This is a genomic window from Pseudomonas sp. P4_B4 (assembly GCF_056402255.1).
This window is the reverse complement of record NZ_JBFUHS010000002.1, coordinates 285,653-341,041: the sequence shown is the minus strand read 5'-3', so window position 1 is coordinate 341,041 and position 55,389 is coordinate 285,653. Positions and strand designations below refer to the sequence as shown.

Below are 55,389 nucleotides of genomic sequence, written 5' to 3'. Positions count from 1 at the left end.
TTTTCGCCAGTTTGTTCTGGATGCGTTCGTAGATTTCGCAGCGGTGCACATTGACGTCCTGAGGCGCTTCAACGCCAAAGCGCACGTTGCTTCCGTTGATCGCGAGAACACGCACGGTAATGTTGTCACCGATGGAAATGGTTTCGCCCACAATGCGAGTGAGTACGAGCATGAGGAGTGTCCTTCAGGGGTTACTGGCCCTTGAAGATGCCCGGCCCGCCGCACGCCTACAATGCTCCGACAGCAAACCAGACCGGACTGACAGCCCCTGACGCGCCACGCTTACGGAAAGGTCTGACAAGCCGGTTGATTGTAGGGCCGATCTGTCAGGACGCGGAGAATCGCGGCCCGAACAGGATGATGCTCGCGCCGATCACACACAGCGCCACGCCGAGCCAGTCCGAACCCAGCGGACGAATCCGCTCGACCACGGCCAACCAGCCGATTGAGGCAATGATGTAGATGCCACCGTAAGCGGCGTAGGCACGGCCGGCGTAGGTGGCTTCGATACGGGTCAGCAGCAGGGCGAACAGGGTCAGGCTGAGGAGCGCCGGCACCACCCACCACATGCTTTTGCCTTGGCGCAGCCACATCCAGAAGGCAAAGCAACCGGCAATTTCGAACAGCGCGGCGAGGAAAAACCACAGGTAATTGAGCATGCAAGCGTCTCGCGAGGATGGCCGATGGCGGCCACCCTAACCACAGCGTCGCCTGCGGGCAAGATCAGCTTGCCGATTGCCTGGCCTTGGCGCGCATTTTGTCGGCCATGATGGTCATTTCGTTGTAGAGCAATTGCGGGGTCTTCTGCTTGATCGCCCAGGCCATGCGGCCCTGTTCGTGGGGCAGGATCATGAACTCGCCAGCGGCGACCTGCCGGTAGATGTAGTCGGCGATGTCGGCGGCGCTGATGGGCGAGCTTTCCAGCAACTTGCCGACCTGGGCTTTCATGGCCGGAGTCGGGCCGCGGAAGGAGTCCAGCAGGTTGGTCTGGAAGAACGACGGGCACACCACATGCACCCCAACTTCCTGATGCGCCAGCTCGATCAGCAGGCTTTCGGACAACGCCACCACGCCCGCCTTGGCCACGTTGTAGTTGCTCATCGCCGGGCCTTGCATCAGCGCGGCCATGGACGCGATATTGATGATCTTGCCTTTGCTTTTTTCCAGCAACGGCAGGAAAGCCTTGCAACCCTTGACCACGCCCATCAGGTTGATCGCGATCTGCCAGTCCCAGTCCTCCAGGGACAACTCACTGAAGAACCCGCCAGACGCCACGCCCGCGTTATTGACGATGACATCGATGCCGCCGAGCTTGACTTCGCAGGCCTGGGCGAACGCCGTCAACTGGCTGTAATCGCGTACGTCGCAGCGCTGGATAAAACCGTCGCCGCCCGCTTCGCGGACCAGCTTGAGGGTTTCCTGCAACCCGGGCTCGCTGACGTCCGACAAAGCCAGTTGCCAGCCTTCACGCGCCCAGCGCAGCGCGATTTCGCGACCCAGGCCCGAGCCTGCACCAGTGATCATCATGCGATTTTGCATAGCAAACAGCCTTGTTGTTCTCGGAAGATGCACCGAGTGTAGCGAAGGAAATTGCCCGACCCACGCTCCATCAGATTGCTGAATGGCCCAAGCAAACCGCGGGAGCGCCTGAAACAACTAAGGCAACAACAATAGAAATAAGAACCTGCTCGAAATACTTGAAAAAACCTGGAGTTTTCCTGCAAGCGCAAGAGTCGGCTTTTTTAAGCAGCTCGAACTTACTTCATTCCCGCTGACCTTGATTGGCAGGGTCAATCCACTGCATTTTCGACAAGGAAATAGACATGGGCACAATACTGATCGTCATTCTGATCCTGTTACTGATCGGTGGTTTGCCGGTCTTCCCGCACTCCAGAAGTTGGGGTTATGGCCCATCCGGAATCCTCGGCGTGGTGTTGGTGGTGATACTGATCCTGTTGTTGCTCGGCAAGATATGAAAGTCTGACAAGCAGATAGAAACCAGCGAAAAAGACGATGCCAGTCAGTCAATCTGACTGGCATCGTTGTTTTGATTCATACGTTAGTGAATATCCCGCTGAGGGGATCGATATTGCCGTCATAAGGCACGCTGGTTCCTGCGGCCTTGGCTACGGTTGCCCAGATACGCTGCATGTCGACGAAATTCTTGCCGATCACCGGGTTCCCCGCGTGGTGCTGACGATCGGCTTGCGACGTAACGTTGAAGTACCGCCCTGAACCGTCCCCGCTTTTTAATAATCCGCTCGCGCCTCCCATTAATAACATCGGCATATCGACCATGTGCTCAGGGGCTCCATCGGCCATCTCGCTGGTGAGTACGACGAGTGTATGTTGGAGCAGATTGTCGCTGGGCACGTGCGGGTCCTGGTACCTGGCCAGTTCATCCATAAACAGTTTGATCTGCTTGACGTACCATTTCCGTGTTCCTCTCCAGGGCTCTTCCCCGGCGTAACGATGTGCACATTCATGGGGATTACTGGTGGAACTGACATCAACGATATTGAGCGACTCCGCCGAGCGCCCGATCTGAAGGGTGGCGACCCGGGTTATCCCGCAACCCAATGCGGTGGCCACCACTTTGTGGTGATCAGCCTGAATGCGGGTGCGGTGCACCGCCGATCTGTAATCCAGGGGCTCGAGTGTCACAGGCTCACATGCCCCCACGGGTGGCCGTGTTTCCTCCAGGTCCTTGATGACCTGCTCCACCGAGTCGAGATGGGTATCAAGCTTTTGCCGTTCTCCGGCAGAAAGTTTGACTCTGAGTTCCTGGATATCCACCAGGGATGCCTCCAGCAGCGCACCGGCCCCAGGCTGTAGTGCGCCCCGAGTCTGAGCGGGTGACTTGAACAACGATTCAACCATCAGCATTGGGTCACGGTAGGGGGTACGAATCGCACTTCCCTGAAACGACACAAACCAGGGCGTTCCATCGATTCCGGCGTGGGGACCGGCAAACAGACTTCGGTGGGACGGCTCAGTGCCCGGCAGCGCTTGCCCCAGCAACACGTCAATAGACGATTGACTCTGTGCGCTATCACGCAATACCCAGTTCCAGCCATTATGACCCACGTTCCCCGGCCCCAGAATAATCCCGCGCAGGTACAACGACTGGTTGCGATAGGCGGCCAGCTCTGAACTGACTTCATTCAGCGTAAAGGCCGTGGTATCCGTCCCCTGTGCAGTGGGATGCCACAATCCGCGCCCATCACCAAAACCACCGCCATTGTAGGAGTCCACCGCCAGACCGTCGGGGACCACCGCAAACACGACCTTCAACCTGGCTTGCTCGGATTGCCCCGCCAATGCCATCCGCGCTAATCCGAATTGGGTCAACGGACCAAAGACACTCGCCGCAGCCAGACCCGCAAGAAAGCGTCGACGACTTTTCAAAATGCCCATGATCAGTTCCTCTCGGTCTTGTAGGTGAACGCCTTGGAGGTACCCAGAGTTCGCAACATTTCTGCCAGGGCCCCTGAGGTTTTCAAACCATCGGCAATCGCTTTCACGGTCCCCGAGGTCGAGGCATCAGATTTGGTGCCGAATACAAACCGGAAGTAACTGTCGGCCATGCAGAACTGGGATGCCGGATGGCGTGGAATTATTCGGGCAATATCCCGAACGTCGTTGATATGCTCGGTTCCGGCCGAAGTGATAAACGGACCGGAGGCGTCGATCGGCATAATTTGTGGATATTGATTGTAGTTGTAGGCGTTTTCCACGGTGCGATAACGACCGGCCGCATCGTAGTTCTGCGATGCCGCCCCGGTGTCATTCATGAATTGATGGCATTGCCAGCAACGCCCGTTTGAAGCATGTTCGCCGTTTACCAGCCCCCAGTATTCACGGGTGGTAATTGCCCGGTTTGGAAGCGTAGGGCCTTCAGGCTCGGGCTCCACCGGGGCACCGAATTCACGGCAGAACATCTGCTCACGTACCATGATTCCACGCTTGACCAATGAGGTGCTCACCAAGTCTGACGTGGCAGCTTGAGTCAGCCCCAGATGCAACAACCCTCCCCGTTTTTCGTCCACTACGACCTTTTGCATCGTGCTGCCCGTGACGCCGCTGATTCCATAATGCGCGGCCAGGTCCTGATTCAAATAGGTGTAACCAGGGTTGAACAACTCACTCAGGGTTCCCGAACTCAGTAACATGGTTTTGCTCAGCAAATACTGCTCCTGGGCCATGAGTTCGATCATGTGTTTGCTCAGTCCCGGTTTTTCCTGCACGCCCCGAGCGGTTTTGACGTAGTAGCTGACGAATCGGTTGAACTGCTCGATACCGCGATCCGTTTGCATCATTCGCTCAATCTCTGCAGAGATCTGTTGTGAGGTCCGCAGTTCGTTACGCTGCGCCTTGGCCAGCAGTTCAACATCCGGAGTCGTGCCCTCGAACGCGTAAGAGAGCGCAGTCGCTACCTCGAACGGCGTTAACTCGTACACGTTGTTTGCCAATGCTGTCGCCGTCCCCAGTTCAGAGCGATAGAGAAAGTTCGGCGACATCATTAGAGCGGTGATTAAAGCCGGCGCCCCTTGCTCGTTGAGGATTTTCTGGTAACGCAACCGCTCGGCGTCAGTCACAGGCCGTCGGAACAACTGATAACCCAGGGAGGTAACCAGATCGTTGCCTGTCCGGGAGGTTGCCAGCGCGCTCAACCGCGATGGCGAAACCTTTTCTGCCACCGACAATGCCATGTCGTAAAACAGTTTGACGTCCTCTGCCTGCAGAACGCCCATGTTCGCTTCCCCTGGGTACTTGAAGTCTTTTTCGGACTTGTCGGCCGGCAGTTTATCGGGATTAACTTCGACACCCAGAATGTCCCAGACGGTGACGGCATACTCACTTGGCGTCAGCAATCGCAACTGCCGCGCGCCATAGGATTCGCCCTGATCCAGGTAAGGTTTCCAGACGACGTCGAACAAGTGATTACTGATTTCAGTCGCACAGGTGGTGTCGCAATGCCCTGAAACCGGCATGGTCTTGATTTGTTTGACCAACGCTTCCCGACCCGCCACGCTCCAGAGCAAGGCCTTACTCACGCTGTTGAAGTACTCGACCGAATGGCACTTGGTACAGGCCCCCGCCAAGACCCTTTCGCCCAGGCTCTCGACATGTTGGTAAGTCATGAGTGGTAACTGCCGGTCCTGACTGGACTCATCAATCACCACCAGCTCCAGTTCCGGCTCCGGTTTTTCCTTCGAGTAAAACGGGTAGAAAACCTTGTACTTGCCATAGTCGAGGAGCTGCGTTGTAGTCCCGCCCCATGGAATGTTTATGACCTGTTGCTCAGCATTGCTCCGGGCCTCATTGACCAGGCTGATGTGCCATTGGCCATCGGTGACTGAAGCAGGTTTAGCCGGTGCCTGGATCGCAATCTTGACCTCAAGCTTGATCGGCCGCTCGCGGTAACGCGTGGTGATGGTACGAGTCTTGTTGGTTTCCGATAGCGTGAAGGATGTGTTGCGCACCTCAGGAATCCAGTTTTTCACATCATTGAGCCGCAACTGATACTCACCGTACGCCAGCCCTTTGAGAACCAGCGCGAACTCATTGTTTAACGGATGCCATGACATTTGCACCAGCCGGCTATTGCCATCGGGGGCAATCAGATAACCGCTGATCATCTCGTCTTCCAGGCCGGGGGGTGACAGCATCGGACGCAACGCCAATTCGGTCTGCGGCAACCCGGTTGTGTCATAGCGCACGCGATAGATGACCCCGGCGACATCGTCGCTGATCAACAGGCTGCCATCCGTCAGTTCAAGAAACTCGACGGGGCGCCCAATGCACGAGTTGTCCAGGCAATAGACATCAAACCGATCCGGATCCTGCACAAATCCATTGATCAACGGGATCTGGTTGACCACGCGCGTACCGCCCTGGATGGTCAGCATTTGTATGTCCATGCCTGGACGGGCGGTGGAGCCCGCACCATGCACCGCAACCAGCAAATGTTGGGTATCCGCAGTGGCCGGGTAACCTGACCAGAACTTGACCCCGAGCGGTGCCGTGTTGGTGCCCGACTCAAAAGCTGCCGGCACATAATCAGCGGGGTTGATCTGCTCGAGCGACTTGTCGGACACAATGGCACCGGGCACCAGCGGTGGCTGGATCACACCCGAGTTCAGGTACTCCTCCTGGGTGAATCCGGGCGTGTCCTTGCCAAACCGATAAGGCACGCCGAAATGCAACCCGGGGCCCCGGATAAAGTTGACCTCATCAGGGTTGGGGAAGCCTTGGCGATTATTGTCGCTGAACCATATTTTGCCGTCCTTAGGGTTCCAGTCGAAGCCGACAGAATTACGCACCCCCGTGGCCAGAATCTCGGACGCCCCCGTTTCCAGGGAGTAGCGCAAGACAGCCCCATAACGCTTGTCGGCAGGAATCATGCACAAGTTGCACGGAATGCCGACCGCCGTATAAAGCCACTTGTCTGATGGATCGAGTGGATTGAAGCGCAAGGGGTGTTTCATGTGCCAGATGCGAGTGTTCGAACCGGACGACAGAGGGGGCAAGGGAAACAGGTTGTCATCTGCCGGAAAGTTGAAAACCAGTTCGGGTTTCGGGTCTTTGTAATGATCGTCCGCGTTACGCAAGCGATACAGACCACCCGTGGTCGAGTAATACAGGTCACCGTCGCGATACGCCACGCCGTGAGGCTCTTCCAGACCGCTGGCAATGACATGAATGCCCGTCGGTTTACCCGCTCCATCCAGTGGCAACGCATAGATCATGTCGCCGATTTTTCCGTCATAGACGTACGAAGGGATTGCGCTGGAGCCGACATACAATACGTTCTTGCCCATGGCCATCTGCCTGGGTTGAATAAGCCCCTGGGCAAACAGCTCGATTTTTATCCCCGGCAAACCACTGAGCTTGCTCACATCCACCGGTGGACGATACTTCACCGTCACGGCTTGCTCTGCCCCTTGCGCTGCCTTGAACGTGACAATGCGCGGCGTGTTCAGCGGGATGTATCCATCAGTGCTGTTCATCACCAATTGGTAGTCGCAGGCTTTCAGATTATCGAGGTGGATCGTTTCGTTGGCCTTCGCGCTGATCGAAATCTCTTCGGCCTTGCAGCGCAAAGTCCCGGTGACCATCTGATCAGCGCGAGCGACACCGGGCACCGCCGGTTTCAGGGGTGCTTTGCCGCTAAGAGTGGAAAAGCTCAGCGTCAGGCGATTGCCCTCAAAACCACCGCATTCACCGAGTTCCTTCCACGCGCCTTTCCAGTGGTTGGTTGGAAGGAGTGGCTCATAGGCCGGTTGCCGACACCATTGCCAACTGCCGACACCAAGCGGTGCCTCGTCATCTTTCCAGCATTCAAACTGTTGGCCGGCGTGCTGTACCTGTTGCCCTTGTTCATAGGCCGTGTCCTTCTCGTAAGCGGGTGCGGTACAGGACCGAGGTGAGGGAGCTGACTCTGATGTTCCGGTGAACACCGCTAAAGCGATGACAGCGGCGAGCGCCACCAGACACGCGAGCCACAGCAAACGAAGCACACCGACAGACTTATTCATGAAGCGAGCCTCACTCGTCAGCCAAGTGTTTCAACCCGTCGGACAAATCTGCAGATTCAGTGTCCTGCGGCGAACCACCTGAACCGAAGTGGCAGGCAAAAAAAGAGCCAAAGCCAACCCCGGCGTTTCTATTGGAATGTCTTCCAATGCGGTTCCACTGCATGACCAAGACATGGCACGAAAGCCATAGAGACAGGAACAGACAGACACTCATCCTTGCAACACTGCCCGCTCTCAACGTCGCTGTTGCAAGCGTTGGATCAGGTACCCGAAGCACATGTATGAAATCCCCAAACCCCAAGGGTGTCTACTGTCAGAGTTGACAGGTATTACCCTTGGGTGCGGTACATCGCCACCCGGCAAGATCGAGTAGGAGGCGGATTTACATCCGCCGTCCTCTCACCGTACGTACGGTTCCGTATACGGCGGTTCAGGTTATGCGGCTAAGCCGATTGATCGTATCCAGTATTGAGACCAGTCCCAGCCTATCCCACAGTTTCTTCGGTAGCGCTTGATTCAGATGCGCAGCTCCGGAACTCCACCATGGGCCACGGCCATTGAACGCCGATATGCAGGCGCGGGCCCTGCTGAGCCCTAGGCGTATCAGGTTACGAGCCCTTGTTGAGGGCCGCTTCCATTGGCGCCAGATCACACAACGAAGTTTATGCCGTACCCAGCCGTCCAGTTCCTCAAACGCTCGCTTGCTCTGGATGAGCTTGAAGTAACCCGCCCAACCGCGCAGTACAGGATTGATCCGCTCGATAGTTGTCGCCATCTTGCGGCCCTCTGCCCCGCGCAGCAGTTCTCTAAGCCGGTCGCGTAAGCGACCCAGGCTCATCTTCGCCACTTTCAGCTTCGGCTGCTTATGCCAGCTCATCCCGTAACCCAGGTAATCACAAACCCAAGGGCGTGCCACACGACTCTTTTCCCGGTTCAACGTCAGTTTCAGACGCTGACTCAAGAACCGTTCGACGCTGGTCATCACTCGCTCGCCAGCACGCCGACTGCGCACATAAATGTTCGCGTCATCGGCATAACGCACGAAACGATGACCTCGCCGTTCCAATTCGCGATCCAGTTCGTTAAGCAGGATATTCGACAGCAATGGCGACAGCGGGCCGCCTTGCGGCGTCCCCTCCTGCCGTTGGCCGACGAATCCGCCCGATATCACGCCCGCTTCGAGGTAACGGCGAATCAGCCTGAGCACGCGCTTGTCTTCGACTTGGCGCTCGACATAGGCCATCAGGACATCGTGGTTGACCCGATCAAAGAACTTCTCAAGATCGAGCTCCACGCACCAGCGGTGTCCCGCCGCCACATGAGCTCGGGCGGTTTCGATGGCTTGGTGAGCGCTTCTGCCCGGACGAAAACCGTAGCTGTAGTCCGAGAACAACGGATCGAAGAGCGGCGTGAGCTGTTGCAGCAAGGCCTGTTGGATCAGGCGATCCACGACACTGGGGATGCCCAGCTGCCTTGTTCCCCCTTTGGGTTTGGGGATGTCGACGGCGCGTACACCTTGCGGGTGATACTCGCCGGCCAGCAGCCGGCCCTTGAGGATCGGCCAATACTGTTTCACGTAGTCCGCCAATTGCTCGACCGTCATGCCATCGGCACCCGGCGCGCCCTTGTTGCTGACCACGCGTTGATACGCACGCCTAAGGTTGGCGGGTGCAAGCACCCGCTCCATCAGTGTTTCCGGCTCCGCGTTCGTCCACGTCACAGACGCCGTCGATACCTGTGCGCTGTCAGCCGTCATCCTCGGATTCTGTCCGGGACTCGGAGTAACAGTCTTCTCTGGGAGAAATTTCTGCATTTCGGTATTCGACGAGACTCTGACGCCTACTGGCGGCATAACCTGTTCGGCCCTTGGTGGCAGAGTTACTTGCCACTTACTACGGCCTCGGCTGACTTCTGCACGCTCATCCCGTCGCCTCACGACGCTCGGTAGCACAGTGGCAAACGTGCAGATCTCCCAGGGTAATTCGCGCGACCTTCCTGCTTATGCCTGTCGGATCTACGTCACAGCGTTCCGTGCAAGTATTGGGCTTTGACGATTATGGCCGTCTTACCCCGCTGCGCCGCCTCATCCGCTTCCTGTTCGTCAGGCCAGCATTTTGCCTCGGGCTTCCTTCAGATTCGCGGTCACCCACGACACCCTTGCCTCTGGCTAACACTTCCCCTTGCCGGGTGTGTAGAGGACTTTCACCTCCAAGTCACCAGCGAGGCCACCACAGCCAAGCTGGTTGCGCTTGCGCGCAACGCGCCATGCCTGGCGCACCATAAAAAAAGCCAACGCAGGTTGGCTTTTGGCAGCACGAAAAATGGGTTAAACGACAGATGACAGCACGAAGGAGGTCACGGTGTTTTCTACTCCAGGCAACGCGGCAATTTCAGTCCAGACCTTGTGCACCCGCTGCGGGCTCGCAGCGCCCACCCGCAACATCAAGTCGAACTCGCCGCTCATGACATCGCACTGGATGACTTCCGGAATTGCCCGCAGCGATTGCAACACTTCCGCTCCCCGCATCCGGTCGTAGCGGTAAACGAAAATCACCGCGTTGATGTTCGACGTCGCTTGTCGCCCCTCCCCCGTGCGTACCGTATATCCCTGTATTACACCGTCGCGTTCAAGTCTTTCTATGCGCTGGCGCACCGCATTGCGTGACAGATTGACCTTGGCCGCCAGTTCGGCGTGTGCAGCCCTGGCATTGAGCTGTAGTTCCGCGATGATGTGTTCATCGAGAGGGTCCAGAATTCGCTTCACTTGACCTCCTGTTGGCGCGCCTTCACAGCGCGCCGAGCAGTTCATGGATGGTATCGAGGTCGTCCGGTTGAATCCGGTAAACCTGCGCCTGTCCTAGCGTCGCGACCTCAGGGTGCAGCCCCGCCACACTGATGCCTAACTCGCCAAGCAGTGCTGCCGACTTGACCGGTGAGATTTCCCCCAGGGTCACCATTGGCGCCACCAGGCTTCGCCGATACAACCTGGCGGCCAGCACGCCAGTGGCCGTGTGCGGGTCGATGACGTAACCGGTGTCGTGATACAACGAGGTGATTTCAGTCAGCGTCTGCTCATCACTGACGGCGTAGGAGTCGATGATCATCCGCGCCTGCAACCAGAACTCGTTGGCGATGACCATCTCGCCGCTGGACTCGAACCCCTCCATCAGGGCACACACCGCCTGGTCGTCATGCCCGTAGAGCTCCCAAAGGAACCGTTCCAGATTGGAAAAGATCGACAGGTCCATGGCAGGCGAAAGCGTCTTGTTGGCTCGTGACCTGCTGTAGTGGTTCTTCTGAAACAACTGATGCAACGCGTCATTCTGGTTGGTCGCAACAATCATCTGGGTGATCGGCAGGCCCATTTTTTGCGCGATATAGCCTGCATACACCTCGGCAAAACTCGCCGCAGGCACGCTGAAACCGATCGGACGCTGGCCACCCCCCAGTTGCAACACAGCGTGGAAGTAAAACACCAGTTGCGCCAACACACTGACCCAGTTACTGGAGTTGAAACTGATCGCCTCGTACTGCGCATACGGCCATTGTCGGAACAGCCGGGTGACGATGGTCTGGCACTCGTCGAAGCTGCCGTTGACCGCGAACTGATGAACCCTCGGGTGCGCCGCTGCTTGCAGATGCTGGAGTTGGTCCCGGGGAACGCCCTTCTCTGGGTAAAACACCACCACGCAGGTGTCCTCGCAGCGCTTGAACGCCTCGATGGCCGCCAGCCCGGTATCGCCGTTGGTGGCACCGATCACTACCCCGCGACGCCCGCGCTTGCGCAGAAAATACGGCACCAGCCGCGCCTGCAACTGCGCGGCAAAATCCTTCGAGGAGCGAGTCGGCCCGTGGAACAGTTCCAGCACCCACTCGTTACGATCGACCTGATGCAAAGGCGCCAGGGAACGATGGCTGAATTGACTGCCAGCCTCTTTGAGCAGGCGCTTGAGGTCTGTCTCGGGGATCGCCCCCCCCACGAACGGACTGATCACCCTGTAGGCCAGTTCGTCATAGGGCAAGGTCGACCAGTTGGCGATGTCCTGCGCTTCAAACAGCGGCAGTTCGAGCGGTACGAACAGCCCACCGTCCTCGGCAATGCCAGACAATACGACCTGTTCGAAGTCGACCTGCACGGCCGAATTTCGGGTACTTACATAACGCATGGTTGGCTCCGGCCATTCATTTGAAACGATGTGCCTGCTCGACCAGCCAGGTGGAAAACATCACCGCGTCGGGGTGCTGCTCGGCCCCGGAACCGCGCACAAGGTAAAAAGACTCGCTGGCTTCGATACGCTGGGTAAAGGGTTCGACCAATCGTCCATCCTGAAGCATTTCCTCCACCATCGAGGACCGCGCCAAGGCGATTCCCTGCCCTAACTCGGCCATGCGCAAAGTGGAAATCAATGTGTCGAACTGCATGCCGGTCGAGGAGTCGACGGTGTCCGCACCGACCATGTTCAACCAGTAACCCCAACCCTCTTCGTAACCCAGAACATGCAACAGCGGATGGTGCGACACGTCCACGGGGACCGTCAGCGGCGACCTCGCCATCAGGTCCGGCGAGCAGACCGGGAACAACGTGTCCCAGGTCAGGCGCTGCGACACCAGGCCGGGCCATTGACCGTGGCCCCAGCGAATCTCCATGTCATCCTCACCGTCCAGTTCCTTGACCCAGATATTGCTGATGTAGCGGATATCGACATGCGGATGCGCCTGGCTAAACCCCGCCAGCTTGGGCGCCAGCCAATGCACGAAGAACGCCAGGCTGCCACGCACCTTGATCGGTCGACGCTTGTGCTGACCAAAAATTTCGTTGGTCCCCACTGCCAGCCGCGTGATCGCATCCTGCACCACCGGCAGATACGCCTGGCCTTCCTCGGTCAGTCCCAGACCTCGGGGCAAGCGTTTGAACAGTGCTACCCCAAGATGGCTTTCCAGTTGGCGGATCTGCTGACTGACTGCCCCCTGGGTCAAAAACAGCTCTTCGGCAGCATGGGTGAAGTTCAAACAGCGGGCAGACACCTCGAATGCCCGCAGCCAGTTCAATGGGGGTAGCGTCTTTTGCTTCATGGCTTGAACCTCTAGGACGCCCCCTCCACCGAGCACGCTTGCCCATCCCGTCGACGCGGACTAGAACGCATCGGACGGTTGTGCCAAGGGGGCAACCGACAAGCGTCGCTCGCGGCTTTTGCGGGTAATGTAATACACGAAATAGCACCAGGCGATGAAAGGCAAACCGAAGTACAACGCCACTCGCTGCTCCGGATCGAACGCAATCCCGACACACGCCAGACTGCAGCAGACCAGCGCTCCCAACGGCACCCATGGATAACCCCGGACACGGAATTTCAAGTCGCGGATGTCACCGCCGTTGGCCACATAGTGACGGCGGAAAGCAATCTGGCTCGCAGCGATGCTCATCCAGACCACTACGACCGCCAATCCAGAGATCGACACCAGCGCCAGATAGATGGTGTTGGCGGCAAACACACTGCTGAGCAACGAGGCAGCCCCACCCGCCATGCTGACGATAATCGCGTTGAGCGGCGTGCCCATGCGCGTCAGTGCCGAGAACCGCTTGGGCAGGTGACCCTGGTCACTCAGGGTCCAGAGCATCCGTGACGCGGCATACAAACCTGAGTTGGCGGCCGACAGCAAGGCACTGATGATCACGAAATTCATGATGTCTGCCGAATATGGAATCCCGATGTAAGTGAACACCGTGACGAATGGACTCTCTACGAGACCGGCCTGTTCTCGGGGCAATAGTGTTGCCAGGACGAAAATGGTCCCCACGAAAAAGATCGCCAGGCGCAGCACGGTCGTGCGAATGGCGCGCGGCACGTTGCGCTGCGGATCCTTGGTTTCCCCAGCGGCAATACCGATCAACTCAGTGCCGGAGAACGCAAAGGAGACCGCCAGTAACGTCATGGCAATCGGCATGAAACCGGTAGGGAAAAGCCCCTCGCGAGTGAAGTTGCTCAGCCCGATACTGTGAGCCTGATCGATATGCAGCAGGCCGAGAATCGCGCCACCACCGATTAGCAGAAACACCACCACGGTCACCACTTTGACCAGTGACAACCAGAATTCGGTCTCAGCGAACAAGCGCACGGATATCACGTTGGTCAGAAACACCAAGCCTGCGAACAGCGCACTCCAAATCCATACCGGTGTATCCGGATACCAACGCGCCATCAGAATCCCGGCGGCGGTAAATTCAGAGCCGATTGCCACAGTCCAGGTCAGCCAATACAGCCACGCCACGGTGTAGCCGGTGCCGGGTCCGAGAAAACGAGTGGCGTAGGTGCTGAACGAACCCGTTTCCGGCATATGCACCGCCAATTCGCCCAAGCACATCATGACCATGTAAACCATGAGTGCGCCGATGATGTAAGCGATGACCGCACCCAACGGACCGGCCTGGTTAACGGTGTACCCGGACGTTAGAAACAGCCCGGTACCAATGACGCCACCCAATGCCAACATGACAATATGGCGTGTCTGCATTTCCTGTTTAAAACCGGTACGTGTGTTGAGTTGTTCTTCTTTTATGGACATGGTTGCTCTCATGAAAGTTGTTAGGGCGCGCATTAACGTCTGCGATGAGTTACGGGGCAGAGTAAAAACAGGTCGCCACTAGTTTTATTATTATTCCACTTCATGAACGCCTCACTAACGGCCTTGTCGTGAGGTACTAACGTTAAAACTTCAGCTTGCTGCCTCGATGCACGTTTTGTTGTTTGAGTGCTGTGTGTTTGCCTGTGCCAGCTCATCGCGCGAACACCTGACAAAAGCGAACGCCTGCTTCAAATCGTCGAGCAGATCGTCAGTGTCTTCAATGCCGACCGAGACCCGCACCAGTCCTTCGGAGATACCCAGAGCCAGTCGTTCCTCCAGCGTGTTCTCGACATGGCTGGTGGTCCGGGCCGGGCCGTAAATGGTTTCCACTGCACCGAGATTGCCCGCGCAGTGGGCGAATCGCAGACGTGGCAAGAGCACCTTGACCGTGTCCATCCCACCGACCAGAACAAAACTGACGATGGCGCCGAAGCCGGACATTTGCGTACACGCCACAGCGTGGTTCGGATGACCGGGCAAGCCGGGATAATTGACCGATTCCACCAACGGTTCGGTGCAGAGGAACTCCACCAGGGCACGGGCACTGCGTTGCTGTTGACGCATGCGCAGCACCAGCGTTTTCATGCCCCGGATGATCATGTAGGCCGAGAACGGGTCGAGCGTCGCACCGTTGATTTCCCGGTAATGACGAACCTTGGCCATCAAGGATTCGTTACCGCACACCAGACCGCCGAGCACATCGCCATGGCCACTGAGGAACTTGGTCGCGCTGTGGATGACCACGTCCACCCCTAACGCCAGGGGGTTTTGATTCAACGGCGTGGCAAAGGTGTTGTCCGCCACCACCACCGCACCGACGCGCTTGGCTGCAGCTACCAGACGCTGGATATCGAGTATTTTCAGGGTCGGGTTGGTCGGCGTTTCCAGGTACACCAACTGGCAGCCTTTGGCGATTTCACGCTCGATCTCCTCGTGATCGAACGTCTCGCACAAGGTCACCTCCACACCCGTGCGCGGCAGGAACTCTTCGAAAATCTTGTTGGTGCCACCGTAGCTGTCCTTGGTTGACACCACACGATCGCCATTGGCCAGGAAGGTGAAAAGCACACTGCTGATCGCCGCCATGCCGCTGCTGAAGGCCACGGCGGACTCGGCCATTTCCAACTCACGAATTTTTGCTTCGAGAATCTCGACCGTCGGGTTGCTCATGCGGCTGTAGATAAAGCCCGGCGTCTTGCCCAACGCAACGTCGTACCAGACGTCGATGTCGTCGTAACCGTAAGCGGCGCTGACCACGATCGGTGTTTGAGTGGCGTTGTAGGGGTGCCTGACTTGCTCCCCGCCCCAGACCGCTCGGGTCCCCGCTCCGGCGTTATCAAGCCCTGTGTTGTCAGGTTTATTGTTCATTAAGACTACTCGCACTGAGGGTGGTGAGTGTTGAGTCATTCACCAGATCTGGCGGCCAATATATTGAAAAGCGGTGCGCCCGAGAAACGATGTTATCGGTGCCAAAGGGCTGCTTTTTTTAATGGCTGAACGTATTAAGCGATGGCGCAGAATTTTTTCAGGGCCTGTTTTTTCGGTCTTTGTCGACCGCGACCCGGGCATTGAGATTGATCTCACCGTGACCAATAAAATGGTCGACGTGATTGGAGAGGTCCACGATGCAGGCATTCGTTTTGTCGGGTCTGTACCGAAGGACATGATCGCTCAGCAGCTGTCGCCCGATGTCGCCTGGACCAGGCGTCGGGGCTCCGGATTACCTCAATCGTTTTACCCCCTGCTCGATTTGGGTATCGCGATACGGCTACTGGTCTTGACCTCGCGTAACGACAAACTGGACTGGATGGAGGCAATACCCACCTGACGCCTGAGAACCTGCTCGATAAAGTCACTGTAGCTATCAAGATCCTCTGCCAGCACTTGCAGCACGTAATCGGCATCCCCGGTGATCTTGTGACAGGACAACACTTCGGGCAATTGCGCAATCACCGCCTCGAAGGCGTCCGGAGCGTGATCGGCGTGGGTGGAAAAACGGATGTGCACGAACGCCAGGATATCCAGCCCCAGCATTCGTCGATCAAGGTTGGCTTGGTAGCCCTTTATCACGCCCGCCTCCTCCATTCTCTTACGCCGTCGCCAGCAAGGCGTAAGGCTTAACGACAGCCGTTCACTGAGCTCGGCGTTGGAAATACTCGCGTCTTCCTGCAGCAACGCGAGAATCGCCAGGTCGGTGTCGTCGAGACTGATGCGCTTGGATGTTTTTTTCTGCATTACGCCATTCCTGAGTAAAAATTCCCGAATAATCTAGTAAATCACGAAAACAAAGCAAAGAAAGCACATCCCAGCCGGAACAGAATATTTGCACTGGTTCACATCAACGGATGCGCACAATGTTTACAGTTTTCAGTGATTCCCACCGTTTGCACCATGGCACCGAATTGAAAGACGGCGTGCTCAAGCAGTCCTTCGAACAGCCCAGTCGGGCCGATACCGTCCATCATCGGGTCAAACAGGTAGGGCTTGGCCAGGTCATCGAACCGCGAGTATTTGACAGGGCGTGCTATGTCAACGCGCACAGCGAGCGCTATGTAGCCTTTCTGGAAAACGCCTGGTCTGAATGGAGCGCAACCGGACGCACCCACGATGCCTTGCCGCTGGTATGGCCTGTGCGCGATCTGGCCAACGAGCAAGTGCCGACTTTCATCGACGGCAAGCTGGGTTTCTACGCCATGGATGCCGGCTCCCCGATTACCGCCACCACATGGCACGCGGTAAAAACCAGCGCCGATATCGCGCTGACCGGACTGGCGCTGATCGATGAAGGCCACGACAGTGCCTTTGCCTTGTGCCGCCCGCCCGGCCATCACGCAGCACGCGAATACATGGGCGGCTACTGCTATCTCAACAACGCAGCCATTGCCGCACAGCAGGCTATTACCCGAGGCGCCAAGCGTGTCGCTGTATTGGACGTCGACTTTCATCATGGCAACGGCACCCAGAACATTTTCTACGGGCGCAGTGACGTCATGTTTGTCTCGCTGCACGGCGAACCGACGGTGTCCTATCCGTACTACTCAGGCTACAGCCACGAAGTAGGCGCTGGCCACGGCGAAGGTTACAACCTGAACTATCCGCTGCCGAAGAACACCACTTGGGAAAGCTACCGCAACGCCTTGCTCCACGCCTGCAAGAAACTCCAGCAATTTGCCCCTGAAGTACTGGTTATTTCACTGGGCGTCGACACGTTCAAGGACGACCCCATCAGCCACTTCTTGCTGGAAAGCGAAGACTTCATCGGCATCGGCGAGCTGATAGCGGGCGCGGGCTGCCCCACCCTGTTTGTGATGGAAGGCGGCTACATGGTCGATGAAATCGGGATCAATGCGGTCAACGTGCTGCATGGCTACGAGAGCAAACGCGCCTGAGTCATCCCCTGAATCGCAGCGTTTCAACTATTGAATCGGAGAATAAAAACATGACTCTTTTTATAGACGTCGATCATGCCGCACGCCTGTTCGCCAAGGTAGGAGTCCGCCGGGCAATCCGCGAAATGGCGGCTTACATCGAAGCTGACTACTCACGCTGGGCGCAGTTTGATAAGTCGCCTCGCACCGCCAATCATTCGGCCGCCGGTGTGATCGAGTTGATGCCGACCGACGATGGCCAACAGTACTCGTTCAAATACGTGAATGGCCACCCGGACAACGGTCAAAGGGACTTGCTGACGGTCATGGCCTTCGGTGTCCTGGCCGATGTCCACAGTGGCTATCCAACCCTGCTCAGTGAACTGACGCTGACCACAGCCGTGCGCACTGCCGCGACCTCTGCCTTGGTCGCGCAGTCTATGGCGCGCCCCGGTGCAAGCATCATGGCAATCATCGGCAATGGCGCTCAGAGCGAATTTCAAGCCCTCGCCTTCCACGAAATGCTGTCCATCAAGGAATTACGCATTTTCGATATCGATCGCGACGCTTCACTCAAGTTGAAGCACAACCTGTCCGCATTCCCGGATATTGAGGTGATTCTGGCCAACTCGGTACAGGAAGCGGTCAAGGGCGCGCACATCGTCACCACAGTTACCGCAGACAAAGCCTATGCGACGATTCTGACGCCCGAGATGATCGAGCCCGGCATGCATATCAATGCCGTCGGCGGTGACTGCCCGGGGAAAACCGAACTGCACGCCGACATTCTGCGCAATGCCCGGGTCATCGTTGAGTTTGAACCTCAAACCCGGATTGAAGGCGATATTCAACAACTGGAGCCTGACTTTCCCGTCGTGGAGTTTTTCCGGATTGTTCAGGGCGAAGTCCCGGGCCGCGAGAACGACGCACAGGTCACCGTTTTCGATTCGGTGGGGTTTGCCCTGGAAGACTTTTCGTCACTGCGCTACCTGCACGACCTGGCGCGCAAGCATGCCATCGGTGAGCGCATCCATCTGGTGCCGACGCCTGCCAACATAAAAAATCTCTACCAACTGCTTGGGCAGCAACCAGCAGTTCTCTCGCGCCTGCGCACAGTCAGCTGATAGCCCCCTGAGCAAATGCCAATGGGCCGTGCACCTTGTTAGCGGAGGAGAAACCCTGCCACCCCCAAACCACCACCGTCAGTAGCCGTTGCATCTCTAACAAGAACGCTAGACACCCACTTTCTGCCAAAACACAAAAACATAAAATCAAGAGGTTTTGTAATGAAATCGACTCCATCCGAGCGGGTTGAACAGCCCGCGCTGCAGCGCACGCTCAGCAATCGTCACATTCAATTAATGGCCATGGGAGGTGCCATCGGTACAGGTCTGTTCATGGGTTCCGGGAAGATCATTGCCCTCTCGGGCACGTCGATCATCCTCATTTATATGATCATCGGGATGTTCGTCTACTTCGTCATGCGCGCCATGGGCGAACTGTTGCTCTCCAACTTGAACTTCAAAAGCTTTGCGGATTTTGCCGGTGCTTACCTTGGCCCGCGAGCGGCATTTTTCCTCGGTTGGTCGTACTGGCTGAGTTGGAGCGTCGCGGTGGTGGGCGATGCCGTGGTGGTCGGCGGCTTCTTTCAGTACTGGTTCCCCGATGTAGCCGCCTGGATACCGGCCATCGGTATGCTAATGACGTTGTTTGCCTTGAACGTACTGACCGTGAGGCTTTTCGGTGAAGTGGAGTTCTGGTTCGCAATCATCAAGATCATTGCTGTCGTCACCCTGATTGGGGTCAGCATGGTGCTGATTGCCAGCTCCTTTGTCTCACCCAATGGCGTCACGGCATCCCTGAGCCACCTGCTGGATAAACAGGCAACCTTTCCTAACGGCTTATTCGGTTTCTTCGCCGGTTTCCAGATGGCCATCTTCTCATTTGCCGGCACCGAGCTGATCGGCATCGCTGCCGCCGAAACCCGTTCCCCCGAGAAGACCCTGCCTAAAGCCATCAACTCGATACCGCTGAGAATCATCCTGTTTTATGTGTTGGCACTGGCCTGCATTATTGCAGTGACTTCCTGGCAGCAGGTTTCGCCCAGCAAGAGCCCCTTCGTCGAACTGTTTCTGGTTGCAGGGTTTCCCGCAGCAGCAGGTATCGTTAACTTTGTGGTGCTGACGTCTGCCGCCTCATCGGCTAACAGTGGCGTATTTTCTTCCAGTCGTATGCTGTTTGGATTGGCTAATCACGACAATGCTCCGGGGATTTTTCGGCGCCTGTCGAGCAGTAGCGTGCCCTTGCTAAGCCTGGCGTTCACGACACTGTTGATGCTGGTGGGTGTACTGCTGCTTTTCATCGTTCCGGAAGTCATGACAGCGTTCACCATCGTCTCTACCGTGTCGGCGATCCTGGTGATTTTCACTTGGTCGACCATCCTCGCGTCGTACATTGCCTATCGCAAAAGCCGACCCGACCTGCATGCGCAATCGGCCTACAAGATGCCTGGTGGCGTGCCGATGGCCTGGTTCTCCTTGGCGTTCCTAGGGTTTGTTCTCTGCCTGCTGGCATTAAGACCTGACACTCGTATTGCCTTGCTGGTCATGCCCGGGTGGTTCATTTGGTTGGCAATTGCTTATCAGCTGACCCATTCCAGAAAGCTAAAATCCGCTGCTGGATCGGCAAATCAATACAGCTGATGTTCACCTGCCGCCTCTTGGTGCCGATGCAGTGAAACGTGCTTGAGCAACGTGGCGTTTGTGGGGCGCTGCGTTGCGTCCCACTGCCGATCACCCCACCCCCAATCCGGTGGGCTTGGTCGTGTAGAAAGAAGCGAAAATCTGGTCGGTGTTTTCCGAGGCGAATCAACCTCGACAATTCGGTGCGCCCGGATCGACCTCGATACCTACCGCCACATCACCCATAGCTGTCGATCACGTGTTGGACGGTGATTGCGGCGTATCGGGATTGAGTTGCTGACGTCTGAATTGCCCTGGAGGCTGGCCATGTATCTGGCGAAAGCGTCGGGAGAAATAAGCCTCGTCAGCGAAACCGCACAACCTCGCCACCTCCCCCACCGGTCGTGTGCCATTGAGCAGATAATTGCGTGCCGCGTGCATCCTGCGCTCGAGCACCAGCTCAGTGAAGGTCTTGCCGATTTCCTTGCGCAACCAGTGCGTCAGATACGTCGGTGACAGGTAAGTCGCAGCAGCCACCTTGATCAGGTTGAGATCGGGGTCGGCAATATTCTTGCGCAAGTATTCGGACATCCTGCTCAGCGCATCGCGTCGGCTGACTTCGGCGGCATTCTCTTCGGCCAACCGTTTCAGCGGCTCGGCATAGAGGGCACAGACGCTCCCCACCAATTGCAGCAGCAAGCCCTTGAGCATCTCGCGGGTGCCGAACTGACGGTTCTCATCCAGGACTCGCATCTGTTCGATCAAGGCACAGACTTTGCGAAAGTCCTCATCACCCAGAATGAAATCCAGATGTTCCTGGAAGCGGAATGGCGACAACTCGGGCGCCAACAGAATCGAGACCTCCTCCAGGTCCATCGGGTCGCACTGCAAGTGCGGCAGCAGAAAGGTCTGGGAAAAATTGATCACCATGAAATTGCTGTCGGCCGGATGCGGAATCACGTGCACGCGATGCGGCAGGATGAAGGCCAGCGTATTGCGCGGAAACGGACGTTCGACGTTGCCGATGTGCTGCACGGTATCGCCACCGAGGTTGACTTGGATCTGGAAATACTCATGGCGATGCGGGCTGGTTTCGGCGCGCCGTCCCTTTTTGTCGCGGATGTAAAAGTCCGTCAATTCGCTGCGTTGCTGCATGACGTAGGTGGGCACTCGATCGGGTGACGACATCGCCTGGGATTCCTCGACAGGTACATGGACAGGTTGTCGTCGCGCCGAGATGCAAGCGGCGACTGCGGTGATTGTGAAGGCAGACACCGCTGGCTTCAACACGTCATAGGATGACAACGAAATACAGAGAATTAATTGTATCCGTGTGTGATGTGTCGTCTGTCCAAAAAACTACGAGCACACATAAATATTTAATCATTCAAAAACAATTACTTATTAAACAAATAAAGCATAACCAAGGAAATTAACTGATTTGATTTTTCTTGGACACCTGCATTGATCTCCTTTTCCAGAAGAAAAAACGATCTAACGCCTCCGTTGATTTTGAGAGGTTGTACGACCACTGTGACAACCAATGCAGCCCGACCCTTCCAAAAACAATCAAAAGGTGCGCACGTGATGAACCTGTTTTTCCCCCTCGCTAACCCTCCCCCGATCGAGCCAGTCCGAAGGCGTATCTGAGCGCCTGACAGTAGCTGTCCGCGCCTCTCATTCAAGTAGCGATTGCTCTGCCCCGACACTGGGGGCATCGGCTTCGGCTGCGCGCGAACATCTCGATTCTTCTAACAATAAAAAGGTCTACTCATGTCGAACTCGCAAACCTCCCCGTCCACCGCACCGCCGGTGAGCGCCGGCGCCCGGGACGCCCTATTGCCTCAGCGACTGCCGACGCGTCGGCGCTGGTTCATGCTGTCATTGCTGCTGATTGCGACCATCATCAACTACATCGACCGCGTGAACATCTCGATTGCCGCACCGTTCATGGCCAAGGATCTGGGCCTGGACAAGATCGAAATGGGCCTGATTTTTTCCGCGTTTGCCTGGACCTACGCACTCGCCTTGGTCCCCGCCGGGTTCATTGCCGATCGCTTCGGTTCCCGGTTCACTTACGGGGTGTCGCTGATCAGTTGGTCGACGGTCACCGTGTGCCAAGGCTTTGCCACCGGGTTCGCTTCGCTGTTCGGGCTGCGCCTGGCCGTCGGTGCCATGGAAGCTCCAGCGTTTCCGGCCAACAGCCGAGCGGTCACGGTGTGGTTCCCGGCCCGCGAACGGGGGCTGGCCAGCAGCATTTACGTGTGCGGCCAGTATTTGGGCACCGCGCTGTTTACCGGCGCGCTGTTATGGCTGGCCACTACCTACGACTGGCGCCATGTTTTCTACAGCACCGGGATACTCGGCATTGTGTTCGGTGTGATCTGGCTCTACTTGTACCGCGATCCGCTGAGCTGCAAGAACGTCAGCCCGGAAGAACTGAAGTACATCGAAGCCGGGGGTGGCCTGGTCAAGAGCAGTCAGGAGCGCACCAAATTCAACTGGCGGCAGATCGCCGAGTTGTTCAGCTATCGGCAGATCTGGGCGATTTGCATCGGCAAGTTCGCCAGCACCTCGGCGCTGTACTTCTTCCTGACCTGGTTCCCGACGTACCTGATCGAAGAGCGCAAGCTGACCATGATCAAGGCCGGGATCTTTGCGGTGCTGCCGTTCGTGGGCGCTACCGTCGGCATTCTGCTGGCCGGCATCGTCTCCGACTTGCTGATACGCCGTGGTTACTCAATGTCCTTCGCTCGCAAGTTGCCATTGGTAGTCGGATCGATGCTGGGTATGTCGATTGTGCTGGTGAATTTCACCGACTCGAACGTGATCTGCATTGCCGTGCTCACCATTGCCTTCTTCGCCCAGGGAATCGCTTCGTCGTCGTGGGCGGCCGTATCGGAAGTCGCGCCCAAGGAACTGATCGGCCTGACCGGCGGGGTCACCAGCCTGGCCGCCAACATTGGCGGGATCGTCACCCCGATCGTGATTGGCGGCATCGTCCACGCGACAGGCTCGTTTGCCTACGCCTTCTGGTTCATTGGCGGCGTGGCGCTGATGGGGACCTTGTCCTATTCGTTGCTGCTCGGTCGCTTGTATCGCATCGAACTCAAGGCGCGCTGAGCCAAGACACCGTTTTTCTCCAACACGAAGCGGCATTCGTCCAACTTCGCAAAAGATTGCCGCCTTACGCTGACGCTTCTAACAGGACGACTACAAAAATGACGATGACCGAGTATGTATTTACCCCGGATCTGCCCGTGACCTTACCGGTTGCCGGCAGCCAGCAGCGCTTTCCCGTTGGCCGGGTATTTTGCGTCGGCCGCAACTACCCTTGGCCAGACACCCAAGGCCAGTCCCACCAGCCGCCAGTGTTCTTCATGAAACCGGCGAGCAACGTGGTGGATGCGGCGGGTGAAGTGACTTTCCCGCCATTGACCGAAGAGTTTGTCCATGAAATCGAATTGGTCGTGGCCATCGGTGAAGGCGGCGCCAATATTCCGGAGAGTCAGGCGCTGGCCTATGTCTGGGGCTATGCCGTCGGTCTTGATCTGACCCGTCGCGATGTCCAGCGCGCGGCCAAAAGCAATGGTTTGCCGTGGGAAGGTGCCAAGGTGTTCGACGGCGCCGCGCCGATGACCGCCATCGTGCCGGTGACTCGCGCCGGACACCCGGACGGCGATTTGTGGCTGAACGTCAACGGCGAAGAGCGCCAGCGCGACAGCCTCGACAGTCAGATCTGGTCAGTCAGTGAAATCATCAGCCGCATCTCGCAATCGGTAGCGCTCCGGGCCGGTGACTTGATCATGACCGGCAGCCCGGCGGGCGTCGATGTGCTGCAACCGGGCGACATCATCAACGCCRGGATCGACGGCATCGGCCAACTGGAAATGCCCGTCGGTCAGCGACCTTGAACCCAGCAACGCCCTCGTGAATTGAGAAAGGAGATAACAACATGTCCAGCCCTTTGAAAGTGGCCCTGGTCACCGGCGCCGGTAGCGGAATCGGCCGCGCCGTGGCCTTGGCTCTGATGGCCGACGGATTCACCCTGGTATTGGCCGGACGTCGGCCGGAGCCGTTGCAGGCCTTGGTCGAATTGGCGCTCAGCGAAGGACACGAAGCGCTGGCGGTGCCCACTGATGTGCGCGACCCGGCCAGCGTCGACGCGCTGTTTGCCACCATCACCGAGGTATACGGACGCCTCGACGTGGTGTTCAACAACGCCGGGGTCAACGCCCCTGCAGTGCCGCTCGATGAGCTGACGTTCGAGCAGTGGCGAAACGTGATCGACACCAACCTCAACGGCGTTTTCCTCTGCGCCCGTGGTGCCTTCGCACTGATGCGCCGGCAACAGCCACAGGGCGGACGCATCATCAATAACGGCTCGATCTCGGCGCATACCCCACGACCGTTCAGCAGCGCCTACACCGCCAGTAAACACGCGGTCCTGGGACTCACCAAATCCCTGGCCCTGGACGGGCGCGAATTCAACATCGCCTGCAGCCAGATCGACATTGGCAACGCCCTGACCGAAATGTCGGTGCGCATGACCAAAGGCGTGCGCCAGGCCAACGGCACCATCGCCGTGGAGCCGATGGTGGACGTCAAGCATGTGGCCGATGCCGTGCGTTACATCGCCGGCCTGCCGATGGAAGCGAACGTCCTGAACATGACTGTCATGGCCAGTGCCATGCCGTTTGCCGGTCGCGGTTAAACCGGCCTTTTTATTCCGTTACGCGAGGTTTACATGAAGCCAGAAGTCTTGCAGCTCAGCCCGATCCTGATCCCTGAAATCAACGCGCGGCTCGATGAGCTGTTTACCGTCAGACGTTACTTCCAGCAGGCCGACAAGCAGGCTTATTTGCAGGAACACGGCGCGAACGTTCGCGGGGTGATCACCGGCGGGCATACCGGGATCAGCCAAGCACTGATGGCGCAACTACCGAAACTGGAAGTGGTGGCGGTCAACGGCGTGGGTACCGATGCGGTGGATCTGGCTTACGCCAGAGATCGCGGGATCCGCGTGACCGCAACCATCGGAGCGCTGACCGAAGACGTCGCCGACCTGGCCATCGGATTGTTGATTGCCGTGTGCCGCGGGCTGTGCACCAGTGATCGTTACGTACGTTCGGGGCAGTGGCCGTACAGCCCGACGCCGTTGGCTCCGTTGTCGTTGGCGCGTCAGGTGTCGGGCATGCGCATCGGGATCGTCGGCATGGGCCGGGTCGGCCGTGCAGTGGCGACTCGAGCCGCGGCGTTCGGCTGCCCGATCAGCTACACCGATCTGCAGCCGATGAGCGATGTGAACCACACTTTCATCGCCGATCTGAAGCAGCTGGCCAGCAACAGTGATGCGCTGATTCTCGCGGCCGCTGCCGACAAGACTGAAGCCATCATCAATGCCGAGGTGCTGCAGGCGCTGGGCAAGGACGGGTATCTGATCAACGTGGCGCGCGGCAAGCTGATCAACGAGGTCGATCTGGTGACGGCACTGGCCGCTGGAGAGATCGCGGGTGCGGCGCTGGATGTGTTTGTCGATGAACCGAACGTGCCCGAGGAGCTGTTTGATAACGAGAACGTGGTGCTGCAGCCCCATCGCGCGAGTGCAACGCTGCAGACCCGCACGCGGATGGGCGAGATGGTGGTGGCAAGCCTGGTGGACAGTTTCGCTGGGAAGATACCGCAGGGCTGTGTGACTGACTGAGTGTTGGCCACCCTGGGAAGTAGCGATCCTTCGGAGGTGGCAAAGCCATTGCGCGTGAGGTCGACAAGGTAAATCACAGTTGGCGCTTGATACTTTGATCGTCAGCTTTGGGTCCAGGCTGTGTGAAAACGCATGCGCCGTTTTGAAGTCCGCGTTACTACGTAAAATCTGACAGCGGTTGGTTATCAGCAGGCCGGAAACTTGCGTAGGAACGCGATTTTCTCTCTAGTCCTGACTGTCAAACTTGCTCTAAAACGTTTTCACACAGTATGGGTCGGTTACGACCCTTCGTGGCAGGCAGCAATCGGCCGATTCTGTTGAATAAGTAGCCCCCCTGTCTGGCCTGCGGCAAAATCTCTGCATTGGCCGGAGGGGGATCACACTGCATGATGGGACAGTTATCGAATGGGCAGGAGCGACTGTTTTGCTCGTTCAACCTTGAAGATCACATCCCGGCAAATCACCTTCTGCGCAGCATTGATCAATGACTCGATTTGAGCGACCTGAGCCATTACCTCGCCGATTTCTATAGCTCGATTGGGCGTCCGTCGATTGATCCTAAACTGATGATCCGCATGCTGATCGTGGGTTATTGCTACGGCATTCGCTCAGAGCGACGGTTGTGCGAAGAGGCCCACTTGAACCTGGCGTATCGCTGGTTCTGCCGGTTGAGCCTTCAAGATGAAGTCCCCACCACTCGACGTTTTCCAAAAGTCGACACGGCCGTTTTCGGGACAGTGATCTGTTTCGCTGGTTGTTCAATGACACTGGCCTGGTCAAGGGCGAAGGATTTGCTGTGGACGCCAGAGCATCATCGAAGCAGATGCAATCGGCAGCGCGGCATACCGGGCGATGAACAGGTCAATTGGAGCGATCCGTCGTTGCCCCACAGCCCGAAGCTCTGGCTGGACGCATCGACGTACTGCTTGTGCCCGAACTCTGGCCTTGGTATCAACTGAAGATTCCACCCAGAGCCAGTCGTTTTGTAGGGGGAAAAACGACCAAAAATAAAAAAGGGTCGCGAGATAAAATCTCGCAACCCTTTGAATTATATGGTCGGGACGGAGTGATTCGAACACTCGACCCCTAGCACCCCATGCACGCAGGACCCATGCAAGCCCCTTTGTAATGGCCGTTTTTACTGGCGCTCGCTGCAATCGAATGCCTACAAGAGCTTACAAGTGCGTGAGAAAGTCACGCAAAAGTCACGCACGCCTTATTGGCACCCTCTCCGGCGTCCTGCCGACCGAACACAATTCCTTCCTTTACATAGGCAACACTTTCAACGCACGCTCATAAATAGCCAGCCGATCGGCCTGGCCATTCAATCCGCCATTCACCTTACGAGTGATCGCCTCGAACCTTCCGGCGTCCGCTAGTTCGCTCAGTCCATTGCTCGACCAGAACCAGGCGGCAGACAGCGCGGCATAGATCGGCTGTTCCAGCAGCTCCGGCTTGGTCAGCAGGTCCAGGCTCAGTGCTGATCCGCATGCCTGATAGTTGACCCAGCCAGTGACCTGGATAAGTCCGCGCCCGCGGTACTTCCAGCCGTCACCCGTCACCGCTGGCCCATTGCCCAGGCGCGAGGCGTAGACGATGTTCGCGATCTGCTCGGGTTTGCGGGCGGCACTGGTGGCCGTCAGCAGGTTGAATCGCTTCGGCCAAGTCCGGATTAAGCCCTCGGCGCTGTAGTTCAGGTTTTCGACGAGCGTGCGCAACTGGCCGGATTCATGCCCGACTTGCGCCAGGAACGCGGCGACACGCAGTCGGGTATCGATCTTGAAGCGTGCCATCGCATCATTCAGTGCGGACACAAAAACGCCGGCAACTGGGCCGGCGTTCGGGAGGATCTGCAGCAACTGCTGCGCATTGATGGGCATAGCCTTCTCCAAATATCAGAAACAAAAACGCCGGCTGCTAGCCGGCGTTAATAGCGATTACAGCAGTTGAATTTATGCTGTCATAGCTGACACTGCTTTCTTGATTGCTTCCGAGGCTTTATATCCAATGTACGCGTGCCCGGCATCATTGGGGTGCGCCTTATCAGTGCCAGAAGTACCACCTAGGTAATCGTCCCCATTGCCTGTACCTGTTGGAATAGCCGTGCTGCCCATACCAAAAATCCATGAGCCTGAAGGCTCACTCACAACAGGAGCAAACTTGCAGAAGTTGTCATTAAAACTGCTGACTGCAGCAAGAATCGCACCTTCTGTTGCGATTGCGGCCGGAGAAGGCCCAGAGCCCAGCGGCCAGCAGCCCATAACTACTATTGGCGTCGTGGGTAACGCTGCGCGCACTTCGGCGAGGCAAAGCAAAACCTCTGCAGAAATTGCGGCTGGAGTCGAGGTGAAGTCGTTGGCACCATGGGCAAAAATAACTAGGTCAGGAGCATTATCGATTACGTCACTGATGTGGGACCGACAGGTCCATGCGGTGCCTGATCCTGGATTGAGGTAACCCGTGCCACCAATACCACACGCTCTAGCATCCTCGATCCCCAAATACCGCGATGCGACCTGAGACCACGACGTGTCAGGCATACTTGCGCCAGTCGAGGCCGTGTATGAATCACCTGTGAAGATGCAACGCACGATGTCGTTGGTAGCAGGAGCTGTAACACGACTGATTGCATCAGTGTAAATGAAACGCAGAGCAGCATTCGTCAATACAGTTATTCGGCGTACCTTTCGTACACTGAAAAAGTCGAGGTTGATATAGGTTGTACTACCGCCAGTGGCATTCGTAACTGCTTTACTCACATAGCGACCATCGACCAGAAAGCGAGCCTGAACGGTATTTGAAGTAAATCCAAAACATACCGACGGAGCATCAGTAACGATATCGAATGCGCCAGAGTATGCATACTGAGTGAGATCTTTGCGGGTTGTTGTCACCGGCTTGATTGCTAAACCGCTATAGATCTGCGGCGCACCACCCAACAGGCGGACAGCGGACGGGGTATTCACCACTGTAATTGCATTTGTCAAAGGGATAGCATTTACTGGATTAGTAATTGCCGGAGGGCTATAAGCCAGCTCAGCAGTTTCCGGATTCAAAACTTCAGCCGCAGAGAACGCTCGATTTAGTTTGTCGAGCACAAGACGACGCTCGTAAGCAACCTGGGAAATTTCTGCAGTATTGAGTGTCATATATTTCCTTATACAAAATAGCAATCAATTTATATTACCAGCCCAACAATATTCCACCCTGCAGCAAACCGCATTACAACCCGATGCTGCCATGCACCTAAGGTTACAAATCTAGGCGCTTATCCCCCCACCTAAGCCAGAAGTTTTTACTCAACAAAACTTAGCCACCAAATCAACCTTGAACAACAAAGACAGGAAATACGAGAGCTTAAGTCATCAGTAAAATAAAGCCTAACCTTGACAGCCAATTCTTACAAAGCAAAGACAAACAACACTCACACCCAAACTTACCACTTGCTTTTACCTTGAAACAAACGCGCGAATCCGCTTCACAATAAGCCTATACGGTTCATTCTTGCCGTGGGTTTGCGCCCCCATGGTTACGTAATAATTGTATTTAGATCCAATAGCTGGCGCAGGGGCTTCATTATGAAGCTCACCATCCACCCACCACTTAACAGACCCCTTAACCGGATCATAATAAGCAGAAAAAGTATGGAAGCTAGTTCTGTCCAACTGTTTAGCAGCCGGGTGTTTGTTTTGAACCTTCTGATAATGAGGATGATTTCCTTTCCACTCAATTACCGTACCAAACATACCACTTTGAAACCCGCCCTCATCAACATCCAACTCCATCCAGTGCTGATAAAGCCTACCGTAGGAAAAAGACCGATCATCCTCTTTCGCATTGTGCTCGATTGGATTAAGCCAAAGAGCAGGCCAGTGATCCATAGAGTCGTTATCAATACGCGCTAGAAATTCAATATAAAAACCACTACTACCAGGCAGCAGTGGCAGCATACCTTTCTTGGAACTCATATTCACAGTAGATACAGAACCACCCAATGCAATACTAAGCCCCTCAGCAGTTTGCGAGTAGAACACAAGAGTTGGTTTCTTCCTGTCGTACCATTGACCAGCGAAAAGATTATGTGTAGAGTCGCGCCCGATCGAGACACCCTCCAATTTTGGGCAGTATGTAAAAAGCACCTTAAATTGGCCGCTCTCAAGGGCATGCACGGGTGGATTTCTATCTGAGCACAGATCTATTTCTTCACTACTAAACGCAGGTGAGCTCCCAAGGATGGCTGATATTAATACCACAAAGAATAAAGCAGAGTTAAACATACTAATATCGGCCCGGAGTTGTCAATGAGAAGCTCAAATCAAATCACTACATCAGCACAGAAACAGAGCACAGCTGACGTAAGTATCTACTTGATTTGCATCGTAGCGCTATCTTCATGTTATGGCAATCTAAATACCGTCACACAGCTGGCTCAATACATCCCAGCAGTAGGCTCCATATCACTGGCATTGCTGCTCTTCTTAACCGGCAAGGTTAAGTATCTTCAAAAGTCTGCGACAAAGTCCATCCTAGCCGGTGCAGCTATAACATTGTCGGCATTAATAGGCTCTGCCGTATCACAAGACGCCCAAAGTTGCTTGTACGCACTTGTGTTTTTTTTGGCATGGATATCTATAGTTGTAATACTTCAATACTACACAATACCTCAGATATTACGCAGCTTTGCTTACGGCGGCGTTATATCCGTGTTCCTATATCTAATGCTTTCAGGTTTCAAAATCGAAGGTGCGCTTTCAGCAACTGGCAACTCCATTACAATTGACGACCGGTCTAGCGGCCCCTATTTAACACATCCAAATCTCATAGCGCATATCATGGCGACATTCGCCATACTTGCCGTACTACTAGCCCCATCTGAAAAAACTAGCGTGAAAATCATCTTTTACGCCACTGCGGTAATTGCTTTTTTAATAATTTTATCTACTTCATCGCGCGGCGGACTCGTAGCACTAGTATGCGCCCTCTCGATTGGCATATTCATTACGTACCGAGGAAACATCAAGTACCTATTTTTTATTTTTGCTACCATTATAGCTGCCTGCACATATATCGCACTATTTCAGAGTGAATACATTGATCGCCTTTCGTTGATCATGGACCTCAACAGTGCACAGCGAGGGCTCGACAGCGGATTTTCGGGGCGGCAAGAATTGTGGCAAACGGTATTCTCTCAATTCTTCACCTCTAATATTCCATTTTTATGGGGTGGTGGATTTCGAAACACATGGCTAAGCACTTACATTTCCGCCGTAGACAACGGCTACATCGTAGCAATTGCAGAAGCGGGGTTCATATCCCTTCTAATCATTATTAGCCGATTAATATTTGTTGCACTAAAGTCTGCCAAAAGACTCAAGAACTCCCCCAACACAATGGACGCCGCGATAGTCGGATTGGTCGCATTCATTCTCATCGAATCTATTATTGCAAGGTACTTACTCGCAATTGGAAACCCCGCATCCCTCATCATTTTGATTCTGATAGTCGCAGGACCAAAAGGCTATATCACTTTCAAAAAAGCACAGAAATAGCTAACCAAACCGCCACTCGACTTACTTAACTAACATACCTCCCCAAAAGTAAGTCGAGCTGGCGGTAATAGCTACTTTCAGCGGCGCACCGGTTGTCCCTCGGACTGACATTGCCAGTATCCATGCAATCCCGAATGTATCAAGCTACGGCACGCTCATGAATTTTAATTTCGCGAGCAGCCTTACTGCCAAATTCAGATGTAAGGATGGTACTTCAGCACTGCTCTACGCCCCTCTGCTTCTCTCAACACATGCGCTGGCCCACCAACATAACGGGTTAATAGCACTCCATGCAGCCAACTGTCAGAGACCATTTTTCAATAGTTTCACCATGCGAGCAGCGATGGGAAGTCCGCCGTCTGTTGCTGGGTTGGGATGGATCAAGTCCGCGCTGTACCAGTTCCGCGCACTGCTTGATGCATAGTCCGCTGGATCAATGCCGTAGTCCTGCTGGAGATCGCAGAATGCAACGTTCAACCTTGCGCAAAGTTCGCGAACGACAGACGCATAGGCCGCCATTTTCACGTTGTTGCTGCGCTGGTTTTCCGCCGGCATCAATACCGCAATGTCAGCTAACGGCAGCGCCAAGCGCACATTGGCGATAATGGTTTCGATATACCCGCCCACCACCCACGGCGCTGTTGATCCGGTCTGGTCGTTGGTAGCGAGCATGATCGACACCAAGTTAGGATCAAGCGCCGTCATGCTTGCTTTCCAGGTCGCCGTCGCCGTCTGCGTGGCCCATTGCGCAGCGCTGGACCCGGTCGCACCCAGCTTGTGGACGCGATGCCCGGTCGCCTTCTGCGCGTCAATTCCGTACAGCGTGCAGGTGCCTGTTGCGGGTCTAACCCATAGGTTGAAGCCTGTAGCTGGAACGGTCAGGGTGGCGACCGTAACACCAGAACCTACAGACAAGTCTACTGGGGACCAGATGGTGCCACCGTCAGTAGAGTACTCGACGGTGGCCGCAGCGGTCAGCGCGTAGAGTTGTACTGCTGATAGTCCCGCAGGAAGACCGTTAACCCGGTACTGGTTGGCAACGTTCGAGCTAGCCACCGAGCAGATATCAGGGCCGGGCGCGGTTGCATAGGCCGACGTCCATGTACCGGTAACCGTAATGGTCAATCCCAGCCAATTCTGCCCGTTGATGTTGCCAGATCCGGCGTCCGGGTTGCCGAAGCCTACCCAGCCTGGGCCGCCGTCGCCAAATCGCCCCTGCATGTATGTGGCAAACGGCTGAGTCCAGCGTACCGGGAGGTGCGTGTAGCTGTCGCCAATGTGCGCGGTCTTGAGTTGCTTGGTGATGGTCGAGCCGAACAGGATGCCGGTCAGGCGCTTTTGTGTTTCCCGCAAGGTGCTCTCACCGAATACCGACAGGCGCTTCCGCTCAATCGCCGCCTGGTCATCGGCATAGCAGTCGTCGAATAGCATCGGGGCGGTGTCGCCGACAAATATTCCGCGAGCGCAGATCTCGATAGGTGTTGCCCCGACCGTTTGCCCGTTGAGGATTCGCACCTGTATAAACTTGACCGCGTCCAGCATGGTCTGGTCGACAGTCAGGGTCTTGCGGATCTCCTGAACCATGGCAGATGACCATGTGTAGCTGACGTTGGACGGGTCACCAACGGTGGCGCCTGCGGCATCGCGACCAAAGACTGAAAAGTTGATCGACTGTGCCGAGTAGACAACAAGCGAGACAGTCACCTTCATGCCAAGCCTGAGGCCGAGTCGGCGGGCGTCGACGTTGAAGTCATGCTGGCCCGCCCCGGTTGGCACCATCGCTCGCGACAACGCTATTGAGCAGCTTGAAACGCTACACAAGTCTGCCGTTGAGCGAGAAGAGGCCGCCGCCAAACTGCTGGCTCAGCAGAAAGAACTCGACGAGCTGCGCGAGAAGCAGCGCATCGCCGACGCGGAAGCAGAGGAGTTGCGCAAGCAACGCGCCGAAGAAGACCGCAAGCGCTTGAAGCAGCAGCAGGACGAGCTGGACCAGCAGCGCCGCGACATGGAGGCACAGCAACGCCAGCAGCGTGAGCAGCAGGAAGAGCAACAGCGCCAGCAGCGCGAACGCGATGCACAGTATCAGCGTGACCAGGAAGAGCTGGCCCGCCTGCGCGCCCAAGCTACCGCGCCGGCCCCAATCGCTACTGCGGCTGAGCCCATGGTCGCAGAGAAGGTCGAAGTCGCACACGTCAGCGCACATGCGATTGCGGCTGAATCCGACGACGTGACTACGACCGCGCCATCGGTTGACGACATTGTCGAGGTTGTAGCCCTGGGCTTCGACGTCGACCTCGACACTGCTCGCGCCTGGCTTCGCGCCATCCGCTTCTAACCACCCTTTCCATCTAACGGCCGACCTACTCCTTGTCGGCCACGGAGAGCGCTATGACCGATTCAGACACCCCAACACCAACCGGACTTGCCACGTACCACGATCCATCGCACAACGCGGCAGCGCTCATCCTCGATCCAGGCACCATGAAGTCGATGAGCGACCTCGCACTGATGATGTCGAAGGGCGTGACAACAGTCCCCAAGCACCTGAAGGGCAATCAAGCTGACTGCATGGCGGTAGTGCTACAAGCAATGCAGTGGCAGATGAATCCATTTGCTGTTGCGCAGAAGACGTTCATCGTCAACGGCGGAGCATTGAGCTATGAGGCGCAACTCGTCAACGCAGTGATCACCGCCAAGGCTCCAGTCAAGGGTCGTTTGAACTTCGAGTGGTTCGGCAGCTGGGAAAACGTCATCGGGAAGATGCGCGAAGTCACCAGCAAGACCAAGAAGGACGAGGACACTGGCGAGTTCAAGAAGTACCGCGTTCCGGCCTGGAGCTTTGATGACGAGAAAGGTCTCGGGATCAGGGTCTGGGCAACCTTCAAGGGCGAAGATGAGCCACGCATTCTGGAGCTTCTGCTCACCCAGGTCCGCACGCGGAACTCGACGCTTTGGGCGGAAGATCCCAAGCAGCAGATTGCCTACTTGGTAACAAAAAAATGGGCGCGACTCTTCTGCCCTGACGTCATCCTCGGCGTTTATACACCTGATGAGTTCGAAGACTCGTACGGCGGCGAAATCGATATCACCCCTGCGAAGCAGGCTTCAAATACCGCTGCCGCTGCCGGTGTGTCGTTCGGCCCGAAATCCCCGTCGCCGGAGATTGATGGAGTATTCGCAGACCTTTTGGTCGTCGCGAGGCAGCAGGACATCGAAGCCTATGCGACAGCCTGGGCAGGTCTCAAGCCCAAGCAGCGCGCGGCGATCGGTCTGGAATGCCACGAAGCGCTCAAGAACATGGCGGCAACCGTTGATGGCGACTTTACCGATATGACTGGCACCAACGACGACCTGTCTCGGGTCGAGGAAGCGGCGTAGTGAGAACGGAACTTCAGGGCACTGAAAAGTGGCATGCAGACCGATCTGGCCGAGTGACAGCCAGCCGGTTTAAAGATGTGATTGCCTGGGGGAAGCCTGACAAAAATGGGAAGCGTGAGCCTATGGGGGCGCGCACCTCATACATGCGCGAACTGTGCTTCGAGCGGTTGGCAAAGAAGTCCAAGCACAACGTCAGCAGCGCTTCCATGAAGTGGGGCCACACCGAAGAACAGAAGGCTCAGGACGCCTACGAAATGTTGACCGGCAACATCGTCATACCGTCAGAGTTCATCGTCCACCCGAAGTACGACTGGCTCGGCTGCTCGCCAGACGGCCTGATCAGCGATGACGGGGGCACCGAGTCAAAGTGCCCCTTCAATGAGGCGATACACGTCAGGACTTGGCTCGAAGGCATGCCCGAGGAACACATGCCGCAGGTCCAGGGCTGCATGTTCGTTACTCGTCAAGATGAAGAGTGCCAGCTCTACATCGAGACGGTTTACCGCGACGAAGACTACATCGCCAACCTGCACAAAGAGCTGGTCCAGTTCAACCTGGAACTGAATCGCATGGTTGATGAGGTCGCGGACAAAGCTCGCGCGCAAGCCCATCGGTTAGGAGCGTGATCGTGAACGCCACCGAACTCCAGCAAGCCATCGCCCAGTTCGAAGCCTCCGGCGGCCAGGTGCTGGTCGTCGCGGATTCATTCAGGGCCTATCCAGACCCATTGCATGTTTCCGTGCCACCGGTTGACGCCGCTCTGGTCGATGCCATCCGTGGCTTCACCGATGTCGGGGTCTGCGCCGCGGCAAAGGCCCTGGGCAAGTCGACCCGCACCATCAACTACATCGCCAGCCTGTACGGCATCAAGTTCGCCACGACCACTGCGGCCACGCTCGACGAGCAGCGCAAGGCTGAGGCGAAGTTGGTACCGCGGATCCGCCGGCTGGCCCAGGCCAACATGAGCCAGATCGCCATCGCCGAGCAGGTTGGCATCAGTCGCATGACCCTGCGCCGCATCGCCCGCTTCCACGGCCTCACCCTCAATTCAAGAGCATCCTGATATGGACCCAGCATTCGAAGAGGCCGCGAAGCGGCAAAGCGGACTGGAGGCGGCGAAAGCTGCCTTCTTCGCATCTGGGGGTCAGGCTCAGCTGATCCCAACTGGCATTGGCAAGGACAGCCCCGGTGCGGTGCAGGTGCCAAAGCCGGCTTACGGTTACCGCAACATCGAGGCGCCAAAGAGCAAACGCGGTCGACTCATCAGCGATGAGGAAAAAGCCGCTCTGGCCGCACAGTTAAAGGAGTGCAAGGCGGCCGGCATGACGCGGTACAAGGCCAGCAAGCACCTCGGCATCAGCGAAACGCTATGCCGCCGACTGATCGCCGATTACTCGCTCGACTTCCCGGTATCAGCCTGATGCGCAGAATGGCACGCGTGCAACAACGCAAACGACAAGCCTGGCTGGCATTGCCGGCCAGCGGCATAGAAGAGGTATCCCATGGCAGCGGCGCAGAAAGATCGATCAGCAAAGACCGCGGCGAGGCGAAAGACTCGCGGCGAGGAAGAAATCCGGCTGCACTGCATGGCCGGCACCCGGCAGGCACTGGCTGAGCTGATGGCCTGGAGCGGCATCGAGGAACAGGGCGAGGCCATCACGCTGATGATTCATCATCTTCATGGATTAGGGCCTCAAAAGTCCGCGCCGCTGCTGACCCCGCCGCGACACGAATACGTAATACCCGAAAACGTGTCGCGCAAACTTGAGCTCGCCTACAACCGCGAAGCCCTGCGCATCTGCCACGACGACTGATCAACATCACATGCTGCTGATGATCTCGCGAGCAATGTTGGTGACATCAACTTTTGCATCTTCGCGATCACGCCACACACGGCCCCTGTCTGGCAGTTCGGTAGAATTACCATCAATTTGCAACTGGGCAGTAAAGCCCTTTGGTTGTTCATCAAAGCGAATCTGGATGATGCGTCCTTTGTAAGCGTCTCTGAAGCTTGAGTGCAGCATTTAGATCTCCTTTCGACCGACATTTGTATCCCCCGCAATGCCCCAACCCAGCCTAACTAGCTATTGAGGAGCTCAGGAAAGGACGAGGGCAGCGATGTTTTTCAAAAGCTGCAACCAAGAAACGATTTCATTTCCAGACTTCACAAGCCAATCTTTAAGTGCAAATTTCTCGTTCTCATTAACCTCGCCATTCTTGGCAAAAGCCTCAAGTACTTCGGTGAGGTATTCCGGGGGGGTGTCAGCAGGCAACCCCAGCAACGCAATAGTCCGATCTACATTTTTAACGCCTGCTGCAATTTTCGCTGACGAGAAGTCGTTTCTATTGCCTTTGACAATAACCCCGTCTCCGTCCGAGATAATTACCGCCCCTGGAAACTTATTATCGTCGCCATCTACATTGATTGCTGTTGCCATTAGATTGCTCCGTGACAGTGCTTGAATTTTTTCCCCGCCCCACAAGGGCAAGGTTGGTTTCGGGTTGGCTTCACTGCTCGAGTCGGGGAACGAACATTGACGAGAAGATTCGGAAAGACGTTTCCCGAGCATCTGGTCATGTCAATTCCGACGTCCCACTCACCGTCAATTTCAAGATGTAGAGAGTTTGAATCGCAGTTAACCATTTCAACCGCTTTCCTCATGATCAACACTCCAGCAGATGATTGGGGTGGGGCTCAAGTGAAATCAAATCCCCCTAACGCCATCAACACATTACGCCAGCAGCGACCGCTGTGAGAAGCGTATCGATACGACTTAATCAGTAATGGCTTTCCCCACTTCAACGAATCACGCCACCCGGCGAGGATCAACAATGCCTACAGCAATCGATTTGTTCGCTGGTCTCGGCGGATGGTCTACCGGCGCACGCAATGCCGGGATCGACGTTTTATGGGCCGCCAATCACTGGCCGGTCGCGGTTGAGTGGCACAGCGCCAACCATCCGGACGCCATTCACATTTGCCAAGATCTGCACCAGGCGGATTGGTCGAAGGTTCCGACCCACGACATCATGCTGGCCTCGCCTTGCTGCCAGGGTCACTCGAAAGCGCGCGGCAAGAAATCAGGGAACGCCCAGCATGATGCATCGCGGTCCACCGCTTGGGCGGTTGTGTCGGCTGCTGAATTCCATCGGCCGGAAGTGGTTCTGGTCGAGAACGTCGAAGAGTTCACGGACTGGGCTTTGTATCCAGCCTGGTCGCAGGCAATGGCAGCGCTCGGCTACATGATCGCACCCCATGTCGTTGATTGCGCCGATCTCGGCGTACCACAGCACCGCGTGCGCCTGTTTCTGGTTTGCACCCGGAGCAAAGCACCGCTCAATCTTCAACTTCACCAGCGCCGGCATGTGCCAGCCTCATCCTTCATCGATTTCGACGCGGGCAAGTGGAGCAAAGTCGTGAAGCCTGGTCGCGCTGAGTCGACCCTGCTCCGCGTAAAAAATGGCCGCGAACGCTTCGGTGATCGATTCATCATGCCCTACTACGGATCGGGATCTGGCCTGACTGGTCGCTGCCTGAATCGACCGATCGGCACTATCACCACGCTTGACCGGTGGGCCCTGGTGCGTGGTGACGAAATGCGGATGCTTTCGGCGAACGAGGCTCTTGCCGCGATGTCGTTCCCGGCCGACACGAAGCGCCCGGATAATCACCGGCTGACCATGCATATGGCTGGCAACGCGGTGCCACCGCTGGCCGGGCAAAGAATCATCGAAGCTTTGGAATCGGCAGCTTGATTGAAAGCTAAGTTAATCCTCTATATTGAATTTTTTCTTGAGTTCTTGGTAAACGACCATGTACTCAAAAAAAACTTGTTTGCTTATTTTTTTTGTGACGGCCCACTGAACAATAACTCGATCGATATGGAGAATATGATTTCTTTCGATCACGATTTCTTCAAAAAAAAGCCGCGAGCCCATCACCGCAGCCTCGTAATTGTTCCAGCCATTCGCGCGGATGTTATTCAGCAGCGTCCGCCTGCCGTTTTCGAACTCATTTTTGGGCAATCGCTTGGCGATTCGCAGTAAATCCAGTCCCAAGTCTTTTCGAATGATCTTCATGCATTGATCAAACTCGTCGCCTCGAAAAAAATCGCCTAGCGCTCCCATCATAAGCTCCTTGTTCGATGATCGATGAACTGTAGCTGATCCCTCGCCCCCCCTCCACCGCCCCGGAATAGGACGCTCCATGCCCACAGAAAACAAACCGGCAGGCACGTTCATCGTGCTTAGCCTGAAGCATACACACCGCTGCCACAAAGCAATCACCCTCTGGCGGTCAGATGACAGCGGCTACTGCTGGATGCTGAGCAGCGCCGGACACTACGAAGAAGATCGAGTGCTCGAGCACCTTGGCTACTACAACAGCGGCTGCGCAAACGTCGCGGTACCTGCTGACCTGGTGGAACGGCTTTCCTGTGAGGTTGAGTACGACACCAAGGAGTTTGGGATTTGCCTGCCAAACAACGCTGACACCTGGGCCCAACTGCTGGCCTGCGTGATCCGCCCCACCGATTACGAGCCAAAACCGGAGTATCGCGGCTGCCGCTATTCGGAAAACAGCATGTGGATGACGCGTAAACGTTGCGAGCACGTCAACCAGGCGATCCGCATCATCGCCGACCACGGCCGCCGGTTCTTCTATAGTCAGACGGCGAATCGCTACGCCAGCATGGAAGTCGACGCCCGCGGCAAGGTCTGGTTTATCGACGACTACAGCGGCAAGCGCATATTCACGCATGAAACGGTATGGGGCGGGCGGTGGCGCGGTTTCACCCATGGCGGCACGCTGAAGGATGTGGTTAAAGCATTCCGGGATTACATCTGCACCGGCAATCAGCTGCACCCCGGCTATCTGGGTCCTGAACGGTTCAACGACAGCAACATCTGGGGTTACGACGAGGAAGGCATGCGCGCGGTGCGTGAGCAGGCCGGCGCCCTTCCCGTCTTCCGTCAACCCGTCGCGGAGGCAGCATGAAGCGCCTCATCCGCCGCAAGTTCGAAGCCTGGCTGATCCTGTTGGCAGCGAAGATCCTGATCGACCGCAACGTCCAACGCGCCGCGGTCGTATCGCGCCGCGACAACAACGACATGTGGGGCATGGCCGAACAACTCGAAGCCATCGCCAAGCGCATCAGTAAGAACTACCCGTAACTCCCTCCCCCTTCAAAGTCAGCCGCTATAGCGGCAAGGACGAAGTCATGCCTGAAGAAAAGATAACGTTCGTGAACGGCGAGCCGGCGAAGTGCGGCTGCCAGATGGAGTTCAGCTCTGGCGGCGGCGAATATTCCGACGTTCTCTACGTGATGCCTTGCCAGAACCACAGTCCGAAGTCGTTTGGCCCCGTCGAAGTGAAGCGCGACAAGGACGGCTGGTGGTGGCACCCGGGCATCCCTGAATTCGATGGCGGCGAAGATCCGGCGCCGTACAGGGCCTGGGTAGCAGAACAAGGGTTAGAGGTGAAAGGCTGGCACTCGGGAGACGAGACCTACGACCTTCCAGAAGAGGATGCCGCGTGCACCGCCTGGAATCCCGAGTCACCAGGGCCCGAGTGGTTCCTGATGGGGATCTTTGATACAGAGGACGGCCCGTATGTGCAGTGGGCACGCCGCGAGGTGACGCCATGAGCCGCAGCGGATACAGCGATGATTGCGGAGGATGGGATCTGATCTGCTGGAGGGGCGCCGTGAAGTCGGCGCTCAATGGCAAGCGCGGACAGGCGTTCCTGCTCGAGCTAAAAGACGCGATGGATGCCATGCCTGACAAGCGGCTGGTGACGGACACCCTCGAAGCCGATGGCCAGTTCTGCACGCTTGGTGTCCTGGGCGCCAAGCGCGGAATCGAGATGAGCAGTATCGATTCCCACTGCCGCGAGAGCGTTTCGCAAGCCTTCGGTATCGCCGAGGCGATGGCCGCAGAAATCGTGTTCGAGAACGACGAGCATCCCGGCGACTATGAGATGCAGGCTGATGGTCGCGGAAAGTGGGTCGCTGAATCACCTGAGCGCCGGTGGCAGCGGATGCGCAATTGGGTTGAGTCAAACATAAACCAGGTGACGCCATGATCCTCCTACCAATAGCAGCGCCGCTCTACATGCTATGGCACATCTACAAGGGGCCGTGGCGATGAACAGAGTGGTCAGCGTCCGCACCGAGGAGCTGGCCGGCCCGGCGCTGCACTGGGCAATCGAAACCATCGAGGGCAGTCCGCAGCCCGCCGCCGGACAGTTACAACTCTTCGCCCAGATCGACGCCGAGCAACTCATCGAGAAGTACGGCGTGTGGGTCGAGCGCGGTTACCACTACGCATGGCTCGCCGCTACAGACCGCGAGCCATGGCACCGCATGGACGGCGAAACCCGAACCATCGCCGTGTTCCGCGCAGTGGTCTGGGCCAAACTCGGCAAAACCGTCAGCGTGCCCGCCGAACACATCCAGCTGTAACCCCCACAACTCAACCAGCCTGCCGGTGAACGGCGGGCGAGGACTTCGCATGCTCGAAACTATCGAGGTGTCGCGCGTGAAGCGCTTCGCCGCAAACACGGCTGGCCGGGATTTCGCGGTCGGCGACATTCATGGGCACTTCACCAGGCTACAGGCCGCGCTTGATGCTGCCGGGTTCGATCCGTCGGCGGATCGCCTGTTCAGTGTCGGCGATCTGGTCGACCGCGGGCCGGAGTGCCGCGACGTGCTCGCCTGGCTGGACAAGCCATGGTTCCACCCGGTGCGCGGCAACCATGACGACTACGTGGTCCGCTTCGACACCTGCGATGCGGAGAACTGGGTCTACAACGGGGGGTCATGGTTCGCCGGGTTGTCGCTGTTCGAGCAGAAAGAGTTCGCCGTGCAGTTCGCCGAGTTGCCGATCGCCATCGAGGTCGAGACGCCGGGCGGGCTGGTCGGGATCGTTCACGCCGATTGCCCGGTGCCGTCATGGGATCAGCTGCGCGCCGAGCTGGAGTCGCCAGAGAGCAACAAGCGGTTAAAGCTGGTGCAGAACAGCTGCATGTGGTCGCGCAGCCGTATTCAGGACGGCGAGACGTGCGACGTTGAAGGTCTGCGCGCCTTGGTAGTTGGCCACACCCCGCTGCGCCAACCGGCCGTGCTCGGGAACGTCCACTACATCGACACAGCCGGATGGATGGACGGCCACTTCACCCTACTGAATCTCGCCACGCTTCAGTGCACACCACCAATCAATCCCGAGCTCAGTCACGACTGGGACTAATCACCTTCTGCCGCCAAGCGCGGTACGGAGCACTTATGTCTGCAGAACTAGCGCAGGCGCCCTCCCGGCCCCGGCGCGAAAGCATCCTCCCTCGTTTCATCCGTGCCGGTGCTGCGCCCATCTACTTGGGTATGTGCCGCGCCGAGTTCGACAAAACCGTGCGCCCTTATGTCAGCGAGTTCCCCATCGGCGAGCGCGGTGTCGGCTTCGACCGGCAGGAGCTGGATGACTGGGCAACGGCGTACGTCGAGGCCAAAGCAATTGATAAAAAACGCGCCCCGGAGCAACAATTGCCCCGCAGCGAGCGCCTGAAAGGAGATAAATCATGGCGCGAAAATCGATCACAGGCCTCTCCGAGAGGAAAGGCATCTGGCATATCGACAAGAAAATCAACGGAGAACGACTTTACGAAAGCACTGGAACTGGTGACCGGGAAGAAGCGGAACGCTACCTGATCTTCAGGCTGGAGCAGATCCGCCAGCAGAAGGTGTACGGCGTAAAGAAGGTCAGGATCTGGCGGGAGGCGGCGACTCGCTTCCTGCTGGAGTTCAAAGACCAGCCTTCAATCAAGCTTTCGGCGCACCACCTTTCTCAGCTGGACCCGTTCATAGGCGACATGCCGCTGACCCACATTGATGACCAGGCCCTGGTGCCATTCATCAAGGACAGGTTGGCAACCAAGAAGCTGGCGGACGGGGCGGTAAAGAAAGGTGTCAGCAACAGAACGGTGAATATCTCGATCGAGCGTGTGGTTCGGGTTTTATCTTTGTGTGCCAGGAAGTGGCGCGACGATGAGCGCAGGCCGTGGCTGGATAGCGTGCCGATGCTCACGAAGCTGGAAGAGAAGAAGTCGAGCCGCAAGCCGTACCCGATGTCATGGCAGGAGCAGTCGATTCTATTTGCGGAATTGCCGGCTCACCTACAAACGATGGCGCTGTTCAAGGTGAACACCGGCACCCGGGAGCAGGAAGTCTGCAAGCTGCGATGGGATTGGGAGATTTCGGTACCGGAACTCGGGACCAGTGTATTTCTGATACCGGCTGATTTTGGCGGGAGACACGAACGGTCCGGAGTGAAAAACGGTGATGAGCGACTGGTCGTGCTCAACAACGTGGCGAAGTCGATCATCGACAAGCAGCGGGGCCAGAGCAAGGAATGGGTTTTCCCTTACAACGGCAACGCGATTCACCGGATGAATGACTCGGCTTGGAAGAAGGCGCGGGTGAGAGCGGCGAAACTCTGGCAGGAGGAAAACCTTCGCCCCGCTCACCCAGGTTATGCATCCATCAGGATTCATGACCTCAAACACACATTTGGCCGTCGGCTACGCGCAGCAGGCGTCACCGAGGAAGACCGCAAGGCACTTCTGGGCCACAAGAACGGCAGCATCACCAGTCACTATTCGGGCGCTGAGCTCGAACATCTGATTGAAGCTGCGAACATGGTATCAGCAACCGATTCGCGCGGACCGGTCCTGACAATCTTGAAGAGGAAACAGGCGTGAAAAATCGAGAAGTCACGCAAAAGTCACGCACATGAAAAAGCCCAACTCGCGAAATCTGGGCTAAGTCATTGAAAAATATGGTCGGGACGGAGTGATTCGAACACTCGACCCCTAGCACCCCATGCTAGTGCGCTACCGGACTGCGCTACGCCCCGACTAGGCGTGAAACCTGTTCCTCATCTCGAGGAACGCTCAAGAATATATCGCAAGCTTTTGAAAACTGGAAGTATTTAAAAGCAGGAATTTATTTCTTGAGTACCACCAGAACATCTTCGAGCTCGGCGATCATCTGGCGGATCATTTGCTTGTATTGGGTGGTGTCGTCTTTGGCTTCATCGCCGGACAAGCGCAGGCGCGCTCCGCCGATGGTGAACCCCTGATCGTAAAGAAGCGCGCGGATCTGCCGGATCATCAGCACGTCCTGGCGCTGATAATACCGGCGGTTTCCGCGGCGTTTGACAGGGTTGAGTTGAGGAAACTCCTGCTCCCAGTAGCGCAGCACGTGTGGTTTTACCGCACACAGCTCGCTGACTTCACCAATGGTGAAGTAGCGTTTGCCCGGGATGACGGGGAGCTCGTCGTTATGACTTGGTTCCAGCATAAGCCTCAACTCGGGCCTTCAACTTCTGCCCTGGACGAAAGGTGACCACACGGCGAGCCGTGATCGGGATTTCTTCCCCCGTTTTCGGATTGCGGCCAGGCCGCTGGCGTTTGTCCCGAAGGTCGAAATTGCCGAAACCGGACAATTTGACTTGTTCGTTGTCTTCGAGAGCGTGCCTGATTTCTTCAAAAAACAGTTCGACCAATTCCTTGGCCTCCCGTTTGTTCAGGCCCAGCTCTTCATACAGACGTTCCGCCATCTCAGCTTTCGTCAGAGCCCCCATACGTCACTTCCTTAACGTGGCGTTCAACCTTTGTTCGAGCGAGGTGAGGATGTTTTGCGTTGCGGTATTCACCTCATCGTCATTAAGAGTGCGCGATGGATGCTGCCAGGTCAAGCCGACTGCAAGGCTTTTTCTATCAGGATCAATGCCTTTACCCTGATACACGTCAAATAGCCTGAGGTCTGTCAGCCATTCGCCTGCATTTTCACGGATTACATCCAGTACAGCCGTGGCTGCAACGTCTTTGTGCGCAATCAGTGCAAGGTCACGACGCACTTCAGGAAAGCGCGATAACTCGTGGAATTTTGGCATTTTGCCCGACGCGACTTCCGCCAGAACCAACTCGAAGACGAAGACCGGACGGTCGAGACCGAGGGTTTTCGACAACTCAGGATGGATCGCGCCAATGAAGCCGACCAGGCGACCGTCACGCTCGATGCGCGCGGTTTGACCCGGGTGCAACGCTGGGTGCTTGCCCGGCACGAAAGTGAACGCATCCAGGGCACCGGCAAAACCCAGAACCGCTTCCACGTCTGCCTTGACGTCGAAGAAGTCGACGGTATCGCGACCCTGCGCCCAGCCTTCCGGCAGGCGACTACCGCAAACAACACCCGCCAACATCGGCTCTTGCTTCAGACCTTCAAGCTGGCCAACGAAACGCAGGCCGCTTTCGAACAGACGCACGCGATCCTGCTGACGGTTCAGGTTGTGCTGAAGCGCCTTGACCAGACCTGGCCACAGCGACGAACGCATGGCGGCCATGTCATTGGAGATCGGATTGGCCAGCAGCAACGGCTCAACACCCGGATTAAACAGTTCGAACTGTTTCGGATCGATGAAGCTGTAGGTAATTGCTTCCTGATAACCACGAGCAACAAGCAGGCGGCGCAGTTCAGGCAAATCGCTACGGGCTTCTGCCTTGGCTTGCGGCGCGAGACGCGCTTGCGGATAACGAACAGGCAAACGGTTGTAGCCGTACAGGCGTGCCAGCTCTTCGATCAGGTCGACTTCCAGGCTGATATCGAAGCGATGGCTCGGTACATCCACACGCCACTGCCCTGCCCCGTCGGCAGTAATGGTCAGGCCCAAGGCATTGAGCAGACACTCCACTTCGGCCGAATCCATTTCCATACCCAGCATCTGGGTAATGCGCTGGGCACGCAGGGTGATCGGAGCAATTTTCGGCAGGTGTTGTTCGCTGACGGTCTCGATGATCGGACCCGCTTCACCGCCGGTGATTTCCAGCAGCAAGCCAGTCGCGCGCTCCATGGCTTCGCGGGCCAGTTGCCAGTCCACACCGCGCTCATAGCGATGGGATGCATCGGTGTGCAGGCCATAGGAACGGGCCTTGCCTGCTACGGCGATCTGGTCGAAGAAGGCGCTTTCCAGGAACACATCACGGGTGGTCGCGGAAACACCGCTGTGCTCGCCACCCATGACGCCGGCGATTGCCAGTGCGCGGGAGTGGTCGGCAATCACCAGCGTATCGCTACGCAGGCTGACTTCCTGACCGTCGAGCAGCACCAGCTTCTCACCCTCTTCGGCCATGCGCACACGGATGCCACCGTTGATTTCGGCGAGATCGAAGGCGTGCAGCGGCTGACCCAGTTCCAGCATCACGTAGTTGGTGATGTCGACGGCAGCATCGATGCTGCGCACATCTGCACGACGCAGGCGCTCAACCATCCACAGTGGCGTAGGCTTGGACAGGTCGACGTTACGAATCACACGACCGAGGTAGCGCGGGCATGCGGCGGGCGCCAGCACTTCTACCGAACGCACTTCATCGTGCGCGGCAGGAACCGAAGCCACGACCGGGCGGACCACCGCAGCGGCGTACAGTGCACCAACTTCACGGGCCAGACCGGCCAGGGACAGGCAGTCACCACGGTTCGGGGTCAGATCGACCTCGATGCTGGCGTCTTCCAGGTCCAGATAAACGCGGAAATCCTTACCTACCGGCGCATCGACCGGCAGCTCCATCAGACCGTCATGACCTTCACCGACCTGCAGCTCGGATTGCGAGCACAGCATGCCGTTGGACTCAACGCCCCGCAGCTTGGCCTTCTTGATCTTGAAGTCGCCTGGCAGCTCGGCGCCGATCATGGCGAAAGGAATCTTCAGGCCCGGGCGCACGTTGGGCGCACCGCAAACAACCTGGAAGGTTTCCGAACCGTTGCTGACCTGGCACACGCGCAGTTTGTCGGCATCCGGGTGCTGCTCGGTGCTCAGCACCTCGCCAACGACCACGCCACTGAAAACACCGGCGGCCGGCGTAACGCTATCGACCTCAAGACCGGCCATCGACAGACGGGCAACCAGCTCGTCGCGACTTACCTGCGGGCTAACCCAGCCACGCAGCCATTGTTCACTGAATTTCATCCTGCTCTCCTAAGAATTCGTTACGACTAGCGAAATTGCGCGAGGAACCGCAAGTCGTTGTCGAAGAACAGACGCAAGTCGTTCACGCCGTAACGCAGCATGGCCAGACGCTCTACGCCCATGCCGAAGGCAAAGCCCGAGAACTCTTCCGGGTCGATCCCGGACATGCGCAGCACGTTCGGGTGAACCATGCCGCAGCCCATCACTTCCAGCCAGCCGGTCTGCTTGCAGACGCGGCAGCCTTTACCGCTGCACATCACGCATTCCATATCGACTTCAGCGGATGGCTCGGTGAACGGGAAGTACGAAGGACGGAAACGCACCGCCAGTTCCTTTTCGAAGAACACCCGCAGGAACTCTTCGATGGTGCCTTTGAGGTCGGCGAAATTGATGTCGCGATCGATCAGCAAGCCTTCGACCTGGTGGAACATCGGCGAGTGGGTGATATCGGAGTCGCTGCGGTATACACGGCCTGGACAGACGATGCGGATCGGCGGCTGTTTCGACTCCATGGTGCGGACCTGTACCGGCGAGGTATGGGTGCGCAACAGCATGTTCGCATTGAAATAGAAGGTGTCATGCATCGACCGGGCCGGGTGATGGCCTGGGATGTTGAGCGCTTCGAAGTTGTGATAGTCGTCTTCGACCTCCGGGCCTTCGGCGATGCCGTAGCCAATACGGGTGAAGAACTGTTCGACGCGTTCCAGAGTGCGGGTAACCGGATGCAGACCACCGGAGGTCTGACCACGGCCAGGCAGGGTCACGTCAATGGACTCGGCAGAGAGTTTGGCAGCCAGATCGGCTTCTTCAAACAATGCCTTGCGCGCATTAAGGACCTCTGTGACACGCTCCTTGGCAACGTTGATCAGCGCACCGACCTGCGGACGCTCTTCTGCCGGCAAATTCCCCAGGGTCTTCATCACCTGAGTCAATTCACCCTTCTTGCCAAGGTAGTGAACCCGGATTTGCTCCAGGGCATTGATATCTTCAGCGCTTTGCACAGCCTCTAGTGCTTGAGAGACGAGCGCATCCAGGTTTTCCATGTACAGACTCCAGATACAAAATAGGGGAAGAGCTTGAAGGCTCTTCCCCTATTTATGACGTTTAACACCTGGCCCCACAGATGCGAGGCCGGGTGACTGTCGGGGGTACTTAAGCCAAGGTGGCTTTAGCTTTCTCGACAATCGCAGCAAACGCCGCTTTTTCGTTCACTGCCAGATCAGCCAGAACCTTACGGTCGATCTCGATGGACGCTTTTTTCAGGCCGGCGATGAAACGGCTGTAGGACAGACCGTTGATACGAGCACCAGCGTTGATACGAGCGATCCACAGAGCGCGGAACTGACGTTTTTTCTGACGACGGTCACGGTAGGCGTATTGGCCTGCCTTGATTACCGCTTGCTTGGCAACACGGAATACGCGGGAGCGTGCGCCGTAGTAGCCTTTAGCAAGTTTCAGAATTTTTTTGTGACGCTTACGGGCAATGACGCCACGCTTTACACGAGCCATGAGTTACTTCCTCTATTCTTGACTAAAATTAACGAAGGCGCAGCATGCGCTCGACTTTTGCCACGTCAGACGGATGCAGCAAGCTGCTACCGCGCAGTTGACGCTTACGCTTGGTCGACATTTTGGTCAGGATGTGGCTCTTGAAAGCGTGCTTGTGCTTGATACCGTTAGCAGTTTTCAGAAACCGCTTAGCAGCACCACTTTTGGTCTTCATTTTTGGCATGTTCGGATACTCCGCATTCAGTTGATAAACATAATCAGAAGGCCTGCCGTGCCCTGTTGATTACTTCTTCTTTTTCGGGGCGATGACCATGATCAGCTGGCGTCCTTCCATCTTAGGATGCTGTTCGACCGAACCGTACTCGAGCAAGTCACCTTCAACTCGCTTGAGGAGTTCCATCCCCAGCTCCTGGTGGGCCATCTCACGGCCGCGGAATCGCAAGGATACCTTGGCCCTGTCCCCATCACTCAGGAAACGTACCAGGTTGCGCAGTTTTACCTGGTAATCCCCTTCCTCCGTCCCTGGACGAAACTTGATTTCTTTAACCTGAATCTGCTTCTGGTTTTTCTTGGCCGCAGCAACCTGCTTCTTCTTTTCGAAGATCGACTTGCCGTAGTCCATCAGTTTGCAAACAGGGGGTACTGCATCGGCGGAAATCTCCACCAGATCCAGCTTGGCCTCTTCAGCCTTAAGAAGCGCGTCTTCAATTGACACAATCCCAAGCTGTTCACCTTCAGCCCCAATTAACCGAACCTCGCGTGCCGAGATATTCTCGTTGATCGGGGCTTTCGGTGCAGCTCGTTTATCTTGTCTCATTTCACGCTTAATAATAATTACTCCGAATCTGGGCGACCACGCCGGGAAACCGCTTGCGCGAGAAACTCAGCGAACTGGGCGACGGGCATCGAGCCCAGGTCAGCACCTTCACGAGTACGCACAGCGACAGTCTGCATCTCGACTTCCCGATCTCCGATAACCAAGAGATAAGGAACCTTGAGCAAAGTATGCTCGCGGATTTTAAAGCCGATCTTTTCATTTCTCAAGTCAGACTTGGCACGAAATCCGCTTTCGCTGAGGGTTTTTTCAACTTCAGCGGCAAAATCGGCCTGTTTATCAGTGATATTCATCACCACTGCCTGGGTCGGCGCCAGCCACGCAGGGAATGCACCCTCGTAGTGCTCGATCAGAATTCCGACGAAACGTTCGAAGGACCCCAGGATCGCCCGGTGCAACATGACCGGGTGCTTGCGGCTGTTGTCTTCGGAGACGTATTCGGCTCCCAGACGGACAGGCAGGTTAAAATCGAGCTGCAGGGTACCACACTGCCAGACGCGACCAAGGCAATCTTTCAGCGAGAACTCGATCTTCGGACCGTAGAACGCACCCTCGCCCGGCTGCAGATCGTACGGCAGGCCCGCGCTATCAAGGGCTGCGGCCAGTGCAGCTTCGGCGCGATCCCAAAGTTCGTCGGAACCTACGCGTTTTTCCGGACGAGTGGACAGCTTCATCTCGACATCTTTAAAGCCGAAATCGGCGTAGACGTCCATGGTCAGCTTGATAAACGCGGCGGACTCGGCCTGCATCTGCTCTTCGGTGCAGAAGATGTGGGCGTCGTCCTGGGTGAATGCGCGCACACGCATGATGCCGTGCAAGGCACCCGATGGCTCGTTACGGTGGCATGCACCAAACTCAGCCAGGCGCATCGGCAACTCGCGGTAGCTTTTCAGGCCCTGGTTGAACACCTGCACGTGGCAAGGGCAGTTCATTGGCTTGATCGCGTAGTCGCGGTTTTCCGACTGGGTGKTGAACATGTTGTCGGCGTAGTTGGCCCAGTGCCCGGATTTCTCCCACAGGCTGCGGTCAACGACTTGCGGCGTCTTGATTTCCAGGTAGCCGTTGTCGCGCTGAACCTTGCGCATGTACTGCTCGAGCACCTGGTACAAAGTCCAGCCGTTCGGGTGCCAGAACACCATGCCCGGCGACTCTTCCTGGGTGTGGAACAGGCCCAGGCGCTTGCCGATCTTGCGGTGGTCGCGCTTTTCGGCTTCTTCAATGCGCTGGATGTAAGCCGCCAGTTGCTTCTTGTCCGCCCATGCGGTGCCGTAGACGCGCTGCAATTGCTCGTTCTTGGCATCGCCACGCCAGTAGGCGCCGGACAGCTTGGTCAGCTTGAAGGATTTCAGGAAGCGGGTGTTCGGCACGTGCGGACCGCGGCACATGTCGACGTATTCTTCGTGATAATACAGGCCCATGGCCTGCTCGTTCGGCATGTCTTCGACCAGGCGCAACTTGTAGTCTTCGCCACGGGCCTTGAACACTTCGATCACTTCGGCGCGCGGAGTGACTTTCTTGATCACGTCGTAATCTTTCTCGATCAGCTGCTGCATGCGCTGTTCGATGGCGGCCAGGTCGTCCGGGGTGAAAGGACGCTCGAAGGCGATGTCGTAATAAAAACCTTCGTCGATGACCGGACCGATGACCATCTTGGCGGTCGGGTACAACTGCTTGACCGCATGGCCAACCAGGTGGGCGCAAGAGTGGCGAATGATCTCCAGCCCCTCTTCATCCTTTGGCGTGATGATTTGCAGCGACGCGTCGCTGTCGATGATGTCGCTGGCGTCGACCAGCCTGCCATCGACCTTGCCGGCGACGGTGGCCTTGGCCAGGCCAGCACCGATGGATGCGGCGACCTCGGCTACGGAAACCGGGTGATCGAATGAACGTTGACTACCGTCGGGAAGAGTAATAGTTGGCATGGCGCCTCCTCTCCTAGTGGTGACCCCTACCAAAGGTCACGTGGGTTGGGATGAGCCAGTACAAGATCCGGTCCAGGCCATTCAATGACGAACGCCTGCCTTACAGCGGCAGGAGCCTTGCGGCCAACCGGAAAACCGAACCAGAGTGACTGGGATTCAAATCAGGGTTAATCGCGCATCTGCCGCTACCGGGACTGAAGGTCCGTCGGAGCCTGCAAACGCCCGAGCGGGGCATGCTAGCACAGATGAACGGTTGTCGACTTGCACGCATTCAGGCCGTGAAGATTTCCTCACTTTTCAGGCCCGGAGTGAACTTGAGATATACGAGCCACCTCAAATTGACTGAGAATCGCCACAGATATCGACCCCAAGGAGTTCCAGTCATGCGCCTTATCCGTCTTTTTGCTATCGCTGCCCCGCTAGCCTTGCTGCTGCCACTGAGCGCCCACGCTGCCTGGCCAGCAGGCTTGAAAGCCAAATACATGACAGATTGCTCAGAGGCGGCCAGCAAAAGCATCAACCCGTCCGAAGCACAGAAGCACTGCGCGTGCGGCGCCGACGTCCTGGAGAAGAAATTCACCACGCAAGAGATCGCGCAACTGATGGACCCGAAAACACCGCCATCAAACGAATTGGCGCAGCGCGCACTGACCGAAATCTCGGTGTGCAAAGCCAAGAAATAACGCATTCAAGTAGAGATTTTGAAGGTTCGAAGGCCAAAATCAGCCGAAAAACTGCTGATTCACATAATTTATGCAGCTTTTATGGCTTTTTTTAATCGCTCTTTTTTAGGCGAAAAGCCGCTTAAACCGGGGCCTTCAGCCATTTGGCGCAACGAAAAGTGTGCGATAGAAGAGCAAACAGCTCGCCCGGGGGGCTCCCAAAGCGAACATTTCGACTATGATACTCGGGTGTGCCCAGTTGGCCTGAGCAGCACAGTACTACTGAAAATATATGTTTCTTGGAGATACACCATGTCTAATCGCCAAACCGGCACCGTTAAATGGTTCAACGATGAAAAAGGCTTCGGCTTCATCACTCCTCAAGGTGGCGGTGACGACCTGTTCGTACACTTCAAAGCTATCGAAAGCGACGGTTTCAAAAGCCTGAAAGAAGGCCAGACTGTTTCCTTCGTGGCTGAGAAAGGCCAAAAGGGTATGCAAGCTGCTCAAGTTCGCCCAGAGTAATTTCCAGGCGCACTAAAAAAACCCCGTCCATGTGACGGGGTTTTTTATGGCTGAAACAAAAGCCGGGCGATCAGCCGCAGTTGACGCGGGTCACTACCCGGCTGGCATCGGTGTTCAGGTTCAGGCGATCGGAACGGTACTCCAGCGTCACCATATCGGTTGGCAGCAGGAACCGTGCACTTTGCGCCCCTGCGCGGGTACGCGCCTGCTCAAGCAGCTGCGGCGATGCCTGTTTACCGATGGTGAACTCGGCAGCCTTTGCCTCACAGCGACTGTGACCCGTGTCAGTCGTCGCAACATCCGTTGTTGCCGGCTCCGTAGAGGTAGTGCTGCAACCGGCCAGCATGGCAACGGCCAACAAAGTACCCAATGACGCGAGCTTCCAAGGCATGAAGCCTCCTTATTCAATGATTAAGCTGAGATCGTGCGACAACCAGACTGGCGTTTGGTTTCACAGGGAGCACTAGGGGGCGTTCTCAATTAGTTTCCCTACCGCGCCGGGTCTGCTGTTGTGCAGGGCAAGGCGTGAGAAGCGCAGTTTGGTCATTCCAAATCAGCTTCGAGCAACACAGCCCTGCACAACAGCAGGCCCGGCCCTTCGGGTTGTGCCTTAAAGCTGGCCATGCTGCGTTGCAGGCCTTGGAAAGGGAACAACCATTCCCAGCGGCCTACGCCTTGCCTGGCCAGCTTTAAGGCGACAACGCGGTGGGGAAACTAATTGAGAACGCCCCCTAGCACCCTGCCCATGATCCGGACGAGCCGCGATTCTGCCTGAGCGCCGCCCTCCCCTTAATCATTGAATCGTGACTGAATATGAAAAACGTTCAATAGATGTCGATATAGTCGAAAGGCGGATTGGGCCAGTTCTCTTTCAAGGCATTGAAGATTTGCATGACCCAGACTTCATCGCTGGCCGCGACCCGCCCGACGTAGCCTGAGCCCTTGGCCCAGGTTTCAAGACGAAACAACAACCCGTCGATATCGGTGCCGCCCACGACACCCGAGGAGATGTAGGCAATGCCTCCTTTGGTGACCCGCAACTGGGTGTGCTCATCGTCGCTGGCGCCGGCCAGCAACTGACGCACCGCCTCAAGGGTCAGGCCATCCGGGGAGTTCAAATCGATCTGCACAGCGCGTTCCTTGAATATTCGTCAGAGGCCAAGTGTCGCACAGCCCTCCTTTCATGCCTAAGTCGACGTGTCAAAAGCCCCGCAAAATGGTTAACTCGGCACTCAGACTTCCCCGACCTCACGAGCGCCATCATGACCACCGTAAGCATCGACGCTGACATCAAGGCCAAGTGGCAAGACGGCCACAGCTCCTACAGCCCAAGCAGCACGGAAGAGCTCGCCATTATCGGTATCGACCTGCTGGTCAGGGACCTTGGAACCGAAGCCGCCCAATCGTTCATCGAGCAGATCTTCGAGAAACATCTTTCGGACCAAAAGACCTAAGCGGTTAGCGCGAAGGAGTGAAACCACCTGCGGGAGATGATGCTTATTTCAGGCGGGCCAGGCGCTCGGTCAGCAGATCGAAGAAGCCCTGGGCATCACCGCTTTCAACCCAAAAGGCGTTCTTTGGCGCTTTCAAGCCGTCATACCAGTCGACGATGGTTTGTCCAAAGGTCGGTCCTTCGCGGCTGTCGACCACCACGTTGACCGAGCGACCGCTGAACAACTGCGGCTTGAGCAGGTAAGCGACAACCGTGGCGTCATGCACCGGGCCGCCCGCAATGCCGTAGTGTTCCATGTCGCCTTTGATGTATTCATTGAGAATGTCGCCCACCAGACGGCTGGCGTTGTTGTTCAACGCGGCAATCTGGTTCAGGCGCGCTTCGCTGGTAAGGATCTTGTGGGTCACATCCAGCGGCAGGTAGGTCAGCTTCACGCCACTGTTGAGCACCACTTCGGCCGCTTGCGGGTCGGCGAACAGGTTGAACTCGGCCACCGGTGTGATGTTGCCGCCGTTGAAGTGCGCGCCGCCCATGACCACCACTTCCTTGATGCCCTGAACGATACCCGGCTCCTGGATCAGCGCCATGGCCAGGTTGGTCTGTGGGCCTAGCATGGCGATGGTAATGCTGTGAGGCCTGGCCGATTTCAGGGTATCAATCAGGTAGGTGATGGCGCTGCCCTTGGCCAGGCCTTGCCTGGGCTCATGCACGGCAATGCCCGACAACCCTTCCTTGCCATGAATGTCCTCGGCGTAGATGGGTGTGCGCATCAGGGGCTTGGGCGCCCCCGCATAGACCGGAACCTCTTCGCGCCCCGCCCACTCCCGGGCCAGTCGCGCATTGCGCGAGGTCTTGTCCAGGCGAACGTTGCCCGCAACGGTGGTCAATGCGCGGACATTCAGCTCGTCCGGCGATGCCAGGGCGAACAACAGGGCAACGACGTCGTCAGCCCCCGGATCGGTGTCGATGATCAAGTCGATCTTTGGTGCCGCCTGGGCGTTGGTTGCGGTAATCAGGGACAAAAGCAGCAGGCTCCGGAGCAGTGGGTGCAGTTTCTGAGCATAGCGATACGGGGCGCACTCCTTGTGCCGGGGACATCAAAACGCGGACAGCCAGTCAAAACGTAACGCCGGCGACCAGCACAATGTTGCAGTACGGCTGGCACTCGCCTGTACGAACTATCGCCCTCGCTTGTCGGCTCAGGACCTTGAATTGTTCATGGGTGAGCACCTCACGCCGACCCAACGCGCCGTCACCGTTCAGCTCCTCCAGCGCGACCAGGGCCGACGGCTTTTTATCGAAGATTTCCTGAGCCAGCACATGGCTTTCGACCTGCATCTCGCTGAGCACGACCTTCAAGGTGCTGACAAAATCCGGAATGCCATGGGTCAAGGCCAGGTCGATCAATTCAACGCCCGGTGGAACCGGCAGCCCCGCATCCCCGATGACGACCCTGTCGCCATGCCCCAATGAAGCGATCAGCCGTGACAGCGCAATGTTGAGCAGGGGTGTCTTTTTCATGGGATTTTAAACGCCTGTACATCGCTCAAGGCGGGAATCGACGGTTGCGCGCCGGCACGGGTGACCGACAGCGCCGCGGCCACCTGTCCGAAGCGGATCGCC

Annotated in this window: 61 protein-coding genes, 1 tRNA gene and 1 pseudogene (2 of these 63 only partly in view); 28 read left to right on the top strand and 35 right to left on the bottom strand. The window is 56.8% G+C overall.

The features are described from left to right. The 3 genes from csrA to AC1DVE_RS03905 form a co-directional block, all read right to left on the bottom strand. On the bottom strand, positions 1–172 hold the 5' portion of the coding sequence (csrA, locus tag AC1DVE_RS03915) for a carbon storage regulator CsrA (protein ID WP_223456207.1). 14 nt of this gene lie to the left of the window's left edge; 172 of the gene's 186 nt are visible here — the first part of the coding sequence; it begins with the start codon at positions 170–172; its stop codon lies beyond the left edge, outside the window. Positions 173–326: 154 nt separating this feature from the next. Continuing rightward, a complete protein-coding gene (locus AC1DVE_RS03910) occupies positions 327–659 on the bottom strand; it encodes a YnfA family protein (protein ID WP_008004345.1) in 333 nt (110 codons plus the stop codon). 64 nt (positions 660–723) lie between these two features. After that, positions 724–1,539 carry an SDR family oxidoreductase gene (locus AC1DVE_RS03905; RefSeq protein ID WP_223456206.1) on the bottom strand — a complete coding sequence of 272 codons (816 nt, stop codon included), beginning with the start codon at positions 1,537–1,539 and terminating at the stop codon, positions 724–726. A gap of 278 nt (positions 1,540–1,817) precedes the next feature. Here AC1DVE_RS03905 and AC1DVE_RS03900 point away from each other — a divergent pair, with 278 nt between their 5' ends. Next, a complete protein-coding gene (locus AC1DVE_RS03900; RefSeq protein ID WP_223456302.1) occupies positions 1,818–1,976 on the top strand; it encodes a DUF3309 family protein in 159 nt (52 codons plus the stop codon). A 76-nt stretch (positions 1,977–2,052) separates the two neighbouring features. Here the strand turns inward: AC1DVE_RS03900 and AC1DVE_RS03895 are convergent, their stop codons facing one another. The 9 genes from AC1DVE_RS03895 to AC1DVE_RS03855 all read right to left on the bottom strand — a co-directional run bounded on the left by AC1DVE_RS03895 (position 2,053) and on the right by AC1DVE_RS03855 (position 16,400). After that, positions 2,053–3,417 carry a DUF1552 domain-containing protein gene (locus tag AC1DVE_RS03895; RefSeq protein ID WP_223456205.1) on the bottom strand — a complete coding sequence of 455 codons (1,365 nt, stop codon included), beginning with the start codon at positions 3,415–3,417 and terminating at the stop codon, positions 2,053–2,055. A gap of 2 nt (positions 3,418–3,419) precedes the next feature. Beyond that, on the bottom strand, positions 3,420–7,541 hold the full coding sequence (locus AC1DVE_RS03890) for a DUF1592 domain-containing protein (protein ID WP_223456204.1): 4,122 nt from the start codon (positions 7,539–7,541) through the stop codon (positions 3,420–3,422). A 430-nt stretch (positions 7,542–7,971) separates the two neighbouring features. Beyond that, positions 7,972–9,393, bottom strand: coding sequence for a group II intron reverse transcriptase/maturase (gene ltrA / locus AC1DVE_RS03885; RefSeq protein ID WP_477783778.1), 1,422 nt, complete (start codon positions 9,391–9,393; stop codon positions 7,972–7,974). A gap of 474 nt (positions 9,394–9,867) precedes the next feature. Then, on the bottom strand, positions 9,868–10,305 hold the full coding sequence (locus AC1DVE_RS03880; RefSeq protein WP_223459278.1) for an Lrp/AsnC family transcriptional regulator: 438 nt from the start codon (positions 10,303–10,305) through the stop codon (positions 9,868–9,870). 22 nt (positions 10,306–10,327) lie between these two features. Next, positions 10,328–11,707, bottom strand: a complete 1,380-nt coding sequence (thrC, locus tag AC1DVE_RS03875) for a threonine synthase (protein WP_223542924.1) — start codon at positions 11,705–11,707, stop codon at positions 10,328–10,330. Positions 11,708–11,723: 16 nt separating this feature from the next. Then, positions 11,724–12,614: a LysR substrate-binding domain-containing protein gene (locus AC1DVE_RS03870; protein WP_071483363.1), complete on the bottom strand. Its 891-nt coding sequence runs from the start codon at positions 12,612–12,614 to the stop codon at positions 11,724–11,726. Between the two features lie 60 nt (positions 12,615–12,674). Then, complete coding sequence (locus tag AC1DVE_RS03865; protein WP_223459282.1) at positions 12,675–14,105, bottom strand: amino acid permease; 1,431 nt, start codon at positions 14,103–14,105, stop codon at positions 12,675–12,677. 150 nt (positions 14,106–14,255) lie between these two features. Beyond that, on the bottom strand, positions 14,256–15,533 hold the full coding sequence (locus AC1DVE_RS03860; protein ID WP_477783777.1) for a cystathionine gamma-synthase family protein: 1,278 nt from the start codon (positions 15,531–15,533) through the stop codon (positions 14,256–14,258). A 366-nt stretch (positions 15,534–15,899) separates the two neighbouring features. Continuing rightward, positions 15,900–16,400 carry an Lrp/AsnC family transcriptional regulator gene (locus tag AC1DVE_RS03855; protein WP_223459285.1) on the bottom strand — a complete coding sequence of 167 codons (501 nt, stop codon included), beginning with the start codon at positions 16,398–16,400 and terminating at the stop codon, positions 15,900–15,902. Between the two features lie 119 nt (positions 16,401–16,519). On the opposite strand from AC1DVE_RS03855, the gene AC1DVE_RS03850 reads away from it, so the two are divergent. The 3 genes from AC1DVE_RS03850 to AC1DVE_RS03840 all read left to right on the top strand — a co-directional run bounded on the left by AC1DVE_RS03850 (position 16,520) and on the right by AC1DVE_RS03840 (position 20,235). Continuing rightward, the gene (locus AC1DVE_RS03850) at positions 16,520–17,554 is read left to right on the top strand and encodes a histone deacetylase family protein (protein ID WP_223459287.1); all 1,035 of its coding nucleotides are present in this window, start codon (positions 16,520–16,522) and stop codon (positions 17,552–17,554) included. A 50-nt stretch (positions 17,555–17,604) separates the two neighbouring features. Continuing rightward, a complete protein-coding gene (locus tag AC1DVE_RS03845) occupies positions 17,605–18,657 on the top strand; it encodes an ornithine cyclodeaminase (RefSeq protein WP_223459289.1) in 1,053 nt (350 codons plus the stop codon). Positions 18,658–18,819: 162 nt separating this feature from the next. Beyond that, on the top strand, positions 18,820–20,235 hold the full coding sequence (locus AC1DVE_RS03840; RefSeq protein ID WP_223459290.1) for an amino acid permease: 1,416 nt from the start codon (positions 18,820–18,822) through the stop codon (positions 20,233–20,235). 234 nt (positions 20,236–20,469) lie between these two features. Here AC1DVE_RS03840 and AC1DVE_RS03835 read toward each other — a convergent pair whose 3' ends face one another. Continuing rightward, positions 20,470–21,402, bottom strand: coding sequence for a helix-turn-helix transcriptional regulator (locus AC1DVE_RS03835; RefSeq protein WP_046048641.1), 933 nt, complete (start codon positions 21,400–21,402; stop codon positions 20,470–20,472). A gap of 585 nt (positions 21,403–21,987) precedes the next feature. On the opposite strand from AC1DVE_RS03835, the gene AC1DVE_RS03830 reads away from it, so the two are divergent. The 5 genes and pseudogenes from AC1DVE_RS03830 to AC1DVE_RS03810 form a co-directional block, all read left to right on the top strand. Further along, the gene (locus tag AC1DVE_RS03830; RefSeq protein ID WP_477783776.1) at positions 21,988–23,337 is read left to right on the top strand and encodes an MFS transporter; all 1,350 of its coding nucleotides are present in this window, start codon (positions 21,988–21,990) and stop codon (positions 23,335–23,337) included. 98 nt (positions 23,338–23,435) lie between these two features. Further along, a complete protein-coding gene (locus AC1DVE_RS03825; protein ID WP_477783775.1) occupies positions 23,436–24,128 on the top strand; it encodes a fumarylacetoacetate hydrolase family protein in 693 nt (230 codons plus the stop codon). Between the two features lie 41 nt (positions 24,129–24,169). Beyond that, on the top strand, positions 24,170–24,928 hold the full coding sequence (locus tag AC1DVE_RS03820) for an SDR family oxidoreductase (protein ID WP_477783774.1): 759 nt from the start codon (positions 24,170–24,172) through the stop codon (positions 24,926–24,928). A gap of 33 nt (positions 24,929–24,961) precedes the next feature. Continuing rightward, the gene (locus tag AC1DVE_RS03815) at positions 24,962–25,918 is read left to right on the top strand and encodes a 2-hydroxyacid dehydrogenase (protein ID WP_477783773.1); all 957 of its coding nucleotides are present in this window, start codon (positions 24,962–24,964) and stop codon (positions 25,916–25,918) included. 386 nt (positions 25,919–26,304) lie between these two features. Then, a pseudogene (locus tag AC1DVE_RS03810) lies at positions 26,305–26,796 on the top strand (transposase); the annotation flags it as partial. Between the two features lie 387 nt (positions 26,797–27,183). On the opposite strand, the gene AC1DVE_RS03805 reads toward AC1DVE_RS03810, so the two are convergent. From AC1DVE_RS03805 to AC1DVE_RS03795, 3 genes are all read right to left on the bottom strand, one after another. Next, entirely contained in the window at positions 27,184–27,798 is a 615-nt protein-coding gene (locus AC1DVE_RS03805; RefSeq protein WP_477783772.1) for a glycoside hydrolase family 19 protein, read from the bottom strand. 72 nt (positions 27,799–27,870) lie between these two features. Beyond that, on the bottom strand, positions 27,871–29,067 hold the full coding sequence (locus AC1DVE_RS03800; protein ID WP_477783771.1) for an SGNH/GDSL hydrolase family protein: 1,197 nt from the start codon (positions 29,065–29,067) through the stop codon (positions 27,871–27,873). A 300-nt stretch (positions 29,068–29,367) separates the two neighbouring features. Further along, a complete protein-coding gene (locus tag AC1DVE_RS03795; RefSeq protein ID WP_477783770.1) occupies positions 29,368–30,195 on the bottom strand; it encodes a LamG domain-containing protein in 828 nt (275 codons plus the stop codon). 24 nt (positions 30,196–30,219) lie between these two features. Here AC1DVE_RS03795 and AC1DVE_RS03790 point away from each other — a divergent pair, with 24 nt between their 5' ends. Then, positions 30,220–31,467: an O-antigen ligase family protein gene (locus AC1DVE_RS03790; RefSeq protein WP_477783769.1), complete on the top strand. Its 1,248-nt coding sequence runs from the start codon at positions 30,220–30,222 to the stop codon at positions 31,465–31,467. 303 nt (positions 31,468–31,770) lie between these two features. Here AC1DVE_RS03790 and AC1DVE_RS03785 read toward each other — a convergent pair whose 3' ends face one another. Further along, entirely contained in the window at positions 31,771–33,177 is a 1,407-nt protein-coding gene (locus AC1DVE_RS03785; RefSeq protein ID WP_477783768.1) for an SGNH/GDSL hydrolase family protein, read from the bottom strand. Positions 33,178–33,211: 34 nt separating this feature from the next. Here AC1DVE_RS03785 and AC1DVE_RS03780 point away from each other — a divergent pair, with 34 nt between their 5' ends. The 6 genes from AC1DVE_RS03780 (at position 33,212) to AC1DVE_RS03755 (ending at position 36,659) form a co-directional block, all read left to right on the top strand. Beyond that, positions 33,212–33,802 carry a hypothetical protein gene (locus AC1DVE_RS03780; protein WP_477783767.1) on the top strand — a complete coding sequence of 197 codons (591 nt, stop codon included), beginning with the start codon at positions 33,212–33,214 and terminating at the stop codon, positions 33,800–33,802. A 53-nt stretch (positions 33,803–33,855) separates the two neighbouring features. Next, a complete protein-coding gene (locus AC1DVE_RS03775) occupies positions 33,856–34,845 on the top strand; it encodes a RecT family recombinase (protein WP_477783766.1) in 990 nt (329 codons plus the stop codon). Then, a complete protein-coding gene (locus tag AC1DVE_RS03770; RefSeq protein ID WP_477783765.1) occupies positions 34,845–35,471 on the top strand; it encodes a lambda exonuclease family protein in 627 nt (208 codons plus the stop codon). The genes AC1DVE_RS03775 and AC1DVE_RS03770 overlap by 1 nt, the downstream gene beginning before the upstream one ends. A gap of 2 nt (positions 35,472–35,473) precedes the next feature. Continuing rightward, positions 35,474–35,908, top strand: a complete 435-nt coding sequence (locus tag AC1DVE_RS03765; RefSeq protein WP_477783764.1) for a hypothetical protein — start codon at positions 35,474–35,476, stop codon at positions 35,906–35,908. A 1-nt stretch (position 35,909) separates the two neighbouring features. After that, positions 35,910–36,266 (top strand): hypothetical protein, encoded by a 357-nt coding sequence (locus AC1DVE_RS03760; protein WP_477783763.1) that lies wholly within the window; start codon positions 35,910–35,912, stop codon positions 36,264–36,266. Positions 36,267–36,347: 81 nt separating this feature from the next. Continuing rightward, a complete protein-coding gene (locus AC1DVE_RS03755; RefSeq protein WP_477783762.1) occupies positions 36,348–36,659 on the top strand; it encodes a hypothetical protein in 312 nt (103 codons plus the stop codon). Positions 36,660–36,665: 6 nt separating this feature from the next. On the opposite strand, the gene AC1DVE_RS03750 is transcribed toward AC1DVE_RS03755, so the two are convergent. From AC1DVE_RS03750 to AC1DVE_RS03740, 3 genes are all read right to left on the bottom strand, one after another. Next, positions 36,666–36,869, bottom strand: a complete 204-nt coding sequence (locus tag AC1DVE_RS03750) for a hypothetical protein (RefSeq protein ID WP_477783761.1) — start codon at positions 36,867–36,869, stop codon at positions 36,666–36,668. A 72-nt stretch (positions 36,870–36,941) separates the two neighbouring features. Continuing rightward, positions 36,942–37,283 carry a hypothetical protein gene (locus tag AC1DVE_RS03745; protein ID WP_477783760.1) on the bottom strand — a complete coding sequence of 114 codons (342 nt, stop codon included), beginning with the start codon at positions 37,281–37,283 and terminating at the stop codon, positions 36,942–36,944. After that, positions 37,283–37,423 carry an SEC-C metal-binding domain-containing protein gene (locus AC1DVE_RS03740; RefSeq protein WP_477783785.1) on the bottom strand — a complete coding sequence of 47 codons (141 nt, stop codon included), beginning with the start codon at positions 37,421–37,423 and terminating at the stop codon, positions 37,283–37,285. The genes AC1DVE_RS03745 and AC1DVE_RS03740 overlap by 1 nt, the downstream gene beginning before the upstream one ends. 254 nt (positions 37,424–37,677) lie before the next feature. Here AC1DVE_RS03740 and AC1DVE_RS03735 point away from each other — a divergent pair, with 254 nt between their 5' ends. Beyond that, on the top strand, positions 37,678–38,601 hold the full coding sequence (locus tag AC1DVE_RS03735; RefSeq protein WP_477783759.1) for a DNA cytosine methyltransferase: 924 nt from the start codon (positions 37,678–37,680) through the stop codon (positions 38,599–38,601). Between the two features lie 12 nt (positions 38,602–38,613). On the opposite strand, the gene AC1DVE_RS03730 is transcribed toward AC1DVE_RS03735, so the two are convergent. After that, entirely contained in the window at positions 38,614–39,087 is a 474-nt protein-coding gene (locus AC1DVE_RS03730) for a hypothetical protein (RefSeq protein WP_477783758.1), read from the bottom strand. On the opposite strand from AC1DVE_RS03730, the gene AC1DVE_RS03725 reads away from it, so the two are divergent. From AC1DVE_RS03725 to AC1DVE_RS03690, 8 genes are all read left to right on the top strand, one after another. Then, the gene (locus AC1DVE_RS03725; protein WP_477783757.1) at positions 39,053–39,841 is read left to right on the top strand and encodes a hypothetical protein; all 789 of its coding nucleotides are present in this window, start codon (positions 39,053–39,055) and stop codon (positions 39,839–39,841) included. The two genes, AC1DVE_RS03730 and AC1DVE_RS03725, sit on opposite strands and share 35 nt — an antisense overlap. Next, on the top strand, positions 39,838–40,017 hold the full coding sequence (locus AC1DVE_RS03720; protein WP_110659265.1) for a hypothetical protein: 180 nt from the start codon (positions 39,838–39,840) through the stop codon (positions 40,015–40,017). Before AC1DVE_RS03725 ends, AC1DVE_RS03720 begins: the two co-directional genes overlap by 4 nt. Positions 40,018–40,064: 47 nt before the next feature. Then, positions 40,065–40,490 carry a hypothetical protein gene (locus tag AC1DVE_RS03715; protein WP_477783756.1) on the top strand — a complete coding sequence of 142 codons (426 nt, stop codon included), beginning with the start codon at positions 40,065–40,067 and terminating at the stop codon, positions 40,488–40,490. After that, positions 40,487–40,927, top strand: coding sequence for a hypothetical protein (locus AC1DVE_RS03710; protein WP_477783755.1), 441 nt, complete (start codon positions 40,487–40,489; stop codon positions 40,925–40,927). Before AC1DVE_RS03715 ends, AC1DVE_RS03710 begins: the two co-directional genes overlap by 4 nt. Positions 40,928–40,988: 61 nt before the next feature. Continuing rightward, a complete protein-coding gene (locus AC1DVE_RS03705) occupies positions 40,989–41,306 on the top strand; it encodes a hypothetical protein (RefSeq protein WP_477783754.1) in 318 nt (105 codons plus the stop codon). Positions 41,307–41,355: 49 nt separating this feature from the next. Then, entirely contained in the window at positions 41,356–42,090 is a 735-nt protein-coding gene (locus tag AC1DVE_RS03700) for a metallophosphoesterase (protein ID WP_477783753.1), read from the top strand. 35 nt (positions 42,091–42,125) lie between these two features. Continuing rightward, the gene (locus AC1DVE_RS03695) at positions 42,126–42,545 is read left to right on the top strand and encodes a hypothetical protein (RefSeq protein ID WP_323626311.1); all 420 of its coding nucleotides are present in this window, start codon (positions 42,126–42,128) and stop codon (positions 42,543–42,545) included. After that, the gene (locus AC1DVE_RS03690) at positions 42,431–43,594 is read left to right on the top strand and encodes a tyrosine-type recombinase/integrase (protein WP_477783784.1); all 1,164 of its coding nucleotides are present in this window, start codon (positions 42,431–42,433) and stop codon (positions 43,592–43,594) included. The genes AC1DVE_RS03695 and AC1DVE_RS03690 overlap by 115 nt, the downstream gene beginning before the upstream one ends. 78 nt (positions 43,595–43,672) lie before the next feature. Here AC1DVE_RS03690 and AC1DVE_RS03685 read toward each other — a convergent pair. The 9 genes from AC1DVE_RS03685 to thrS all read right to left on the bottom strand — a co-directional run bounded on the left by AC1DVE_RS03685 (position 43,673) and on the right by thrS (position 51,126). Further along, positions 43,673–43,749, bottom strand: a tRNA-Pro gene (locus AC1DVE_RS03685). A gap of 89 nt (positions 43,750–43,838) precedes the next feature. Then, a complete protein-coding gene (locus AC1DVE_RS03680) occupies positions 43,839–44,195 on the bottom strand; it encodes a MerR family transcriptional regulator (RefSeq protein ID WP_003179985.1) in 357 nt (118 codons plus the stop codon). Next, positions 44,176–44,478 carry an integration host factor subunit alpha gene (gene ihfA / locus AC1DVE_RS03675; RefSeq protein ID WP_002553164.1) on the bottom strand — a complete coding sequence of 101 codons (303 nt, stop codon included), beginning with the start codon at positions 44,476–44,478 and terminating at the stop codon, positions 44,176–44,178. The genes AC1DVE_RS03680 and ihfA overlap by 20 nt, the downstream gene beginning before the upstream one ends. A 3-nt stretch (positions 44,479–44,481) precedes the next feature. Continuing rightward, entirely contained in the window at positions 44,482–46,860 is a 2,379-nt protein-coding gene (pheT, locus tag AC1DVE_RS03670) for a phenylalanine--tRNA ligase subunit beta (protein WP_477783752.1), read from the bottom strand. 26 nt (positions 46,861–46,886) lie between these two features. Next, on the bottom strand, positions 46,887–47,903 hold the full coding sequence (gene pheS / locus AC1DVE_RS03665) for a phenylalanine--tRNA ligase subunit alpha (RefSeq protein WP_007975711.1): 1,017 nt from the start codon (positions 47,901–47,903) through the stop codon (positions 46,887–46,889). Positions 47,904–48,012: 109 nt separating this feature from the next. Beyond that, positions 48,013–48,369, bottom strand: a complete 357-nt coding sequence (gene rplT / locus AC1DVE_RS03660; RefSeq protein WP_007905879.1) for a 50S ribosomal protein L20 — start codon at positions 48,367–48,369, stop codon at positions 48,013–48,015. Positions 48,370–48,397: 28 nt separating this feature from the next. Next, on the bottom strand, positions 48,398–48,592 hold the full coding sequence (gene rpmI, locus AC1DVE_RS03655; protein ID WP_002553160.1) for a 50S ribosomal protein L35: 195 nt from the start codon (positions 48,590–48,592) through the stop codon (positions 48,398–48,400). 60 nt (positions 48,593–48,652) lie between these two features. Then, the gene (gene infC, locus AC1DVE_RS03650; RefSeq protein WP_172668659.1) at positions 48,653–49,204 is read right to left on the bottom strand and encodes a translation initiation factor IF-3; all 552 of its coding nucleotides are present in this window, start codon (positions 49,202–49,204) and stop codon (positions 48,653–48,655) included. Continuing rightward, positions 49,204–51,126: a threonine--tRNA ligase gene (thrS, locus tag AC1DVE_RS03645; RefSeq protein ID WP_477783751.1), complete on the bottom strand. Its 1,923-nt coding sequence runs from the start codon at positions 51,124–51,126 to the stop codon at positions 49,204–49,206. The genes infC and thrS overlap by 1 nt, the downstream gene beginning before the upstream one ends. Before the next feature lie 383 nt (positions 51,127–51,509). Here thrS and AC1DVE_RS03640 point away from each other — a divergent pair, with 383 nt between their 5' ends. Together AC1DVE_RS03640 and AC1DVE_RS03635 are read left to right on the top strand one after the other, a co-directional pair. Further along, entirely contained in the window at positions 51,510–51,809 is a 300-nt protein-coding gene (locus tag AC1DVE_RS03640; RefSeq protein WP_477783750.1) for a hypothetical protein, read from the top strand. Between the two features lie 291 nt (positions 51,810–52,100). Further along, positions 52,101–52,313 (top strand): cold-shock protein, encoded by a 213-nt coding sequence (locus AC1DVE_RS03635; RefSeq protein ID WP_003179963.1) that lies wholly within the window; start codon positions 52,101–52,103, stop codon positions 52,311–52,313. Between the two features lie 70 nt (positions 52,314–52,383). Here the strand turns inward: AC1DVE_RS03635 and AC1DVE_RS03630 are convergent, their stop codons facing one another. After that, the gene (locus tag AC1DVE_RS03630) at positions 52,384–52,704 is read right to left on the bottom strand and encodes an I78 family peptidase inhibitor (protein ID WP_223454354.1); all 321 of its coding nucleotides are present in this window, start codon (positions 52,702–52,704) and stop codon (positions 52,384–52,386) included. Between the two features lie 433 nt (positions 52,705–53,137). Continuing rightward, a complete protein-coding gene (locus AC1DVE_RS03625) occupies positions 53,138–53,443 on the bottom strand; it encodes a hypothetical protein (RefSeq protein ID WP_150727144.1) in 306 nt (101 codons plus the stop codon). A 132-nt stretch (positions 53,444–53,575) separates the two neighbouring features. Here AC1DVE_RS03625 and AC1DVE_RS03620 point away from each other — a divergent pair, with 132 nt between their 5' ends. Beyond that, positions 53,576–53,767, top strand: coding sequence for a hypothetical protein (locus AC1DVE_RS03620; protein ID WP_046041585.1), 192 nt, complete (start codon positions 53,576–53,578; stop codon positions 53,765–53,767). A gap of 43 nt (positions 53,768–53,810) precedes the next feature. On the opposite strand, the gene AC1DVE_RS03615 is transcribed toward AC1DVE_RS03620, so the two are convergent. From AC1DVE_RS03615 to rbsK, 3 genes are all read right to left on the bottom strand, one after another. After that, the gene (locus AC1DVE_RS03615) at positions 53,811–54,788 is read right to left on the bottom strand and encodes a nucleoside hydrolase (protein WP_223454352.1); all 978 of its coding nucleotides are present in this window, start codon (positions 54,786–54,788) and stop codon (positions 53,811–53,813) included. A 94-nt stretch (positions 54,789–54,882) separates the two neighbouring features. Continuing rightward, positions 54,883–55,287: a D-ribose pyranase gene (gene rbsD / locus AC1DVE_RS03610; RefSeq protein ID WP_223454350.1), complete on the bottom strand. Its 405-nt coding sequence runs from the start codon at positions 55,285–55,287 to the stop codon at positions 54,883–54,885. Continuing rightward, positions 55,284–55,389, bottom strand: partial view of a ribokinase gene (gene rbsK, locus AC1DVE_RS03605; protein ID WP_223532639.1) — the final stretch only. The gene runs 812 nt beyond the window's last position; the window shows 106 of its 918 coding nt (coding positions 813–918); its start codon lies beyond the right edge, outside the window; its stop codon occupies positions 55,284–55,286. The genes rbsD and rbsK overlap by 4 nt, the downstream gene beginning before the upstream one ends.

Coding starts and splice junctions, on each gene's coding strand:
- rplT (WP_007905879.1), bottom strand. CDS start 48,369: ATGGCTCGTGTAAAGCGTGGCGTCATTGCCCGTAAGCGTCACAAAAAA.
- rbsD (WP_223454350.1), bottom strand. CDS start 55,287: ATGAAAAAGACACCCCTGCTCAACATTGCGCTGTCACGGCTGATCGCT.
- AC1DVE_RS03840 (WP_223459290.1), top strand. CDS start 18,820: ATGAAATCGACTCCATCCGAGCGGGTTGAACAGCCCGCGCTGCAGCGC.
- AC1DVE_RS03890 (WP_223456204.1), bottom strand. CDS start 7,541: ATGAATAAGTCTGTCGGTGTGCTTCGTTTGCTGTGGCTCGCGTGTCTG.
- AC1DVE_RS03715 (WP_477783756.1), top strand. CDS start 40,065: ATGCCTGAAGAAAAGATAACGTTCGTGAACGGCGAGCCGGCGAAGTGC.
- thrC (WP_223542924.1), bottom strand. CDS start 11,707: ATGCGTTATGTAAGTACCCGAAATTCGGCCGTGCAGGTCGACTTCGAA.
- AC1DVE_RS03750 (WP_477783761.1), bottom strand. CDS start 36,869: ATGCTGCACTCAAGCTTCAGAGACGCTTACAAAGGACGCATCATCCAG.
- AC1DVE_RS03735 (WP_477783759.1), top strand. CDS start 37,678: ATGCCTACAGCAATCGATTTGTTCGCTGGTCTCGGCGGATGGTCTACC.
- AC1DVE_RS03635 (WP_003179963.1), top strand. CDS start 52,101: ATGTCTAATCGCCAAACCGGCACCGTTAAATGGTTCAACGATGAAAAA.
- pheT (WP_477783752.1), bottom strand. CDS start 46,860: ATGAAATTCAGTGAACAATGGCTGCGTGGCTGGGTTAGCCCGCAGGTA.
- AC1DVE_RS03705 (WP_477783754.1), top strand. CDS start 40,989: ATGAACAGAGTGGTCAGCGTCCGCACCGAGGAGCTGGCCGGCCCGGCG.
- AC1DVE_RS03760 (WP_477783763.1), top strand. CDS start 35,910: ATGGACCCAGCATTCGAAGAGGCCGCGAAGCGGCAAAGCGGACTGGAG.
- ihfA (WP_002553164.1), bottom strand. CDS start 44,478: ATGGGGGCTCTGACGAAAGCTGAGATGGCGGAACGTCTGTATGAAGAG.
- AC1DVE_RS03910 (WP_008004345.1), bottom strand. CDS start 659: ATGCTCAATTACCTGTGGTTTTTCCTCGCCGCGCTGTTCGAAATTGCC.
- AC1DVE_RS03745 (WP_477783760.1), bottom strand. CDS start 37,283: ATGGCAACAGCAATCAATGTAGATGGCGACGATAATAAGTTTCCAGGG.
- AC1DVE_RS03640 (WP_477783750.1), top strand. CDS start 51,510: ATGCGCCTTATCCGTCTTTTTGCTATCGCTGCCCCGCTAGCCTTGCTG.
- AC1DVE_RS03820 (WP_477783774.1), top strand. CDS start 24,170: ATGTCCAGCCCTTTGAAAGTGGCCCTGGTCACCGGCGCCGGTAGCGGA.
- AC1DVE_RS03850 (WP_223459287.1), top strand. CDS start 16,520: ATGTTTACAGTTTTCAGTGATTCCCACCGTTTGCACCATGGCACCGAA.
- AC1DVE_RS03630 (WP_223454354.1), bottom strand. CDS start 52,704: ATGCCTTGGAAGCTCGCGTCATTGGGTACTTTGTTGGCCGTTGCCATG.
- AC1DVE_RS03815 (WP_477783773.1), top strand. CDS start 24,962: ATGAAGCCAGAAGTCTTGCAGCTCAGCCCGATCCTGATCCCTGAAATC.
- ltrA (WP_477783778.1), bottom strand. CDS start 9,393: ATGCCGCCAGTAGGCGTCAGAGTCTCGTCGAATACCGAAATGCAGAAA.
- AC1DVE_RS03855 (WP_223459285.1), bottom strand. CDS start 16,400: ATGCAGAAAAAAACATCCAAGCGCATCAGTCTCGACGACACCGACCTG.
- AC1DVE_RS03860 (WP_477783777.1), bottom strand. CDS start 15,533: ATGAACAATAAACCTGACAACACAGGGCTTGATAACGCCGGAGCGGGG.
- AC1DVE_RS03720 (WP_110659265.1), top strand. CDS start 39,838: ATGAAGCGCCTCATCCGCCGCAAGTTCGAAGCCTGGCTGATCCTGTTG.
- AC1DVE_RS03695 (WP_323626311.1), top strand. CDS start 42,126: ATGTCTGCAGAACTAGCGCAGGCGCCCTCCCGGCCCCGGCGCGAAAGC.
- AC1DVE_RS03835 (WP_046048641.1), bottom strand. CDS start 21,402: ATGTCGTCACCCGATCGAGTGCCCACCTACGTCATGCAGCAACGCAGC.
- AC1DVE_RS03740 (WP_477783785.1), bottom strand. CDS start 37,423: ATGACCAGATGCTCGGGAAACGTCTTTCCGAATCTTCTCGTCAATGTT.
- AC1DVE_RS03830 (WP_477783776.1), top strand. CDS start 21,988: ATGTCGAACTCGCAAACCTCCCCGTCCACCGCACCGCCGGTGAGCGCC.
- AC1DVE_RS03710 (WP_477783755.1), top strand. CDS start 40,487: ATGAGCCGCAGCGGATACAGCGATGATTGCGGAGGATGGGATCTGATC.
- AC1DVE_RS03805 (WP_477783772.1), bottom strand. CDS start 27,798: ATGCCCATCAATGCGCAGCAGTTGCTGCAGATCCTCCCGAACGCCGGC.
- AC1DVE_RS03755 (WP_477783762.1), top strand. CDS start 36,348: ATGGCAGCGGCGCAGAAAGATCGATCAGCAAAGACCGCGGCGAGGCGA.
- AC1DVE_RS03845 (WP_223459289.1), top strand. CDS start 17,605: ATGACTCTTTTTATAGACGTCGATCATGCCGCACGCCTGTTCGCCAAG.
- AC1DVE_RS03795 (WP_477783770.1), bottom strand. CDS start 30,195: ATGTTTAACTCTGCTTTATTCTTTGTGGTATTAATATCAGCCATCCTT.
- AC1DVE_RS03620 (WP_046041585.1), top strand. CDS start 53,576: ATGACCACCGTAAGCATCGACGCTGACATCAAGGCCAAGTGGCAAGAC.
- AC1DVE_RS03790 (WP_477783769.1), top strand. CDS start 30,220: ATGAGAAGCTCAAATCAAATCACTACATCAGCACAGAAACAGAGCACA.
- AC1DVE_RS03680 (WP_003179985.1), bottom strand. CDS start 44,195: ATGCTGGAACCAAGTCATAACGACGAGCTCCCCGTCATCCCGGGCAAA.
- AC1DVE_RS03775 (WP_477783766.1), top strand. CDS start 33,856: ATGACCGATTCAGACACCCCAACACCAACCGGACTTGCCACGTACCAC.
- AC1DVE_RS03865 (WP_223459282.1), bottom strand. CDS start 14,105: ATGTCCATAAAAGAAGAACAACTCAACACACGTACCGGTTTTAAACAG.
- pheS (WP_007975711.1), bottom strand. CDS start 47,903: ATGGAAAACCTGGATGCGCTCGTCTCTCAAGCACTAGAGGCTGTGCAA.
- AC1DVE_RS03800 (WP_477783771.1), bottom strand. CDS start 29,067: ATGACACTCAATACTGCAGAAATTTCCCAGGTTGCTTACGAGCGTCGT.
- AC1DVE_RS03700 (WP_477783753.1), top strand. CDS start 41,356: ATGCTCGAAACTATCGAGGTGTCGCGCGTGAAGCGCTTCGCCGCAAAC.
- AC1DVE_RS03725 (WP_477783757.1), top strand. CDS start 39,053: ATGCCCACAGAAAACAAACCGGCAGGCACGTTCATCGTGCTTAGCCTG.
- AC1DVE_RS03905 (WP_223456206.1), bottom strand. CDS start 1,539: ATGCAAAATCGCATGATGATCACTGGTGCAGGCTCGGGCCTGGGTCGC.
- AC1DVE_RS03785 (WP_477783768.1), bottom strand. CDS start 33,177: ATGAAGGTGACTGTCTCGCTTGTTGTCTACTCGGCACAGTCGATCAAC.
- rpmI (WP_002553160.1), bottom strand. CDS start 48,592: ATGCCAAAAATGAAGACCAAAAGTGGTGCTGCTAAGCGGTTTCTGAAA.
- AC1DVE_RS03895 (WP_223456205.1), bottom strand. CDS start 3,417: ATGGGCATTTTGAAAAGTCGTCGACGCTTTCTTGCGGGTCTGGCTGCG.
- AC1DVE_RS03730 (WP_477783758.1), bottom strand. CDS start 39,087: ATGAACGTGCCTGCCGGTTTGTTTTCTGTGGGCATGGAGCGTCCTATT.
- AC1DVE_RS03870 (WP_071483363.1), bottom strand. CDS start 12,614: ATGAAGCAAAAGACGCTACCCCCATTGAACTGGCTGCGGGCATTCGAG.